This window comes from Anabaena sp. AL09 (assembly GCF_001672255.1).
Classification (GTDB): Bacteria; Cyanobacteriota; Cyanobacteriia; order Cyanobacteriales; family Nostocaceae; genus Dolichospermum; species Dolichospermum lemmermannii.
On the sequence record NZ_LJOQ01000092.1, the window covers coordinates 1 to 41,471 of the forward strand.

Annotated in this window: 36 protein-coding genes; 15 read left to right on the forward strand and 21 right to left on the reverse strand. The window is 37.1% G+C overall.

Annotated elements, in window-relative coordinates; genetic code table 11:
- From AN490_RS19005 to AN490_RS19015, 3 genes are all read right to left on the reverse strand, one after another.
- A partial coding sequence (locus tag AN490_RS19005) for a cadherin domain-containing protein (RefSeq protein WP_300006469.1) occupies nucleotides 1-961 on the reverse strand: 961 nt, incomplete at its 3' end.
- Nucleotides 962-1,025: 64 nt separating this feature from the next.
- Complete coding sequence (locus tag AN490_RS19010; protein WP_300006470.1) at nucleotides 1,026-2,207, reverse strand: DUF4347 domain-containing protein; 1,182 nt, start codon at nucleotides 2,205-2,207, stop codon at nucleotides 1,026-1,028.
- A 313-nt stretch (nucleotides 2,208-2,520) separates the two neighbouring features.
- Complete coding sequence (locus tag AN490_RS19015) at nucleotides 2,521-2,970, reverse strand: CAAD domain-containing protein (protein ID WP_300006471.1); 450 nt, start codon at nucleotides 2,968-2,970, stop codon at nucleotides 2,521-2,523.
- A gap of 355 nt (nucleotides 2,971-3,325) precedes the next feature.
- Here AN490_RS19015 and pcrA point away from each other — a divergent pair, with 355 nt between their 5' ends.
- The 5 genes from pcrA to AN490_RS19040 all read left to right on the forward strand — a co-directional run bounded on the left by pcrA (nucleotide 3,326) and on the right by AN490_RS19040 (nucleotide 12,463).
- Entirely contained in the window at nucleotides 3,326-5,653 is a 2,328-nt protein-coding gene (gene pcrA, locus AN490_RS19020) for a DNA helicase PcrA (protein ID WP_300006472.1), read from the forward strand.
- Nucleotides 5,654-6,319: 666 nt separating this feature from the next.
- A complete protein-coding gene (gene hpsA / locus AN490_RS19025) occupies nucleotides 6,320-9,835 on the forward strand; it encodes a hormogonium polysaccharide biosynthesis protein HpsA (RefSeq protein ID WP_300006473.1) in 3,516 nt (1,171 codons plus the stop codon).
- A 23-nt stretch (nucleotides 9,836-9,858) separates the two neighbouring features.
- Nucleotides 9,859-10,494 carry a type II secretion system protein gene (locus AN490_RS19030; RefSeq protein WP_300006474.1) on the forward strand — a complete coding sequence of 212 codons (636 nt, stop codon included), beginning with the start codon at nucleotides 9,859-9,861 and terminating at the stop codon, nucleotides 10,492-10,494.
- A 304-nt stretch (nucleotides 10,495-10,798) separates the two neighbouring features.
- Nucleotides 10,799-11,770 (forward strand): hormogonium polysaccharide secretion pseudopilin HpsC, encoded by a 972-nt coding sequence (gene hpsC / locus AN490_RS19035; RefSeq protein WP_366925055.1) that lies wholly within the window; start codon nucleotides 10,799-10,801, stop codon nucleotides 11,768-11,770.
- A gap of 159 nt (nucleotides 11,771-11,929) precedes the next feature.
- Nucleotides 11,930-12,463, forward strand: coding sequence for a type II secretion system protein (locus AN490_RS19040; RefSeq protein WP_300006475.1), 534 nt, complete (start codon nucleotides 11,930-11,932; stop codon nucleotides 12,461-12,463).
- A gap of 161 nt (nucleotides 12,464-12,624) precedes the next feature.
- Here the strand turns inward: AN490_RS19040 and AN490_RS19045 are convergent, their stop codons facing one another.
- Nucleotides 12,625-12,957 (reverse strand): hypothetical protein, encoded by a 333-nt coding sequence (locus AN490_RS19045; protein WP_168652044.1) that lies wholly within the window; start codon nucleotides 12,955-12,957, stop codon nucleotides 12,625-12,627.
- 434 nt (nucleotides 12,958-13,391) lie between these two features.
- On the opposite strand from AN490_RS19045, the gene AN490_RS19050 reads away from it, so the two are divergent.
- Entirely contained in the window at nucleotides 13,392-13,994 is a 603-nt protein-coding gene (locus AN490_RS19050; RefSeq protein ID WP_015080207.1) for an alpha/beta fold hydrolase, read from the forward strand.
- Between the two features lie 8 nt (nucleotides 13,995-14,002).
- Here AN490_RS19050 and AN490_RS19055 read toward each other — a convergent pair whose 3' ends face one another.
- Nucleotides 14,003-14,881 carry a 2OG-Fe(II) oxygenase gene (locus AN490_RS19055; protein ID WP_300006476.1) on the reverse strand — a complete coding sequence of 293 codons (879 nt, stop codon included), beginning with the start codon at nucleotides 14,879-14,881 and terminating at the stop codon, nucleotides 14,003-14,005.
- A 506-nt stretch (nucleotides 14,882-15,387) separates the two neighbouring features.
- Nucleotides 15,388-15,819, reverse strand: coding sequence for a VOC family protein (locus AN490_RS19060; protein ID WP_015080209.1), 432 nt, complete (start codon nucleotides 15,817-15,819; stop codon nucleotides 15,388-15,390).
- 57 nt (nucleotides 15,820-15,876) lie between these two features.
- On the opposite strand from AN490_RS19060, the gene AN490_RS19065 reads away from it, so the two are divergent.
- Nucleotides 15,877-16,635, forward strand: coding sequence for a TIGR00297 family protein (locus AN490_RS19065; protein WP_300006477.1), 759 nt, complete (start codon nucleotides 15,877-15,879; stop codon nucleotides 16,633-16,635).
- A gap of 156 nt (nucleotides 16,636-16,791) precedes the next feature.
- Here AN490_RS19065 and AN490_RS19070 read toward each other — a convergent pair whose 3' ends face one another.
- From AN490_RS19070 to AN490_RS19090, 5 genes are all read right to left on the reverse strand, one after another.
- A complete protein-coding gene (locus AN490_RS19070) occupies nucleotides 16,792-18,240 on the reverse strand; it encodes a glycoside hydrolase 100 family protein (RefSeq protein WP_015080211.1) in 1,449 nt (482 codons plus the stop codon).
- A 365-nt stretch (nucleotides 18,241-18,605) separates the two neighbouring features.
- Entirely contained in the window at nucleotides 18,606-20,333 is a 1,728-nt protein-coding gene (locus tag AN490_RS19075; RefSeq protein WP_300006478.1) for a DnaJ domain-containing protein, read from the reverse strand.
- Between the two features lie 59 nt (nucleotides 20,334-20,392).
- Nucleotides 20,393-20,848: a ferredoxin gene (locus AN490_RS19080; protein WP_015080212.1), complete on the reverse strand. Its 456-nt coding sequence runs from the start codon at nucleotides 20,846-20,848 to the stop codon at nucleotides 20,393-20,395.
- Nucleotides 20,848-21,234, reverse strand: a complete 387-nt coding sequence (locus tag AN490_RS19085; protein WP_148760211.1) for a DUF1257 domain-containing protein — start codon at nucleotides 21,232-21,234, stop codon at nucleotides 20,848-20,850. The genes AN490_RS19080 and AN490_RS19085 overlap by 1 nt, the downstream gene beginning before the upstream one ends.
- Before the next feature lie 38 nt (nucleotides 21,235-21,272).
- Nucleotides 21,273-21,482, reverse strand: a complete 210-nt coding sequence (locus AN490_RS19090) for a DUF2997 domain-containing protein (protein ID WP_015080214.1) — start codon at nucleotides 21,480-21,482, stop codon at nucleotides 21,273-21,275.
- Between the two features lie 453 nt (nucleotides 21,483-21,935).
- Here AN490_RS19090 and AN490_RS19095 point away from each other — a divergent pair, with 453 nt between their 5' ends.
- The gene (locus tag AN490_RS19095; protein WP_300006479.1) at nucleotides 21,936-22,793 is read left to right on the forward strand and encodes a peptidoglycan recognition family protein; all 858 of its coding nucleotides are present in this window, start codon (nucleotides 21,936-21,938) and stop codon (nucleotides 22,791-22,793) included.
- 105 nt (nucleotides 22,794-22,898) lie between these two features.
- Nucleotides 22,899-23,753 (forward strand): Rpn family recombination-promoting nuclease/putative transposase, encoded by an 855-nt coding sequence (locus AN490_RS19100; RefSeq protein WP_300006480.1) that lies wholly within the window; start codon nucleotides 22,899-22,901, stop codon nucleotides 23,751-23,753.
- A 136-nt stretch (nucleotides 23,754-23,889) separates the two neighbouring features.
- On the opposite strand, the gene AN490_RS19105 is transcribed toward AN490_RS19100, so the two are convergent.
- From AN490_RS19105 to ribBA, 3 genes are all read right to left on the reverse strand, one after another.
- Complete coding sequence (locus AN490_RS19105; RefSeq protein WP_300006481.1) at nucleotides 23,890-24,525, reverse strand: RloB family protein; 636 nt, start codon at nucleotides 24,523-24,525, stop codon at nucleotides 23,890-23,892.
- Nucleotides 24,500-25,837, reverse strand: coding sequence for an ATP/GTP-binding protein (locus tag AN490_RS19110; RefSeq protein ID WP_300006482.1), 1,338 nt, complete (start codon nucleotides 25,835-25,837; stop codon nucleotides 24,500-24,502). Before AN490_RS19110 ends, AN490_RS19105 begins: the two co-directional genes overlap by 26 nt.
- A gap of 197 nt (nucleotides 25,838-26,034) precedes the next feature.
- Nucleotides 26,035-27,708 (reverse strand): bifunctional 3,4-dihydroxy-2-butanone-4-phosphate synthase/GTP cyclohydrolase II, encoded by a 1,674-nt coding sequence (gene ribBA, locus AN490_RS19115; RefSeq protein WP_300006483.1) that lies wholly within the window; start codon nucleotides 27,706-27,708, stop codon nucleotides 26,035-26,037.
- Between the two features lie 171 nt (nucleotides 27,709-27,879).
- Between ribBA and AN490_RS19120 the strand changes: the two genes are divergently transcribed.
- Nucleotides 27,880-28,731 (forward strand): site-specific DNA-methyltransferase, encoded by an 852-nt coding sequence (locus tag AN490_RS19120; protein ID WP_053539074.1) that lies wholly within the window; start codon nucleotides 27,880-27,882, stop codon nucleotides 28,729-28,731.
- A 16-nt stretch (nucleotides 28,732-28,747) separates the two neighbouring features.
- Here AN490_RS19120 and AN490_RS19125 read toward each other — a convergent pair whose 3' ends face one another.
- Entirely contained in the window at nucleotides 28,748-29,578 is an 831-nt protein-coding gene (locus AN490_RS19125) for a ScaI family restriction endonuclease (RefSeq protein WP_052149936.1), read from the reverse strand.
- Nucleotides 29,579-29,800 (reverse strand): helix-turn-helix transcriptional regulator, encoded by a 222-nt coding sequence (locus tag AN490_RS19130; RefSeq protein WP_027400752.1) that lies wholly within the window; start codon nucleotides 29,798-29,800, stop codon nucleotides 29,579-29,581. It abuts the gene before it with no gap.
- A gap of 210 nt (nucleotides 29,801-30,010) precedes the next feature.
- Here AN490_RS19130 and argC point away from each other — a divergent pair, with 210 nt between their 5' ends.
- Nucleotides 30,011-31,069, forward strand: coding sequence for an N-acetyl-gamma-glutamyl-phosphate reductase (gene argC / locus AN490_RS19135; RefSeq protein WP_168696398.1), 1,059 nt, complete (start codon nucleotides 30,011-30,013; stop codon nucleotides 31,067-31,069).
- Nucleotides 31,070-31,163: 94 nt separating this feature from the next.
- Here the strand turns inward: argC and eno are convergent, their stop codons facing one another.
- Entirely contained in the window at nucleotides 31,164-32,453 is a 1,290-nt protein-coding gene (eno, locus tag AN490_RS19140) for a phosphopyruvate hydratase (protein WP_300006484.1), read from the reverse strand.
- Between the two features lie 380 nt (nucleotides 32,454-32,833).
- On the opposite strand from eno, the gene AN490_RS19145 reads away from it, so the two are divergent.
- Nucleotides 32,834-33,679: a hypothetical protein gene (locus tag AN490_RS19145; RefSeq protein ID WP_300006485.1), complete on the forward strand. Its 846-nt coding sequence runs from the start codon at nucleotides 32,834-32,836 to the stop codon at nucleotides 33,677-33,679.
- 487 nt (nucleotides 33,680-34,166) lie between these two features.
- On the opposite strand, the gene AN490_RS19150 is transcribed toward AN490_RS19145, so the two are convergent.
- Nucleotides 34,167-34,751 (reverse strand): Uma2 family endonuclease, encoded by a 585-nt coding sequence (locus AN490_RS19150; RefSeq protein WP_300006486.1) that lies wholly within the window; start codon nucleotides 34,749-34,751, stop codon nucleotides 34,167-34,169.
- A 166-nt stretch (nucleotides 34,752-34,917) separates the two neighbouring features.
- Between AN490_RS19150 and gloA the strand changes: the two genes are divergently transcribed.
- The 3 genes from gloA (at nucleotide 34,918) to AN490_RS19165 (ending at nucleotide 38,681) form a co-directional block, all read left to right on the forward strand.
- Entirely contained in the window at nucleotides 34,918-35,310 is a 393-nt protein-coding gene (gene gloA, locus AN490_RS19155; protein WP_300006487.1) for a lactoylglutathione lyase, read from the forward strand.
- 92 nt (nucleotides 35,311-35,402) lie between these two features.
- Nucleotides 35,403-38,021, forward strand: coding sequence for an ATP-dependent chaperone ClpB (gene clpB / locus AN490_RS19160; protein ID WP_300006488.1), 2,619 nt, complete (start codon nucleotides 35,403-35,405; stop codon nucleotides 38,019-38,021).
- A 30-nt stretch (nucleotides 38,022-38,051) separates the two neighbouring features.
- Nucleotides 38,052-38,681 carry a methyltransferase domain-containing protein gene (locus tag AN490_RS19165; protein ID WP_300006489.1) on the forward strand — a complete coding sequence of 210 codons (630 nt, stop codon included), beginning with the start codon at nucleotides 38,052-38,054 and terminating at the stop codon, nucleotides 38,679-38,681.
- A gap of 35 nt (nucleotides 38,682-38,716) precedes the next feature.
- Here the strand turns inward: AN490_RS19165 and AN490_RS19170 are convergent, their stop codons facing one another.
- The 3 genes from AN490_RS19170 to AN490_RS19180 form a co-directional block, all read right to left on the reverse strand.
- Nucleotides 38,717-39,079 (reverse strand): hypothetical protein, encoded by a 363-nt coding sequence (locus AN490_RS19170; RefSeq protein ID WP_300006490.1) that lies wholly within the window; start codon nucleotides 39,077-39,079, stop codon nucleotides 38,717-38,719.
- A gap of 218 nt (nucleotides 39,080-39,297) precedes the next feature.
- The gene (locus AN490_RS19175; protein ID WP_300006491.1) at nucleotides 39,298-40,209 is read right to left on the reverse strand and encodes a DUF4351 domain-containing protein; all 912 of its coding nucleotides are present in this window, start codon (nucleotides 40,207-40,209) and stop codon (nucleotides 39,298-39,300) included.
- A 713-nt stretch (nucleotides 40,210-40,922) separates the two neighbouring features.
- The coding region (locus AN490_RS19180; RefSeq protein WP_300006492.1) for a tetratricopeptide repeat protein at nucleotides 40,923-41,471 on the reverse strand (549 nt) is incomplete at its 5' end.

Consider the following 41,471-nt stretch of genomic DNA (forward strand, 5'->3'; position numbering starts at 1 on the left):
AATCATTACCAGCGCCACCAATGAGGGTATCTGCACCAGCACCACCATTAAGAACGTTATTACCAGTGTTACCTGTAATGATATTATTCAGGTTATTACCTGTACCGTTAATAGCGGTTGTTCCGGTTAAGGTGAGGTTTTCTAAGTTGGTTTTTAATGTCCAAGTAATAGAAGATTCAACGGTATCTATTCCACTATTTAAACCTTCAGCAATGATATCGCCAATATTGTCTACGACAAAGGTATCATTTCCTTTACCACCGATTAAAAAGTCTGTACCTGTTCCCCCGTTCAAGTAGTCATTACCATCTCCACCGGTTAAATCATCGTTTCCTGTACCACCCTTAACCCAATCATTACCAGTAGTACCATCAAAGCTGACTGTACCTGTAAAGCCACTTAAATCAAAGCGTTCAAATCCGAATACTGTTGTCCCAGGAATATCTAATTGATTGGTGGTGTTACTGGTATCTATGGAGATAATATCATTAACTGTCCCTCCGCTGATAATTAAGGTATCTGTGCCATCTCCATATTCAGCATCTATGATATCTTGTTGGGCTGTGGTGGTAAAGCTTTCGTTATCGTTAAGATCAGTTACACTGATGTTTAATTGTTTCTCAAAGGATAACCCACCTTGGTCTGTGGTTTTAACTCTAATGCTATAACTGTTTTTGGTTTCAAAGTCAAAGACAGCGTTGGTTTTAAGTTGGTTTCCAGTAGTGGTAAATAAACTATTATCTGTTGCACCGTCTCCGGTAACTAAGCTATAAGTAAAGGTGTTTCCTGTATCTGGGTCTGTGGTGGTGAGATTACCAACCACTGTACCAATAACTTGGTTTTCGGCAATTGTACTGGTGGATAGTGTGAGGTTGGTGGGTGTTTTGTTACTAAACTCACTCACGTCTATGATTTGTAGTCCTGAACCAGCATCAGCAACATAAGCGTAGTTACCCACCACTTGCACACCATAAGCATAGCTAGAAGTATCATAATTGCCCTTGAGGGTGGGGGTAGTGGGGTTGCTAATATCTATGAGTAGTGGGGTTGCTAATATCTATGATTTGTAGTCCTGAAGACTCATCAGCCACATAAGCATAGTTACCCACCACTTGCACACCTAAAGCATTGCCAGAAGTATAATAATTGCCCTTGAGGGTGGGGTTTGTGGGGTTGCTGATGTCTATTATTTGTAGTCCTGAATGAGTATCAGCCACATAAGCATAGTTACCCACCACTTGCACACCCCGAGCCCAGCCAGAAGTATCATAATTGCCCTTGAGGGTGGGGGTAGTGGGGTTGCTAATATCTATGATTTGTAGTCCTGAATAAACATCAGCAACATAGGCGTAGTTACCCACCACTTGCACACCCAGAGCCGCGCCAGATGTATCATAATTGCCCTTGAGGATGGGGGTAGTGGGGTTGCTAATATCTATGATTTGTAGTCCTGACAACTGATCAGCAACATAAGCGTAGTTGCCCACCACTTGCACACCTGTAGCAACGCCAGAAGTATCATAATTGCCCTTGAGGGTGGGGGTAGTGGGGTTGCTAATATCTATGATTTGTAGTCCTGAATAATAATCAGCAACATAAGCGTAGTTACCCACCACTTGCACACCAAAAGCAACGCCAGAAGTATCATAATTGCCCTTGAGGGTGGGTGCAAATACTCCCTGGTAGCTGTGGAGGGTGTCTGCAACAATATCTGACAAATGTAGAGATGTTCCATGGAATGTCTCTGTAACGGGAATATTCACCTCTAATTCCCAATTTCCCCCTAATGCTGCATTGCCGGTTTTTGTTGTGGAGGCGCTAATGGTGGCGTTGGTAATTTGATGTAATTTGTGAATAAACTCTTCCCCAGCGTCCCCGGCAGCAACGTTACAGCCATATAGTAAAATATTCTGACGTTGCCAGTGTTGTAACTGTTGGGTGTAATTGTGAATATTGGTTAAGTTTAATTGACTATTTCCTAAATACAAGCATCCCGGCGCACCGTGGGAAAGGATGTGAATGGTGGTGATGTGGGGATGTTGTTGTAAAATTTGGCTAATTTGCTCAATCCCGTCTTGATTTGGGGAAATAATAACTGATTTTACACCCTCTACAACTCCTGTTTGTAGGGTCTGATAGTCGGAAACGGAGGCATCAATAAAAACAATAGTTGTCGCGGTTTGACGGAGAAAAGAGTTGCTAAACATATTTTTTTCCTTTTCACTTGGTAACTAAGCTTTCACACCTGCCCGGAAAAGTGCGTTGAAATGCACTCTGATGACATCGAAATCAAAAATTATCCTATTTCTCGAATAAATACCGCTGGTAAGATGTGTTATTTGTAAACACAACCGTGATCTTTAAGTTATAAATAATCTTTTTGTAACACATATTTGGACTTACGTATGTGAAATATTCTAAATTCACAAAAAAACAACGAACTCTTGGCTTTGTAAAAAAGAAAAAAGATCCCCGACTTCTTTAAGAAGTCGGGGATCTAAATTTGTCTAAAGTTGTGAGTTAAGATTTAGAAGTGTGCTTACCGACAACTTGGGATTTGAGGGTGGTAATTTCCCCAGATAACTCTTGTCTGCTGGAGGCTTTGAGTAAATAGCGATAGACAAACCACACAGAATAACCAATACCAATTAATTCAAAGGTAGGTGCTACTAAAGGAACATCATTAAGAGCATCTAATACAGCCAATAGTACCTTAACTGTGACTACTGCTGTCACTACTAAACCAATACTGACAATAGGTTGCTGATATTGACCAAAGAATTTACCTACATAGTCTGGTAATGTCCCCAGAAAACCGGAAATCTGTTGTCCGTATTTCAGCCACTCGTCTTGAGGCTGCATAGGAGGCTGAAGTTTGGTCAAACTCCCGGTTTGGGTGTTAATTTCGGGTATGGTTGTTTCTTTAGACTGGGTTTCTTTAAATTCTGGTTCTTGCATTTTCGTTTCCATGATTTTGAAATTTGAGTTTCTTACCTAGATATTTACAACCAAAAGGCTGTTAATCGGTACTTTCTCTCATTAATCAGGGTGAGAGATTAGGGATTATGGTTTATCTTACATCTACAGTTCTTCACAGTATGACAAAACTTTACACAAAGTCTAGTAACATTAAGTTGCTAGTTAGGAAGCAAGAATAAAACTAAATAGCTTAACATTATATCAAATTTTCTCAAACTTTAGCAATTTAAGTAAGTTTTTATTGTTTTTGCCCCATTATGCTGCTTTCGTTTTATTCTTTGTACTGAGTTTTACCCTTACCGATTAACCCGATAACAAATTGTCCTTTTCATCATTTTTATAGTTTATGACCACAAATATTGATTTCCTGAGTCACCTTAACCCTAGTCAACGTCAAGCCGTAGAACACCACTGCGGACCATTGTTGGTGGTGGCTGGCGCTGGTTCAGGGAAAACCCGTGCGCTTACTTACCGCATTGCTAATTTGATTCTCAAACATGGTGTTAATCCTGAAAATATCCTCGCGGTGACATTTACCAACAAAGCCGCTAGGGAAATGAAGGATAGAATTCAAAGGATATTTGCTGAACAATTAGCCATATCGCAACATGGTAAAAAGTTTGATTTGCTGACAGAATATCAACAAAGCTTACTAAAATCAGAGGTTTACCGCACTAAAATTAAAGATATGTGGTGTGGAACTTTTCACAGTTTATTTTCACGGATTCTGCGATTTGATATCGAAAAGTATCAAGATGAAAAAGGCAGAAAATGGGATAAAAACTTTTCTATCTTTGATGAATCCGATGTGCAAAGTGTAATTAAAGAAATAGTTACTAAAGATTTAAATTTAGATAGTAAGAAATTTGAACCCAAGTCTGTACGCTACGCCATTAGTAATGCTAAAAATCAAGGATTTTCTCCCCAACAATTTGAAAGCGAACAGCCCAACTATCGCGGTAGAGTCATAGCTGATGTCTATAATCGCTATCAAGATAAACTTTCCCAAAATAACGCTTTAGATTTTGATGATTTAATTTTAATTCCGACGAGATTATTTCAACAAAATGAAAAAGTTCTAAGTTATTGGTATCGGAAATTCTGTCATATTCTAGTTGATGAATATCAAGATACCAACAGGACTCAATATGATTTAATTCAGCTTTTGGTCACAAATGGAGAAAGCCGTAAAAGTGAATGGAAATGGCAAAATCGGTCTGTGTTTGTGGTTGGTGATGCTGACCAGTCAATTTACAGTTTTAGAATGGCAGATTTTACCATTTTGCTAGAATTTCAGGAAAATTTTGGCGATGGTTTGGCAGATGATGATACTCGTTCTATGGTGAAATTAGAAGAGAATTATCGTTCTTGTGAAAATATTCTCCAAGCTGCTAATGAATTAATTGAAAATAACACTCAACGCATTGATAAAATTCTCAAAGCCACAAGAGAACCAGGGGAAGCAATTTATTGTCATAAAGCTGATGAAGAAATGGCAGAAGCGGCTTTTGTGATTAACCAAATTAGAAATTTAGAAAATCAACACCCGGAATTAAATTGGGGTAACTTTGCAATTTTATATCGAACTAATGCCCAATCTCGACCTTTTGAAGAATTATTAGTAAAATATCAAATTCCTTATACGGTTGTGGGAGGAATGAAATTTTATGATCGTAAAGAAATTAAAGATGCTGTGGCATATTTAAGGGCAATTAATAACCCTGCTGATACTGTAAGTTTATTACGGGTGATTAACACACCGCGCAGGGGCATTGGTAAGGCTACTGTGGATGCTTTGGTGAATGCTTCCCAGCAATTAGGAACAACTTTATGGGAAATATTAAGTGATGAAACATCTGTAAATACTTTAGCAGGACGTTCGGCGAAAGCTGTAAATAATTTTGCAGCCATGATTTACAATCGTCAAGAACAAATCAAAGTAGTTCCCGGTTCGGAAATCTTACAAGGCATTTTAGAAGATTCTGGTTATATTAAGGAATTACAAGATCAAGGGACAGATGAAGCTGATAATAGAATCAGTAACGTCAATGAATTGCATAATGCTATGTTGCAATTTCAAGAAGAAAATGAGGGTGAAGATATTTCCTTACAAGCATTTTTACAAAGTGCTGCGCTGAGTTCTGATTTAGATAATTTAAAAGAGGGACAAACAGCAGTTTCGCTAATGACCTTACACGCTTCTAAAGGGTTGGAGTTTCCGGTTGTCTTTTTGGTGGGTTTAGAACAGGGGCTTTTTCCGGGTTATCGTTCCTTACAAGATCCTTCATTGTTAGAAGAGGAACGGCGTTTGTGTTATGTTGGTATTACTCGCGCTCAAGAACGTTTATTCTTATCCTATGCCAGAGAACGGCGTTTATATGGGTCTAGAGAACCGGCAATGCGATCGCAATTTCTCGATGAAATACCAGCAGAATTATTAACTACCCAAAATAAAGTTACACGTAGTTCTACTAAAACTACCTCTGCAACTCCTAGTAAACAAAGCACTTCTGGGATTTGGCAAGTAGGTGACAGAGTATTGCATAAGTCCTTTGGGCTTGGGGAAATTACTCACATTTTCGGAGAAGGAAATAAGGTTTCTGTAGCGATTAAATTCCTGAGTTTAGGACAAAAAATAGTAGACCCCAGAGTAGCGCAATTACAAAAAGTTTAATTTTGCATTAGTCCACGCAGATGGACTTTGCTTGTGTAGATGCGGTTTCTAACCGCCAATTTTGCTTGATCAATACCTTGTTCAAATCGAAAAAAGTCTTGATTTGTAGATTGGGTTGAGGTACGTATCCCTGACGGGGGGTGAAGCCATAACCCAACATGAGCCTTGGGTTGCTGTTGCTTTATCAAAAATTTATATAATTGTTGGTGCAATTGTCTAAGCAAGTGGGTATATTATCAGTATTCAGGAGAAATATAGTATTTGCAGTTGAAAAATTCAGTATTTTCCAGTTTAGAACTTGGGTATCAACAATGCTATAAAAGAAATACGATGAATAGAAATAGGCAACTATTCCCATAAAACTCCAGTAGTTGCTCCCACCAATATATACTCAAAACGGTTGGGACATGGACTTTTGTAAAATCACGAAAAACCTAGATTTGTAGGGGTAAAGCAAAAGCTCATGGGTGTCAACTTAACGTAAAACCCATAGCCCGATTGGGAATTCATTCCCAGTCTAATAGCGGAAGTTGTCTTTTGATGACTAAAAAACCTGAAAATTGTTTAGTAAACTTTAGTTTACTTTGGCTATTAGCCTGTGAAATTCATTTCTGGGCGGGTGTGGAAGCCAAACAAATAAGCCATTTGTAGCTTAAGTTGACACCTATGAGCATTGCTAAACCCCTACCCGCTCAATTATTTATCAGGGAAGCAGTCATGTCTCAAAAACGTCACCCATTGCAAATAATCACAAAAAACTCCACAAGATTTATCCGGCGGTTTTTAGCAAATATAAAAAAACAACTCATTTGGTTATTGCGAACTGTTTTTAGTAGTCAAAAACAACAGCAGTCCGCAAATGCAGGTTTCGTATTGCCAACAGTGGTAATGGTATCGGTAGTAGTAGTTTTATTAACCACTGCTATCATGTTCCGCTCCTTTGACCGCCTGAAAAATGCTAATAATGTCCGTGTCAATGAGTCTGTTATCACTGCTGCTACTCCAGCAATTGATAGAAGTAAAGCAAAAATTAGTAAATTATTGCAGGATAAAACTCTGTCGAAAACTACACCAACAGACGATGATCTATATAATGCTCTTGTTAATAATATAGATAAATATACATTTAGTGATGAAACTAAACTAACACTATCTTTACAAGGACAACCATCACTACAAACAGCTTGGAGGTTTCCTGTTGATACTGACAGCAACGGGGAATTTGATAGCTATACCCTCTATGGTATTTATTTTAAAACTCCACCCGTGGTAAATGGTCAGTATAGCAGAGCCAGAAATGCTTTAGAAGCCAGAAATGTACCAATAGTCAAAGGGACATTAAATGCTAATTGTGGAAGTACCAACACCAGTTTAGTAGGTAATACTGGTTGGGTGAGACAAGATAATGAAATCAAGAAAGCCTTTTTTGTTTATACCGCTGTAGCCAGAATTACTGATCCTCCCAATACTAACTATGAAGTATATAATCGTGATATCCCTAATAGTCTAGCCGGGGCTGTAGAGTATCAACAAGACAGGGTACAAACACCAACAAATAACAATGCTGTTGTTTATGACGATGATCTAGAATTAAATTCTTCTACAAATTTGAATGGTGGGGTTTTTACAAATAGTAATTTACTGGCTGCTGGAAGTGTTAGTAATATTAGTAATCTTAGATTATATCAAGTTAGTAGTAAAGCGTCCTGTTTCTATAAACCTAAAAATGCCAAAATTATTGTTGGTGGTAATTTAGCTCTGGGTAAGTTTACTGATGCACGTGATACGGGTGGAGCAACTGTTGATTTATACCAAGGTAAAACCTCCAATGTTACTACTGGTTCTTTAACAAAATCAGTGACAAATAGTCCCAGAGATACAGCCTATAATAACCTAGCTTATATAAGGCGGATTAATAAATTAATTGATGCTCGAATTGCTGCTGATTCTACAGGTGCTAATGATCCAACAGAAGTTACAAACGGTCTTGCACTCAAACAAACAGCATTAGGAATAACATTTGACAGTACAGAGCGCCTTAAATACCGTCGTCAACAATTAGAAATTTACTTTAAAAGACGGACTCGTCGTGTACCTTATACAGAAGTTGCTTTTGGTGCTACAGAAATATATCCTAACCCATTATTACAAGGATCTGCTAATACCCTGCGTCCCATTGATAGCTGGGTTTATCCTACGGACCCAACAGACGGTAAAACAGGTGGTAGTTATACTAATCTATCACTCAACATTAGCGGAACATCCTTAGAACCCAACGCCAGCGACCCAAAAGAATTGAAGAAAAATAGCGGAAAAGAAAAACTATTGGGTGATAGAGTTCTAGTTAGTAACAATTTACCCGAACTGAGGTGGGATACAAGTAAAAATCAGTTTATTGGTTCATATCAGTTTATTGGTTCATACACTGAGGATACCCAAGATATTACTGGCATTACATGGGATTTACCAAGTGATACTACTCAAACTCGGATACGACCCTCTTTAGTACGGAATTTAGCAGATATTGGTTCTACAGAAAGAGATGGAGACTGGGAATTAGCAGCAGCCAAAGTACCAACAAGCACCACAGATCCGGTGGGTGGTTTACGAGTTGTTACGGGGGCAGGTGTTTATTTGAGTAGAAATGATACTCCTAGTAGTATTAACAGTAACGTAAAAACAATATTGCCTGATAATGCAGGAACAATAAGTTCTACGGATACAACAACACCTTATCTAAAAATGCGGGCTACAGCAGTTTATCACTACAAGTCTACTGACTACAATGCCCAAACGCCCAAACCTATAGCTTGTGTGAGTAGTTATTACGATCCTACTGATAATAGGAGCTACAAAAACATGAACAGCTTACCAGATGCTTCTAATCTTGAAAAAGACGAAGATGGTAAATCTAATAGGGGTATAGTTTATCCTGCACCTACTAGGACGGAAAGTTATTATTCTTCAGTCTTGACATATCTATCTGAGTTAAGGTATAATAATGGACGTTTGATAGATGATGGATTACTAGCTAGAGCATTAGCAAAAAAACTAGCACCAACAAATAGAACTATATCAGAGCAGTCTGCCATTGATGCTCAGATTTGCGCTCTACAAATTCTAGATGGTAGTATTAATCCTAATAATTCCGTTATTCCCCATGGTGCAATTTTTGAAACCTTCTTTTCTGACCAGAGAGAAAATCAAAAAGTTCGCGCTACAGTTTTAGACTTGAATCTACTACGCACAAAAACCATTGGTGGTTCAGAATATTTATTACCCAATAGCGGTATTATTTACGCGACTCGTGATGATGCTTTACCAGATATCAGTGCGGGTAATACCGACGCTGGAAAACTTGAAAGTCCTGTAGATTATTCAGACGACACCACACGCCGTCCCAGTGCAATTATACTCATTAAGGGCGGGAAACTGTGGCGAACAAATACCTACAAGGAAGAGGAAAAGGGGTTAACTTTAGCTACCAACTTACCAGCGTATATTAAAGGTGATTTTAATCTACACACTCAAGAGGAATTTACACAAACACTTGCAGATGATTGGAATAACTTCTACACTCGCACCACTTTTAATAATAACTTTGCTTGTCGTTCTCGTGACTCCAGATTTCCTAATTGTACCACAGGTGACGAATGGCGACCTGCGAATATTTTAGCTGATGCTGTTACTTTGCTTTCTGGAGACTTCGACTTCAAGGAATTGGGTTATACAATAGGTAGCCAACAAACAGCTAAGAATGATACTACTTTTAATCTGATTATTGCTGCTGGTGACAATCCTGCTAAACCTACAGTAGATAATGGTGGTCTAAATAACTTGGTTCGCGTTATAGAAAATTGGAGTGGTAGGAAAATTAAGCTAAATGGGGCTTTTATGCAGGTAAAAAAGAGTGCCTATGCTACAGGGACAAATCCACCTCAGACACTTAATAATCCCCCGACAAGACAGTGGAGTTACGATGTAGGGTTGTTATTTCAGTCACCCGACTTATTTGCCAGTAAACTCGCAGTCACACCACCTGAACCACCGGATGAATATTTACGGGAAGTTAGCAGAGATGATACATGGGTACAAACTTTGTTATGTGCTAAGGAGACTTCTAATCCTAATAACTTTGCCATAAGAGATCAAAAACAACGACCTGATAGCTGTCAATCATAAAACTTATAAGGAGGTGAGAAACAATGATCAAAACCAAACCACAGCCCAAAAATTTATCTTACAATGACTCTGGTTTTACAATTATTGAGGTACTAGTAGGGGTAGTTTTCATTGCTATTCTATTGGTTACTATATCACCCGTCCTGGTCATGTCCACGGCTGTCCGGGTGCAGTCGAAAGGTATGGAAAAAGCCGTTCAAGCTGCTAAGACATTTATTAATGGTGTCAGCAATAATTCAATTTCAGCGCCCACTGAAGTAATTACAGAAACTCCAAATACTCCTATAAATCTAGAAACAGCAATGCCGGTTCCTCAACAAACAGATACAGATTTGTATTTCTTTAAGAAAGATAGCAGCATCATTGCTAACTGCAATCTAATTAATCCAATTTCAACTTGTCAACCACAAGATGCCCCATTTGATGAATTTTACATTCAAGCGGCTCAAATAAAGCCCGCAGGTACGAAAACAAGTGATGGCTATCGTCTAGCGATTAGAGTATATAGAGAAGATTTGAATTTTAATCAAACTATTCTAGGGTCTAGGACAGGTGGTATTTTAGTTAATAAACAAGCGCCAATCTTGATAACAACAGTTGAGATTAGCGGTAGTACCACTTTTGGCAGTTTATGTTCCCGCTTGGGTTGCGTTCAATAATCAACCTTGTCAATAAATTGGTTTATCCCTGATGTTAATCCAATCAAATTCATCATTAATTTTCACATAAAAAGCGGGTAAAATACCCACCGTGCAATAATTTAATCTAAGAGGATGTTTGAAAAGTGGTATTCCGTAATTTTCATCACATTGCTACCCCCCTTAGTCCCCCCTTGTAAAGGGGGGAAACAATAAAAGGGTGGGGTAAAAAATATTTGATACATCAACCATAACTTTTCAAACACCCTCTAAATCAGAAACATCTGAAAATCTGCCTTTGGTGCATTTAAAAAAGGACAATACAATGATGATCAAGATACTTCAATTTATATTCAAAAATCAATTCAAAGCCTCAAAATATCTTGATAAATCTGCTGGGTTTACTCTCGTTGAATTGTTAGTAGCTTTAGCGATGTCATCTATAATTATCACACTATTACTAGAGTTTATGATTAGTGTGATAAACACAGATAGCAATGAGCAAATTAAGATAAATTCTGAGCAAGAAATCCAAATAGCACTGGATCATATTTCTCGTGATTTACAAGAAGCTATTTATATTTATGATGCTGCTGGTATTGACAAAATAAAATCTCAACTGCGTTACCCAAATGACAATACTAAAACTCCTATATTAGTTTTTTGGAAACGGAATTTTGTTAGTCAGGTGATTCCCACTGCGTCAGGAAAAGATGATGCTTTTGTACATTCATTAGTTGCTTATTATTTAATTAAAGATACTAACACAAATTGGTCACAATCTGCTCGTATCGCCAGATGGGAAGTTAAAGACGGTGTGGAAGTTCCTACAGGAGGTGTAACTTGTTCAGGATATACTAAAAAGTATGTTAATGCTGATAACTGTCCTGATCCAGGTTTTAATCCCTTTAATATAGCTCAATCCAACACTGTAGAAGATGCCATGATCAATTGGCAGAAATCTGGAGATTATAGTAGTGGTAATACGGCTGATGTGTTAATTGACTACGTAGATCAAACCACAGATTCTCCACCAGCGGCCACCTGTCCAGCTAATACCACAACACCACCCATTACATGGTCAACAATAACGCCAAGCACAATAACGCCAAGTAATGGTATGACCGGGTTTTATGCTTGTGTAGATAAATCCAATACAACAGCAAAGGTATTTATTCGGGGTAATGCCCTAGCTCGCAGAGAAATTGATCCAAATAGAATAAAATATACGAACATGAATAAAAGTTATTTTCCCACGGCTAATGCGATTGTTCAAGGAGCAAAAAGTGGCTATTAATCATTAACTTAAAAAGTTAATTGTCCGACTTTTGACACTGGTTCATAAAGTAATAATTTCACAATAGCTATAAAAAAATCAAAAATTCAGAAAAAAACGGCATATAAAAAATCATCCCACATAGCAATATATATATGTTTTGCTTGCAAATAGTCAGGGATGAATTATTTACAAAATAATCGCTCTAATAGCGGTTTTACTCTGATAGAAACGATTACAGCACTATTAATGATTGGTATACTATCAGCAATAGCTGCACCAAGCTGGTTCGCTTTGATCAAGACTCAGCACTTAAATATTGCCCAAGATCAAGTTTATCGAGCCATGCGTGAAGCCCAAAGCCAAGCCAAAAAAGAAAAGTTGACTTACCACGCTAGTTTCCGAGAACAAAATAATAATGTTCAATGGGCAGTTCATCCGGCTACAATTGACCCATCTAATGCTAAATGGAATGACTTAGATCCTAGTGTGCAGTTAGATGTGGTGGAATCAACATTACAATTGTCTAATGGCGTGAGACGAGTCCCATTTGATCATATTGGGACTGTGAAACCCCCATTTGGCCGAATCACTCTATCTAGTGAATCTGGTGGAAAAGCCAAGCGTTGCGTTATTGTTTCCACTATATTAGGCGCAATGCGAACCGCTAAGGAAAATCCCACTCCTGATAGTGGAAACAGGTATTGTTATTGATTCAGACAGATTCAGCCAGATACCCGACTTCTTAGAGAAGTTGGGTATCTATGGGTTTCTACGTCCCCATAAATCGCTACTACACAAACAAAGTCCACCTGCGTGGACTAATGTAAAATAAGTTTTATCTGTATAGCCACGATTTATAATCGTTTTGATACTTATCCAGGAGTTTTAACTTGACGGGCCATATCTAAAAAGACATTCATATTTACCCCTGGACGACGACGAGGACTATTCAGAGGAATGAGATATTTGGTGGCAAAATTGGTTTCCGTGGGGACTGATATTTTCACGGGTTCAGGCTTAATAACTTTTACTGCTGCTGGTGTAACTTTTGGTTCAGCTTTTGGTGCTACTGTTGCTGGTGCTTGAGTAACATTAGCTTCTTCAGCTTCTTCTTTTAGCTCTAAGTAGTAGTTATTACCTTTTTTACCAAAAAGTCCGGTAATAAAACCCACGATACCCGCAATGATATTTTTGATAAAGCCCATAAAAAATGCTCCTGGTTTGAATAGTCTAGAACGTGACCGAAATTATTAAAAATCACGGTGTAATATTACATTTGATTGCGTTATCTGCGGTCAATTATTAGACCTACTGCTTGCTAATTAAAAGCCTACGGTTACTACTAGCACCGCAGGGCGGAATTAAAAATTAACAATTAAAAATTAAAAAGCAGATTGTATAAGCTTTTTAGGGACTTTTAATGGTTATCTTACTTACGCTGTACTGTACTAGTAATTATTTTTAGGTTTTTTATGTTAACAACGGTATCCGGTAAATAACGCAAATTAATTATTAAATTTTATTATAACTATAAGATTATGAGAACTTATTTAATAAATCTTAATAATTTTTCGGCAGTCACAAATTTGGTATATTTTATATATTTTCGATTACAATACTGAGATAAATAATCAAGATTATGGCAACAAAACAGCAAAATCCCGTTTTATTAGTGCATGGGATTAACGATACTGGGGCAGTTTTCAATAAAATGGCATCTTATCTCAGAGAACAAGGTTTGTCTGTGCATACGGTGGATTTAGTCCCTAATAATGGTGCTGAGGTTCTGGATAAATTAGCGCAGCAGGTAGCTAATTATATAGCTACTACCTTTGAAGCAGAACAACCATTTGATTTAGTTGGTTTTAGCATGGGTGGTCTTGTTAGCCGTTATTATATTCAGCGGTTGGGGGGAATAGATAGAGTCCAGCGATTTATCACCATTTCTTCACCCCATAAAGGAACTATAGTTGCTTATGGTACTTGGTTAGCTGGTGCTGTGCAAATGCGTCCTAATAGTGATTTTATCAATGATTTAAATTCTGATGTCGAAATGTTAAAGCAGTTAAATTTTACATCTATTTGGACACCTTATGATTTGATGATTTTACCTGCGGAAAGTTCGCAACTTGGTATAGACAAAGAAGTAATTTTACCCGTAATATTACATCCTTTAATGTTAACAGATATTAGGGCTTTAAGAATAGTAGCAAAAGCCTTAATAGCACCACTAAAACCATGAACTTGGATTTACCAAAAAATGCACTTTTTTTGTGTTTCTGAAAGATTCTTACTCAGTAAAAGTAAATCTTTATATCCGAGAGTAGATGTACCATATAATGTTTGTTTATATCGTCTAGAAGTGTAATCAAAAAATATCGCAAATCTGTCTGAATTTATAGGTGGCTTACCACGATGAAAAATATTAGAAGTCTCGGCAATGATGACTGTACCAGCAATTCCCGTACATGATTTATAAACTTCTGAAGATATAACACCTTGCATAATCTTATCTTGGATGTAGCCAGATGTGTATTTTAAAGAATCAGATATTTTTGAGGTTAAAGATTTAGGAATATATTGAAATGGTCCATAATCTTCGCTAACATCATTTAAGTAAATGATAATCTTTAAAATTTTTCTATCTTCTTGATCTATGTGCCATAATCTCGAACCTGCTTCTAATTGATTGGCAATATCTCGACGAAAATATACACCTTGATAAGCTACTGGTAGACAAATATAATTTTCAACTATATTCAGTAACCTTTGTTCCAGTCCCCACAGGAAAATTTGGGGATACTTCATAATTTGTTCTGAACTAGCATGAACAACAATTTGATCTGAATGATTAAATGTATCCTCTGATATTTTTTGCATCAGGTATTGGGCAGATTTCCACATATCAATAGTAGATGTAATTCCCAATTTGTCTAATGTCGTTATGAAAACTCCTTCTCTTTTGATAATCTCAATTAAATCAATGTCGTGTGCTGAAAGAAGAGGCAGATTTTGCAGATTTTTTTCTATAGCTTGTTGATAAAAGCAATCAGCTTGATATTTAAAAAATGGATATTGATAAATTTTCTTGAATATTTTCGTCCTAATTTTCAGTAAAATTTTATCCACAAATTCTTGTCCTTGTATTGTTAGAAATTAATTTCCATTACAAAAGAAGGGAACAGATAAGAAACACTCATTTGCACCAGTTTAGAGCTTCTGTCCAAAAAAAGATGTTTTTAAAAGATGCGTAGCCAGAAAAAAACAGTGTCATTATTTCAATCTCATGTTTTTAAACATGAGTTTTTCCTGTGAGAAAGTTGCCCGTTCCCTGTTCCCTCTGAATTAGATTAATTTCAAAACTATGAATACAGCACTTTCCGGTGTTATGAGGTACATATCCAGCGGGCAAGATGCCCGCACTACAAGAGTTTCATAATTCAAGTTTGTACCTCATGAGATCTATCAATGGAATTAACATTAAGATATCTATTTTTATAATCATAAAAATCATACTATTGATACTTGTCATAATTAATTGGTTCTGTTTATGATAATTTGCATAAAAAAAGTGGATGTTTTTACCCACTTCACAATATTTATACTATGAGTATATGTTGCTTATTTACTGCCCTCTAAGTTTTATCACCAATTGCAGTATATTCAGTACCTTCAAAAATTGCCTTTGGATGACAATAATACTTAAATTCCATTAAGTTATAAAAAGGGTCTTCTAAAAAGAAAGTGCGATGTTCTAGGAGAGAATCAGTAAAGCGGTTTTTTGGTTCTTCTCGAAATTTTAGATCTTTGTTTTTTGCCCTTGCTAGTAATTCTTGCCAATCTTCTTCTTTGGTAAAAATTAGGCCAAAATGTCGCGGATAAATGGCTTTTTGTGGTGTTAAAATATCCTTGGTAACATGAGCTACTAATTGATGTCCATAAAGATTGAGAATCAAAGCATGAGGGCTTTCTCTTCCAGGTATGCAGCCTAAACCGTCCACATAAAAGGCTTTGGTTTGGGGAATATCAGCAACGGGAAAAGCGAGATGAAATAAAATTTTGTTCATAGATTGAGCAGTTATGTCTGATAATATTATGGCAAAAATACTCATAATTTAGCAGCCATGTTGTCTTTGATTGATTCTTTAAATCCCTGGTTAATGGGATTAGGCTTAAATACGATTTTACTGGGAATAGTAGCCATTATTCCGAAAAAGTTGCTCACGCCCGCAGGTATACTTAATGCTGGGTTATTGGGAATTATCATTTGGGGAACACTAGGTTGGCAAGGATATCTAGTGGTAGTGTTTTATTTTCTTGTTGGTTCTGGGGTAACACGGATTGGTATGGCCGAAAAAGAAGCCGCAGGAATTGCCGAAAAGCGTGCCGGTGCAAGAGGTCCAGAAAACGTATGGGGTTCAGCATTAATAGCGGCTTTCTGTGCGTTGGGACTGTTGTTTTTCCCTGATTTTAAATATTTACTATGTTTGGGTTATGTCGCCAGTTTTAGCACTAAACTATCTGATACTACCGCGAGTGAAGTTGGTAAAGCTTATGGTAAAAGCACCTTTTTAATTACGACATTGCAACCAGTTCCTAGAGGGACAGAAGGGGCGGTAAGTTTAGAAGGAACTCTAGCTGGTATGGTAGCATCAATAGCGATCGCACTCATTGGTTGGGAAGTAAATTTAATTAATCCTCTGGGAATAATTTGGACTGTCTTAGCTGCATTTATCGCTACCAATTTAGAAAGTGTCATTGGTGCAACTTTGCAATCTAAATATACTTGGCTTACCAATGAAGTTGTCAATATTATTAATACCTTGATTGGTGCAACTGCGGCAATTATCATGGCGTTAATTTACCAAAGTATCTTTGTTTAATTATTGACTCAACGCCAAGATTAATTGTTAAGTTTCTTTGAGGTAAGGGTTTAGTAATGCTAAACCTCTATAGGATCTAAAATTTCAATGTAAAAAAAGCCCCATATAATTATAAAGAGGCTAAAGAAAAGATATTCATTGTTAACAGATATTTGACTACATAGACAGATAAGGATCTATATTGCCAACTTCAAATTCACAGGCTCTAGAAACCACATCTGGAGGTAATTTATCAAAACTGATTAATGGTAAATAATCAGGATTATCTATGAGTTCCTTTGCTAATAAAAACCCAGCAATTGTCCAAGTTTGATATTTCCTCGCTTGTTTACCAATTAATCTCCCTTTTTTACCATCGTAATATTCTGGCCATTCATCTTCACTCAGTCTAGCTGTAGCAATTTCAATGGCTTTTTCTGCTAACTGTGGTTTTTTGGTTTTCACTGCTGCTGCTGCTAACATCCACATTAAAACAGGCCAACTTCCGGCATTATGATATGACCAAGGAATGTTTTTGGGATCACATCCTGTGACTACTCGATATTCTTCACCTTGTAAGGCAGGATAACAGATTTTAATAGGCATATCTCCTACTAAATCATCCCATCGTTTTTCGATCAGATTCATAATGGCTTGGGACTGTTCTTCAGTAGAAAGATCAGAAATCACAGCCATCAAATTTCCCAGAGTAAAGAACCGAGTATCCATTTGTGATGGTCCAACATTTCCCGCAAAATAACCACCTTTTTTCGGTAGCCATTTATCTAATTCATAATAAGGTAAAGAATCTGCATAAATATTGAAAAGATTGACCGCAGTTTTTCCGTATTCTTCACCTTTAAAGCGATAAATTGCATTCAGACGATTAATATCTATCCAATAATGCTGACGAATATGTCCACACAATAAAGGTAAGCGGTTATCAATTGCTTCGATAATATCCCCATTCCCTGTGCAAATTAGTAATTCCCTCGCAGCCCGTAAAGCCGCAAAAAATAGAACTTGAATTTCTAAAGGATGGCCATAAATCCCCATGCGTCTATCTATCATACAAGCACCGTCAGGAACTAACAGCGTGGGGTACATATCAAAACGATTGGCCAAACAGATATCCATAATTAACCTAATTCCTGTTTGGAATTCAGGTTGATAAGCTAAGGAAGAATCATTTGTAGCGACGACATAAGCCCGTAATAAAATTAGCCACCATAAACAAGAATCTACAGGTGTAACTCTAGCAATAGCGTGTTCACCAAAATCAGCTTCTAAAAATTCTTCCCCATTGGCAGAAACAACTTTGAAACTGGCTGGAATTAGCCCTCTACCGGGTTTATAGGCATCTAAGGCCTTTTCTTTCGGTTGCAACTTTAATGTTTCTTCTAGGAAATTTTTGACAATATCTGTTCTGCCTTTAATCAAAAAAATTAAAGCCGAAGAAACAAAATCTCGGATAAAACATTGGTCGTAATTTAGGGCTTCTACGGATGAATCATAAGCCGCTAGAGTTCCTACTGGCTGACCTTTGTAGTAGAGAATTGAATTCTCTAATGCAAGCCAAGCTTCATTTTCTATATTTTTACTTGTCTCTAATTTGTTTAGTTGCATTACCAGACTAACTCCATTTGGATAGTAGATTTGTTGGGAGTAGATGCACCTTTAATTATTCTTTATGCCCTTTTCATGATAACTTTGAAATAGCAAATATCAATCCAGTCAAAATACTAAAACTCGGTCAATGTCAAAATCTAACTGCATCATATTTAGCAGTTTTTTCAATCTCTGAAAATGCACTTTATTCTCCGTGTAAAATCACCTCAATAGAGTATATCTGCTTAATCAGGAATTGATCATTGACATGACAAAATATATTATTCCCCTACAACCTAACAATTTATAACGTTTTTTCCGAATATGCAATATAAACAATTAAAAAAAATTGAGGTATTAATACTGATGAAGCGATATATATTTTACAAGCTATTCATAAGCTGAAACTTTTGATATGCTTGATTGACTGCTTGCATGGCAGTTTTGGCACTGACAGAAGTGTTAATATCAGGATGATATAATCTGGCTAATCTCAAGTAGGCAAGTTTGACATCTTTGGGGTGAGTTTTCGGTTTTATGCCTAAAATTTCCCACCATTCCCCAGTTAAGGGTAAATCATCACTGCTGTGAACCTGCCGCCAAATCTTGAGAGTGCCACCTTTACCACCACTAATCAATATTTTACCATCTGGACTGAAAGCTAGGGGACTAAACCCAGAAATAGTTTCTAGCAATTCCCCAGTTTCAAGATTCCAAAGTTTGATAATTCCATCTTGACTACTACTAGCAATAATTTTACCATCAGGGTGAATAGCGATCGCAGAAATAGCCGTTGAGTGTTTATTGAACGTGTATTGCAATTCCCCAGTATGGAGATTCCATAATTTGATTGTACTATCTGCACCACCACTAATCAGGGTTTGATTATCGGCAGTAATTGCTAATGTATTTACTGCGGCTAAATGCTGATTAATGGTATAAAGTGGTTCACCAGTTTGTAAATTCCAGATTCTGATAGTTTTATCAGCACTGCCACTAACAAGAGTTGTAGAATCAGGACTAATAGCAATAGCTAAAACTGCATCTGTATGTCCATTTAAAGTGTGTTTAATCGTTCCTGTATAACTTCCCCAAACTCTGATAGTTTTATCCGTACTACCACTAACAATAATATTACCATTGGGACTGAAAACAAGTGCATTAACAAAACCATTATGACTATAGGGAGAACTTAAATAAGAGAATGTGCAATTATATTTTTTTGTTTCTAATTCCCAACTGCTGATTTTCCGATCTACACTACCACTAATTACCTGTTTTCCGTCGGGACTAATAGCTACAGATAACACAGCTTCAGCTTGTCCAGAAAAAGTATATAGCAACTTTCCAGTTTGCAAATTCCATAAATTAACTTGTCTGTCATTGCTACCACTAACTAAGGTTTTATTATCAGGATGAATAGCAAGACTATTCACGGTAGCTGTGTGTCCTTTGAGAGTTTTTACACATTGCCAAACTTCCGTTATTTGAGGAGTTATATTTAATATTTTGGGTTCAACTTCTGGTTTAAATTGAGGAGATTTACCTTGGATTTTGGACTTTAATTGTTTTAATTCTTCCTCAATTTTTAAAGCTGTAAATTTGGCATTTATATCATCACCAGATAGTTCTAGTAATGCTTCTAAATAATAATAATCATCATTATTTAAAACTTTTGTTTCCATGCGTTCAAAAACTTGCATGGGAGTTTCCCTAAATTCAGAATCATCTAATAATTTAGCCACACCATAAGCAGCAAGTCCTAAAACTGCACCAATTCCTGTCATTGATACTGTACCAATACCAAAAGCTAAACCAATTTTAGGTGCAACAAATCCTATGCCACCGATAACATTAGAAACGCCAACACCACCAATAGCACCAATACCCATTGCACCAAAAACGGCGCTATCCCCTGCTATAATTCCTTTAAAAGCACCATAAGCAGCAGCGCCAACAACCGCACCGGCAACAGTTACAGCAGCAGCACCTATTCCCACACCACCAAAGCCTCCAGCTATTCCCATACCTCCGACTGTGGAGGAGATACCCGCACCTGTTAAAGTTCCGGTGGTGATGAATGCTGCACCTGTTTGAGATGTTGGTTTCATGCTTACGTCAGAATCAGGATTTATAGGATTTAAGGATTGAACACTAAGTTGCTGGTAATTTAAGAACTAGATTTTTTTAACTTTTGTTTTTTCCGGCGTTTTTCTGTAATGGCTACACCATGTTCTACGGGATAACCAGCTACGGGAATTACCTGATATTTTCTGTCTGCTTCTAAATTTTTCAGTTCTGTGTAATCAACCCAGTGAATACAATCAACAGGACAGGTATCTATGGCTTCTTGAACTACCTCTTCTATATCTCCATCTTGACGGAGGACACGCGATCGCCCATAATCTTCTTCAATGAAAAAAGTATTTCGGGCAACATGGGCGCAATGTTTACAGCCAATACAGGTAATTTCATCAACATAAACACCTTTTTGCCGCACTAATCCGCCTAATTCCGGTTCTAAACCAGAACGTTCGGGGACATCTCGCAAAAGACTCCCTAATTCTGGTTCTAAACCGGAACGGTTATATTCCTCTTCTGGTGACGACGGCGGCAAATTAGACATTACGCACTCCAGCGTTGTACTACTAGGCGAATAGAACCATCTTTCTGTTGTTGTTGTTCGGCTACCTGGAAGCCAACTTTAGTAGTTTCTTTAACTACTGTTTGATAAGCATAACGTTGAGTTACTTCACGAACAAACCCATCCACAGATAGATTTTGTTGCCAATATTGTAAATCTGCAACTAATTCGTATTCTTGACCATTCCATCTAAAACCGATATCGTAGCCATTTTGCTGTTCAATTGTGACTTCGGCTGCATGAGTTTGACCACGATAACCCCGCACCTCACCAGGTCCAGGTTTCCAGTCTATTCCCAAGTCAGAAAGGGCATCTTTCAAGGATTCCAGATTACGAATCTGTGTCTTAATTTGGCTAAAGTGTGACATGGTGGTTTGTAATCAATGAAATTAACTAGTTGGAAAACTTACCATTCGCTGTGGGCGGTTTGTGTATCCACCACACTATTTTGTTGCGGGTTAGTGGCAAAAAACTCTGAGGTTGGTTCATTACTCAACACTCGTCCTAGCTGGGCTTCTATGGCTGCTGTTACCTCAGTACAAGATGCACCGATAATACCGGTGACTTTTTCTTGGACTCGACCATCTGGATAAATGATGAATTCTAATGTTTCCATACTTTGAAAGCCAACCTAGATAGTATATTTGAACTTTGCTGGTTTACCAGACCTACTCAAAATTTAGGGATAGGAACTTAGATACAAATTTGCCACTTGTCTCATAATGTTCCATATTTAAGCACATATATTTCATAATTTTTACAAAAGTTATTATTTTAGATTAGTATTTACGTTCGTTAGTTATAAGTTTCTCTTAACCTGATCAATTAGTCAAGATGAGGACTGCTAAAGACCAAAAATTATCAAAAATCTGATTAAATAAAGCTTGTAGGCAAAATCCCTAGTCAGGAATGAATATGAAAAAAATCTAAAATTTATGGAAAGATCTTATCATTATCATTGAATTGAACCAAGTAATAGGTTTGACAGTGGTGATCAGGTATAATTGTTACTGGCTCTGCCATGGATATTTACAGACATTACACTATATTACCAATTTTAAATAAAAATATGAGATTTAGAGACTGGGCGACTAGAGTAATACTAATTTTTTTGATGTTAGCTACCCTAACTTTGGCTGTATTTATTGGGGGTGCGAGACAACAACACAATCAGACAATTGCATCAACTTCGCAAGGGACAACTGAGTATCAATATCCACCAGCGCAATTACAGTCAACAATAACTAAACCAGAAAAAAAGCGAAATTTAATCCCGTCTCCCGCAAAGGTTAAAAAAATTAATCCTCTGTATATAACTACTAGAGATTTCGCTAATTATAGACCTAATTTTGCCCAGGTTACAGTTGATCCTAGCAATTATGGCGATCGCTATACCGCAGATGTTAATGGTGTACCTTGTAATAATCAAGCCATTATTGTCCTTCATGAAACTACCAATTCTACTTCTAGCGCCATTAATTTTTTTCAAACACCTCATGATGATGAAAGTGTTCAAGCTAGTTATCATGCCATAATTACTTTAGAGGGAAAAGTTATTTATCTAGTTCCTCCAGAAAAACGCGCTTTTGGTGCTGGTAATTCAGTTTTTAAAGGTGTTAATGGTGTGGAAACTGTGCAAACTAATCCTAATTTACCCCCATCTGTAAATAATTTTGCTTATCATGTATCTCTAGAAACCCCGACCGATGCTTGGGGGAAAAGTAATATAGAAGCACATTCAGGATATACAGAAGCTCAATATAATTCTTTAGCTTGGTTAATTGCTCAAAGTCAAGTTCCAGATGATAGAATTACAACCCATCGTGCGGTAGATGTGGGGAATGGGAAAGTTGATCCTTTAAGTTTCAATGGTGAAAAGTTTCTCAATAAATTGCATTCTTTTCGGCAATTACAAAATTTTAATTAGTTCGTAAAACAAAATTCTGAGGATTTAATTTAGTTAAAACTTATGCAGAATCTCAAATAATGTGATTAAATTTAGAGGATATTTAACAAATAGATAGAATGCTTCATGCGTCGAGACTCCATTTTCTATAAACTATTTCAACAGTCTCCAACTTTGCTATTTGAACTGTTGACAAATCCACCCATAAATGCAGATGCTTACCGATTTGATTCGGTAGCTGTCAAAGAACCCAAGTTTGAAATAGATGGAGTATTTCTCCCCCCAGAAAACGAAGGTGCTGGGGTTGTGTATTTCTGTGAAGTGCAGTTTCAAAAAGATGAACAACTTTATGAAAGAGTATTTGCAGAATCTTCACTATATTTCTATCGCAACCGCGTTAGATTTAGTGACTGGCAAGCAGTTATAATATATCCATCTCGCAATACCGAACAAAGGGACATTTACCCTCATAGAACCTTACTAAAAGGTGAACAAGTACATAGAGTGTATTTGAATGAATTGGGGGATATTCGTCAATTACCTCTATGGGTAGCATTGATGGTATTGACTACGGTAGAGGAAGAACAAGCACCAGCAGCAGCACGGGATTTGTTAATAAGAACCCGTGAAGAAGATCCTCAACCATCAAGTCGCGCCATAATAGAGATGATCACGACTATCATGGTGTACAAGTTTGAAAAACTTAGCCGAATGGAGGTAGAGTCTATGCTAGGAATAACACTCAAGGAAACTAGAGTTTACCAAGAAATTAAGGAAGAAGGACGAGAAGAAGGACGAGAAGAAGCAACTGTTAATGTGATTATTCGACTGTTGACTAAGCGATTTGGAAAAATCTCTGAGGAAATACGCTCCTCAATTTCTAGTTTACCTTTGCCGGTTCTCGAAGATTTGAGCGAAGCATTGTTAGATTTTACCAGCTTTGCTGATATCCAAACTTGGTTAAAAGGGCGGGTAAATTAAAGTATTTGGGCTGAATATTCGCGTAATTTGCTAGTTAATAAAAAAGGGAATAGGTGAAAATCAAAAACTTACCTATTTCCAAAATTACATTTTTTTCGCCAGTTAAGAAGCGTTAATACTGCTAATAAATAATTGCTCATTCAAAATTTTTTTGTTTTTGCAGTTTATCAATTAGAATATGTACTTTTGTTGATGGTTTTGTACATCCATCTTCGTTAGGATGATTGTTTTCTAGTTTAATAGCATGATTAATTGCTTTTTCTTGATTGGATTTGAGTTTTTCATATAGCAATTTATCACTTTTATTATAATTTTCTCCTGGGTTTAAAATACCCTCTTTTCTCATTTCTGATTCTAGCCTTGGACGTAATTCTTTGTAACTACTAAAGGGACTGGTAGTATAACAACAATGGAGTAAAAACCAAAATTCAAAACAGGGTATTGATGTTATAGATTCAAAATCATGTTCTTTTGCTGTGCTGAGAGCTTGTTTATATTTTTCCGGTTTATTATCATCATCAAATATACAAAATACTTGATCATATTGTTTTTGTTGATATAGATCATAAGCTGTATTTACAATCTCTAAAGGATCTCCACCATTAGCGGAAACTATTTTAATCTTAATTGTTGATAATTTCAATTCACGTTTTAAAGAATCAAAGTAATTATATTCTGTTTGTTCACCCTCAACTACAATTAAAAGGTCTCCTCTAGGATTTTTATTCTCCGAACTTCGTTTTAAATTATTTGTCGATTTTCCCTTTCTCATCTTTTTCACTCCCTCCCTTGAACCCATTAATAAAAGGAATAGCACCATAACGACCTAGTAGATAACCTTTTTGTAAAGATTCATGTTCACGAGGTCGAAAGTCAAACAATGAATATAGTTTAGTCATGCTGTTATCTTTTTCAGTAAACCATATCTGGTCAGGTCTGAATGTTTCATCATCTAATAATGTAGTATCATGAGTTGTAAATATTAATTGAGCATTGTTTCTATTAATTTCTGGATTATTAAACATTTTTATTAATGCTTTAGAAAGAACTGGATGTAAACTTCTGTCTAGTTCATCTATGAATATTACTTCTCCATATTGTAATACATATAGCCAGTATCCAGCTATTTCAAATAAACGTTGTGTACCATCAGATTCATCTAATAAATCAAGTTCTACTTCTTGATGAGAGTCATTCATTTTATGAATAGTTATTATATCTAATTTGGTAATTTCATCAATAGTTATATCTGCTCTTTCATGTTGTTCAATTTTCTGTTTCAGAAAATCTTTATAAAAAGAATTTATTCCTTCAGGCATAGGTTTTTCATCAATTTTAATACCAGAAATATCAATATCTGCTTCACTAATTAATTTAGCAACTAAAAATTTGAAATTATCATCCTCATCAAATCTGCTCAAAGTAAATTCTATATGACGATCATTATGACTAAGAATATTTATTTCATTCTCAAAAAAATAAAATACCTCTGTTAATTGAGGATGATTATTTTGTGCAGCATGAGATATAAATAAAGAATTAGAACGAACAAATCTTTGAATACGCTTTTTTTCCCCTTTTAATCCTTTACCAAAAGACCATTTATATCCTTCATCTGGTTGAAACTTTGGATCATCTGGCAGATATTCACGAGAAAACCAGTTTTGTTGAATTTCATTTGGATAAGCAATTAACCACTCTTCAAATACTCGTTCTCGATTTAAAGAAACTCCATATTCATAACGAATTTTTTCATGAATAAAAATCACTTCAAAACTACTAGGCTTTTTTGCTGATTCACTATTTAATCTAAATGGTTCAACAGGTAATTTATCCCCAATTTGCATTCTACTAGCTGAGTTAATGACAAGATTTTTCAGCACTTGTATAGCTTTGAGTAAATTACTTTTACCTGAAGCATTTGGACCATAAATAGCAGCACTTGTAACTAAGCGGAAATCATCATTATTAGGGACAGGAAAAGTATTACCATCTAGCATGGTTTCATTATCAGCAGCTACCATACTCAATGTTTGCTTTTCTTGGATTGAACGATAATTTTCTACACTGAATTCTACAAGCATGGCTTTCTTCTTAGTTGGTTATCTGTGTATAAACCACAAATTATTATAAATAGTAAAAATTATACTTTTTGTAATTGCTAATGTCTAGTTAATAGCAACTTTTATTTGTGGGGTTATTCAAGCATACATAAATAATCAACAAATAGCTCTAGTTATAAAACTAAAGCTATGATTAATCTATGGAAATTCAGCAAACCCTACTTACTAAAACTGTAAATGTGCTGTGTTTGAAAAATACCTTTTAAAGAAGAAGGTAGTACACCATCAGCGAAAGTTTGCCTATCTAACTGTACTTGCAAATTACTCAAAGGATCGCTACCTGTCGCAATCAGAAATTCTATTTTCTGAATATAGGGTAAAGTTGCAATTTCATCTAAAATCTGGCAAATTGCTTGCAGGTAAGGATGACCTTTTTGTTGATACCAATTGGATTCAGCAATATTCGCTTGGTCAAAACCTAAATGTACAGTTAAAGATGGTTGATCAAATAAAGCGATTCCCAAGGGACGGGCTTCTTCTTGTAACAATAAATGCTGATTTTTTGATAAATACCGTAATTTCTCTAGACGCTCATAACGTTCAGTAACCGATTCTGGTTCATCTTGCCAATGTATAGCAATTGTTACAAGATAAGTTTGTAACAGCATATGCCCCAATTTCTTAGCTTTAGTAGCTAGGTAATAGGAATTAAAATCATTAGACTCAATTAAGAGGGGAACACGATCTACCACGTCTAATCCATAACCTTTAACACCAGCGATTTTCCGGGGATTATTAGTGATCAAACGGATTTTTTTAATGCCCAAATCCATGAGAATTTGCGCCCCCATGCCATAATCACGCAAATCAGCAGGAAACCCTAAACGCTCATTTGCTTCCACCGTATCCAGTCCCATATCTTGTAAAGAATAGGCCTTGAGCTTGTTAACTAAGCCTATACCCCGTCCCTCTTGACGTAGGTAAACAACGACACCTTGACCAGCATTTTCAATCATTTTTAATGCGGCTTGTAACTGCATCCGACAGTCGCAACGCAAAGATCCTAAAGCATCTCCTGTTAAACATTCCGAGTGCATTCGCACCATCACGGCTTCATCTCCAAAATTTGCCGGATCTCCCTTGACAATGGCAACGTGTTCTGTGTTATCTAGGGTGTGACGGTAGCCGTAAATATCAAATTGACCAAACTGGCTGGGGAGTTTGGTAATGATTTCTCGATATATCAGGCGATCATTTTGGAGACGATAACTGATTAAATCAGCAATGCTAATAATTTTCAGGTGATGATTTTTGGCATATTCCATTAACTGATGTAACCGCGCCATTGAACCATCAGGGTTTTGAATTTCGCAAATTACCCCGGCTGGATACAGTCCCGCTAGTCTGGATAGGTCTACAGCGGCTTCTGTATGTCCTGCCCGTTTGAGTACGCCTCCTGGTCTAGCCCGCAGGGGGAAAATATGCCCCGGTCGTCGTAATTCTTCGGGTTGTGTGGCTGGGTTGAGGGTGACTTGGATCGTGCGGGCGCGGTCTTCGGCGGAAATACCAGTGCTAACGCCCAAATGGGGACCAGCATCAATACTAACGGTAAAGGCGGTTTGGTTAGTATCTGTGAGTTTGCTGACCATTAATGGTAAGTCTAGTTCATCAAGGCGATCGCCTGTCATTGCCAAACAAATCAGTCCTCTGGCTTCTACAGCCATAAAGTTGATCATATCCGGGGTGGCAAATTGGGCGGCGCAAATTAAATCGCCTTCATTTTCTCGATTTTCGTCATCTACGACAACGATGACACGACCGGCTTTGAGATCGGCCAAAGCGGCATCAATAGAATCAAATTTAAAGGTTTGGGTAATATTAGGCTGTGACACAGAAAATTTCCAGCTATCAACGTAAAGTTTTTTAACAATTTCTTATTTTAGATTGTAGCTTGTTTATCGGAATTAGAGGTTTTGGGAGATAACTAAACTGTTACTTGCTAATAAAGTAGTTCATATATACTATTAGTAGTTTAGAGTACCATATACACAGATTATTAAGCTATGAATTTGACTGATATAAGTAAATTACTAGGTAAACCCTACTTTCAAGCGTCTAATTGTCTCATTTACAATTTAGATTGTTTAGAGGCGATGACAATTTTACCAGATGAATCAATTAATTTAACTGTCACCAGTCCACCGTATAACATTGGTAAAGAATATGAAAATTTATTGCCATTAGACGATTATATAAATTGGTGTGAACAATGGATAAAAGAAGTTTATCGTCTGACTTTATGTGATGGAGCTTTTTGGCTAAATTTAGGTTATTTATCTATTAAAAATCGTGCTAAAGCAATTCCTATTTCATATTTGCTTTGGGATAAAATTCCTTTTTATTTAATTCAGGAAATTGTTTGGAATTATGGTGCTGGAGTCGCAGGAAGTAAGTTCTTTTCACCTAGAAATGAGAAATTTTTGTGGTATGTGAAAAATTCAGAAGCTTATACTTTTAATTTGGATGATATTCGTGATCCTAATGTTAAATATCCGAATCAAAAAAAGAATGGTAAAATCAGGGTTAATCCTTTAGGTAAAAATCCTACTGATGTTTGGGAATTTCCGAAAGTAACTTCTGGACAAAACCGATCTTCAAAAGAAAGAACACCACACCCAGCACAGTTTCCCTCTGCTGTCATTCAAAGAATAATTCAAGCATCTTCAAATCAAAATCAAATTATCCTAGATCCATTTTTGGGTTCAGGTACTACTGCTATGGTAGCTTTAGATTTAAATCGGCTAGTAATTGGTTTTGAAATTCGTCAAGATTACTGTGATATTGCTGCTAATAGAATTGAAACTTTTTTGAAAGAACAAAGTTGTCAAGTAGAACAAATGTCTTTATTTCTATAAAGGTATTTTTGTATTTTTAAGTTAACCACCACCAAACACTATTTATTATGTTTTTACCCAGCGCAAATTTTTCAATCCCCGAATTCAATTTAAGTATATTGTGATATTTTTCCTGCGCTTTGGCTTTTTTAACAGTTTGATTATTACCTTGATAATCACTTAATTCCTGAATAATTTTGATTCCTTCCTTATTCATCTCATTCGCAATTACATCACCAACTTTACATAATAAATTAACAGGAGAATCTAAAATATATTCTCCTGTTATTGTAAAAAGTTTATGCTCATAGACTTTTTGATCTAAACCAGATGCCTGACCTGTTGCTGATTTTTGTGCATTCCAATCTTCATGGTCTATCCAACCAAATCTTAATAATGTTAAACTTTGCTGGTAGAAATTAGCTGTAATATAATAACCAGACTTTTCTTTTTTAGTAAGCTCCCCATTATTTTCATCTTTTGCTTTTTGACCATAGCTGCGATTTCCAAAAATTTTTGTGCCAAGCTGACCAGAAGTTTTTATCTCTATTGAATATCTTGTATCCTTTAGATAAACAATATCTTTTTCATCTTTACTTTGTGTTCCTCTCCATTCCTCTGGATAACGCTTTTGCAATTCTTTGGCAAAGAGTTTTTCAAAAAAATAACCCACCATAATAGCTGGTGGATCAATTTCTGCCAGGCTCAAATATGTGTCTTCCTCTCCTATTTTTGTTTGCCATAAAAGCTGCCAACTCTTTAAAGCAACCTCTCTAATAACATTTGGCTTGAGAGGATGTTCTTCTATCAGTTCTTTTGTTTTATCTGCCCATTTTTCAACTGGAATACTGGCATAAGGAAATACCATTTAGTCTAAACCTTTTAATAATTCACTGGGTGACATTCCCAAAGCCTGAGCAATACGGATAATATTTAACAAAGCAATATTTCTTTCACCACGTTCAACACCACCGATGTAGTTGCGATGTAGTCCTGACAGTTCTGCTAACTGTTCTTGGGAAAGATTTTGTGCTTTTCTGATTGTGCGAATGTATTCGCCAAACTTTTGAAGTTGAGAATTTTCTGTCACATAGCAAACATAATCTTTAGTGGTACTGATTTTCTACACACTATGAGTGTGATTATTTTTTAAAGATATTTGTGATTATAGGTACGCTAAAAGATCCTCTTTGCTATACAATGCAGCGAAAGTTCAATCAAAAGTCATTAGTAATTAGCTAGTAGCTTGACTGCTGATCACTGATAATAGATAACTAAAAGTGGATAAGGATTTAAGATCATGGGAAATTTAAGACGCGTACCAGTTGGAATTGTTGGCGCGTCAGGGTATGGCGGAGTACAGCTAGTGCGACTGCTGATGGATCATCCTCAAGTGGAAATCGTTTATTTAGGTGGTGAAAGTAGCGCGGGTAAATCCTTTGCTGACCTTTACCCACAGTTCGGTAATATAGTAAATTTGCCCATTGAAGCAGTACAACCGGATATTATTGCTAGTCGTTGTGAAGTGGTATTTCTGTCTTTACCCAATGGACTGGCTTGCCAAATTGCTCCCCAACTTATAGAAAAAGGCTGCAAGGTACTGGATCTGAGTGCTGATTATCGCTTTGGTGATTTGAAAACTTATACAGATTGGTATGGTACAGAAAGAAGCGATCGCACCATAGCCGCCACAGCAGTTTATGGTTTACCAGAATTGTACCGCGATCGCATTGCCGAATCAAATCTAATTGGCTGTCCCGGTTGCTATCCTACAGCCAGTTTACTGGCACTTTCCCCACTTTTAAAACAAGGGTTAATAGTTCCCGAAACAGCCATTATTGATGCCAAATCCGGCACATCTGGGGGCGGCAGACAAGCCAAAGTTAACCTGTTGTTAGCCGAAGCTGATAACTCTCTAGGTGCTTATAACGTCGGTAGACACCGCCACACCCCAGAAATTGAGCAAATTTGTAGTGAATTGGCAGGTCATGACGTGAAAATCCAATTTACACCCCACCTCATCCCTATGGTGCGGGGGATTTTAGCCACTGTGTACGCTACCATGCGCGATCCTGGTTTAGTCCGTGATGACCTCATTACCATCTACAGTGCCTTTTATCGTAATTCCCCTTGGGTGAAAATCTGCAATAGTGGCACTTATCCCCAAACTAAATGGGCGTGTGGCAGTAACAATTGTTATATCGGCATAGAAGTTGACCCCCGCACTGGTCGCGTTATCGTCATGTCAGCCATTGACAACTTGATAAAAGGTCAAGCTGGACAAGCAATTCAATGTATGAACCTGATGCTAGGCTGGGATGAAACCTTAGGATTACCTAAAGTTGGGTTTTATCCTTAATTCGGTAATGGGTAATGGGTAATGGGTAATGGGTAATGGGTAATGGGTAATGCTGTTTACAATCACCAATCACCAATTACCAATCACCAATTGCCTATTTTGGTCCTAAACCAACAGTACCAGCATAGACGGCGCGATCGCCTAATTCATCTTCAATTCTGAGTAAGCGATTGTATTTTGCTACCCGTTCACTGCGACACAGAGAACCAGTTTTAATTTGACCGGCGCGAGTAGCTACAGCTAAATCAGCAATGGTTGTATCTTCAGTTTCACCGGAACGATGGCTAATTACTGAACGGAAACCGTTGCGAGTGGCTAAATCAATGGTTTCCAAAGTTTCAGTTAGTGAACCGATTTGATTCAATTTAATCAAAATCGAATTAGCGGCTTTTTGTTCAATGCCTTTTTGTAAGCGGGTAGCGTTAGTTACAAATAAATCATCACCCACCAATTGTACTTTTGAGCCGATTTTCTGAGTTAGTAATTGCCAACTTTGCCAATCTTCCTCATGTAAACCATCTTCAATAGATACAATGGGATATTGGTCAACCAACTGACCTAAATAATCAATAAACTCAACAGGACTATGGGGTTTACCATCATAAACATATTGTCCATTTTTGTAAAATTCACTTGCAGCCACGTCTAAGGCTAAAGCTACTTCTTCACCGGGTTTGTAACCAGCTTGTTTAATCGCCGCTACCAACAATTCTAAAGCCACTTGGTTAGATTCTAGGTTAGGTGCAAAACCACCTTCATCACCTACACCTGTCAGCAAACCTTTATCATCTAACACTTTGCTGAGAGTTGCAAACACTTCCGCACCCCAACGCAAAGCTTCTTTGAAAGAAGGAGCGCCAATAGGGACAATCATAAACTCTTGAAAGTCTACGTTATTAGATGCGTGCGCTCCACCGTTGATCACATTCATTAAGGGGACTGGCAATAAATTTGCCAAAGGTCCACCTAAATAGCGATAGAGAGGAATGTCTGAAGCTGCTGCACCTGCTTTGGCTGCTGCTAAGGAAATACCTAAAATTGCATTTGCGCCTAAGTTAGATTTGTTAGCTGAACCATCTGTAGCAATCATTGTCCGGTCTAACAGTTCTTGGTTGAGGACATCCAACCCTAATAATTTGGGTGCTAATATCTCATTGGCGTTTTTTACCGCCGTGAGGACTCCTTTACCACCATAACGGCTTTTATCCCCATCCCGCAGTTCATGAGCCTCAAATGTGCCTGTGGAAGCACCGCTGGGAACTTGTGCGAGTCCCACTGCACCACCAGCTAAATGTACTTCTGCTTCTAGTGTAGGTCTTCCCCGTGAGTCGAGGATTTCGCGGGAGACAATGGCTTCAATAGCGGTGTCTAGAAATTTAGTCATTCGTGGTTTGTCCTTGATTTTGAGTATGTCGTCAGGGTTCAACCTTTACAGTTTACTAATAACCCAATCGCTAGTTTATGTGTTTCTGGGGGAAAATCGGCTGACATTAAAGAAGATTTCCAATCGTGACGGGTGACAATGCTCGCTGAGTATGGAAGGAAACATGGAATTTGTCAGAATCAGGATGCTCAGGATTAAAGGATGTACAGGATTATTTATTGATAATTTACTGATTCTGAATACATCAATAGTTGCTGTTTTTATTTTTAATATTCGGGGATAAAATCCTGACAATCCTCAAATCCTGTAAATCCTGATTCTGACTAATATGAATTGTATTAATTAATAGTTTATGATTAACTTTCAATCACAAATTACTTATGAAACTGACACTATCCACAATCGCACTTATCGGCATTTTTGCCATGCAGCCCGGTAAACTAAATGCTATACCCCCGCAGCATTCTCAACAAATTACTAGTCACGGGACCCTGATCATCAGTCAGGCTACGGAACAGCTAGATGTATCTTTGCTCATGAAAGCATTTACAGGCTTTTTGCAGAGCGATCGCTATCAAACTGAGTCAGAGATAAAATTTAAAGTTGGTACGAAAGGTGCTGAGATTGGCCTCGAACTCAAAACTAACACTCTCTCCCAGTCAGGTAATAAGTTTCGCTCAGAAATCACTTTTTCAGACTCAAAAGGAGGAAGCAAATCAGCTAATTTGGTGGTCTCCGACGGTAAACAAGTTTCGATTTACCGAGCCGATTTAAAACAATACGCTGTCACCTCTTATAGAGATTTCTATAACTCAGGACAGTGGATTTTTGTCAGCGTTGGTGCCTTATCCTTTTTAGAATTACCAGAAGCGCAGCGAAAAGTCATTGCTGAAGGCAATTTATCAGATAAAGATGCTTTGGAATCTCTTGGTCTGGCTAGTAAAGGATTAATTAAAGGAGATAGACGCACGGTTGATGGTGAGTCATTCTATGTCTATAACTACAAAGATCCAAAAGAGGGATTTATACTAAGCGGATTTGTAGAACCAGAAACTGCTAACCTTAAGCAAATTAAAGTCGTAGGTAAATCAAACGATCTGGATATTCAATATACAGAAAAAATTCTCACTAGAACTGCAAATCCTGTCATCAGTGCCGATACTTTCACCTTTTCACCACCTCCAGGTACTAAAAAAGTGAAATCCCTCTCTATCACACCTTTTTAAATGAATATTTAAGGTACACAGACTTACCACTCATCCTGTCCCTCGAACACCAATTTTGAGGGCATTTCCATAATTCCGCAGTTATCCCCCTTTCTGTACCATCCCATTCAATTTAGGGACTTCCAAGAAATAAAATCCCCAAAAATTTCTTGTAGTGCGGGCATACTATGGCTAACGCCACGCTGCGCTATCGACAAGCTCAGTACAAGTCTTGCCCGCTAATCATCAAGGACAGGCATCCTGCCCATCCCACAAAATTGGGTAATTTATTTTTTGGTGTTCCCTTAGAGCATTTTTAACTGGATTGTGATATAAATTGTACTGTAAGTAGGTTGGCGTTAAAAATTGTCGTTATGACAAGGGAACAGGGAACAGGGAACACGGAAGAGGTTTTGGGCAACTTTACTTTTCGTTACATATTTCGGTTTTTTTCCGTTCACCTACTTAGTATAACTAAATCAAAGATGAATTATTATTAATTCGATAACTACCAAATTTTCCCCATATTCAAAACAAACCCCGGTAAAATAGGTTCACAACTCACAGTATCAGGATTTTCTAAACATTCCTCTACTTGTCCAGGACGATAAATATAAACTCGACGATTTTTGCGGTCAATTAATAACCCTAATTGGATTCCTGATTCTTGCATATATTCCTGCATTTTCTCTTTTAAAGGCTGCAAATTATCAGAATTTGACCTTAATTCAATGACAAAATCAGGACAAATAGGTGCAAATTTCTCTTGTTGTGTAGGTGTGAGTTGATTCCATCTTTCTAACTTTACCCAAGCAGCATCAGGAGAACGTATTGCACCTGTGGAAAGTGTAAATCCCGCACTAGAAGAAAAGCCAATTCCTGCACCATTTTCATCTGACCAAATTACTAACTGTCCAATAATATGAAATTCTCGATTTCCTGTTTCTGAATCAACAGGTGGCATAATTAATATATTTCCAAATTTATTCCTCTCAATGCGTAAATCACGGTTTTCTTGACAGAATTCAAAAAATTCTTCATCTGTCATTTGCATTGATGAGGGAAAATGTAATATCAAAGGTGATGAAATCATAATTATTTCCTCCATCTGAAATTAAAATTAATTTTACCACAAGCTCTTGCTGAAATTGGTCAAGATAGAATTATCAACGATTTGGCAATTAAAAGCAGAATTAAACGCAAGTATCGTGAAAATTCCCTATCAGATATAAAATATAAGCATTGAACAAAGGTTAAATATGCGATTACTACACACAATGCTTCGCGTCGGTAACTTAGAAGAGTCCTTAAAATTTTACTGTGATGTTCTGGGAATGAAGTTACTCCGACGTAAAGATTATCCAGCGGGAGAATTTACCCTGGCTTTTGTCGGTTATGGAGAAGAAAGTGATCATTCAGTTTTAGAACTCACCCACAACTGGGGCGTAGAAAAGTATGATTTAGGTAATGCCTATGGTCATATTGCTTTGGGTGTAGATGATATTTACGCTACTTGTGAGACTATTAAACAACTGGGTGGTAAAGTAGTTCGAGAACCAGGACCAATGAAACATGGTTCTACAGTAATTGCTTTTGTGGAAGATCCAGATGGTTATAAAGTTGAATTGATTCAATTAAAAACTCCAGAATAGTTGAGGGTAGAGGGTAGGAAGAGAACTTCTTTACCCATTACCCAATTCCCCCCTAAACTTAAATTACAAGTCTAAAATCTAAAATTTTACAAATGCAGCCTACAGATCCTGATAAATTTACTGATACAGCCTGGGAAGCGGTAACAAAATCCCAAGACGTGGTTCGTGCTTATAAACAACAACAATTAGAAGTTGAACATTTAATTATCGCCCTTTTAGAAGAACCTACCAGCCTAGCTACAGCCATTCTCACCCGTGCGGAAGTTGATTCAGTCCGGTTCAAACAACAACTAGAGGCTTTTACCCAACGTCAACCCAAGGTTGGTAAAAGTGATCAACTTTACCTGGGGCGGAATTTAGATTTACTTTTAGACAAAGCCGATGAAATTAGAGCCAAAATGAGAGAGGAGGAAATCTCAGAAGGGCATATAATTTTAGCGTTTGGTAATGATGAACGGGTTGGTAGAAGATTATTTAAAAGCTTAAATATAGATATTGCTCAAGTAGAACTTGGGGTTAAATCTGTTCGCGCTACTCCCAAAATCAAAGCATCTCCAAAAGCAGAAGCGGATGTGCAAGAGGAAGCTTTAAAAAGATTTGGACGAGATTTGACAGAACAAGCCAAAGCAGGAAAATTAGATCCTGTGATTGGGAGAGATGATGAAATTCGCCGGGTAATTCAGGTTTTATCTCGACGTAGTAAAAATAACCCTGTGTTAATTGGTGAACCAGGAGTTGGTAAAACTGCGATCGCTGAAGCATTAGCCCAAAGAATGGTAAATGGCGACGTTCCTGAGTCTTTAAAGAATCGCCAATTGATTTCCTTGGATATCGGTAGTTTGATTGCAGGAGCAAAATACAGAGGTGAATTTGAAGACCGTTTAAAGAATGTCCTCCGTGAAGTTACGGAATCAAACGGGCAAGTAGTTTTATTTATTGATGAACTCCATACCGTTGTCGGCGCTGGTTCTAATCAACAAGGTTCAATGGATGCAGGAAACTTACTTAAGCCAATGTTAGCGCGGGGTGAATTGCGTTGTATTGGGGCAACTACCTTAGATGAATATCGCAAATTTATTGAAAAAGATGCAGCATTAGAAAGACGTTTTCAACAAGTATATGTAGATCAACCAACAGTAGAAAATACAATTTCGATTTTGCGAGGGTTGAAAGGGCGTTATGAAGTGCATCATAACGTCAAAATTTCCGATTCCGCTTTAGTTGCTGCTGCAACCTTATCAGCGCGTTACATTGCCGATAGATTTCTACCAGACAAAGCTATTGACTTAGTTGATGAAGCCGCAGCGAAATTGAAAATGGAAATTACATCCAAACCTGCGGAATTAGAAACCATTGACCGGCGTTTAATGCAGCTAGAAATGGAAAAGCTGTCATTATCTGGAGAAGAACAGAGTATTTCTCCAACTAGAGAACGATTAGAACGAATTGAACAAGAAATTGCCAGTTTAACAGTTAAACAGCAAATATTTAATGAACAATGGCAAGGGGAGAAGCAGATTTTAGAATCTATCAGCGGGTTGAAGAAAGAAGAAGATGCCATGCGGGTGCAAATTGAACAAGCAGAACGAGACTATGATTTAAACAAAGCCGCTCAATTGAAGTACGGTAAGTTAGAAGGTGTGCAACGAGAACGAGAAGTTAAAGAAGCGAAACTTTTAGAAATGCAAACCCAAGGTTCGACTTTGTTGCGCGAACAAGTCACCGAAGCCGATATTGCCGAAATTGTCGCTAAATGGACAGGAATTCCCGTCAATCGGCTTTTGGAATCAGAACGGCAAAAATTACTGCAATTAGAAAGTCATTTACATGAACGGGTAATTGGTCAAGAAGAAGCTGTTTCCGCCGTTTCTGCGGCGATTCGTCGCGCCCGTGCGGGTATGAAAGACCCCTCTCGACCTATTGGTTCATTCTTGTTTATGGGACCAACTGGAGTGGGTAAAACCGAACTCGCCCGCGCCTTAGCTCAATTTCTCTTTGATTCGGATGATGCTTTGGTGCGTTTGGATATGTCCGAGTACATGGAAAAACACTCGGTTTCCCGTCTCGTGGGTGCGCCTCCCGGATATGTGGGTTATGAAGAAGGGGGACAACTTTCGGAAGCGATTCGCAGACATCCTTATTCTGTGGTGCTGTTAGATGAAGTGGAAAAAGCCCATCCCGATGTATTTAATATTTTGTTGCAGGTATTGGATGATGGTAGAGTTACTGATTCTCAAGGAAGGGCTGTAGATTTTCGGAATACTGTCATAGTCATGACTAGCAACATTGGTAGTGAACATATTTTGGATGTATCTGGGGATGATTCCAAGTATGATTTAATGCGTAATAAGGTGATGGAAGGTTTGCGAAGTCACTTCCGTCCCGAATTTCTCAACCGCATAGATGACTTAATTCTATTCCACGCTCTTAATCGTTCAGAAATGGGGCATATTATCCGTATTCAACTTAAACGGGTGGAAAATCTGCTCAAAGAACAAAAAATCTCTTTTGAAATATCCCAAGCCGCTTGTGATCATCTTGTGGAAGCTGGTTATGATCCTGTTTATGGCGCACGTCCATTAAAACGGTCAATTCAGCGCGAGGTAGAAAATCCTCTGGCTACGAAGTTACTGGAAAATACTTTTGTTTCTGGTGATACTATCATCATTGATAAGGCTGAAACTGGGTTAAGTTTTAGTAAAAAAGTTTAAGCATTTTCATTAGTAAATAGGGGGCTTTCTATGGAATTGATTTCTTCTTTAGGGATTACAAGTTCCCAATATCTTTCCAAGGAAAGATTTATTAGTTATCATCATCAGTCGCGGTTATTGTTTTCCTTGGGTAGTCAAGTTAAAAATGTTCTAGAAATTGGTATTTTTAATTCTTTGTTTACAGAAATACTCCGACAAAATAACTATAATGTAACTACTGCGGATATTGACCCCAATCTCAAACCAGATATAATCTTGGATTTGACGGCGGACTTTATACTACCAAAAGATAAGTTTGATGCAATTGTTCTGTTTCAGGTATTAGAACATTTCCCTTACGAAAAATCTGAATTAGCATTGCAAAAACTCGCCGCAATTACTAAGAAATATTTGGTGATTTCGATTCCCAATGCTACTGAATATCTATCATTGCAAATCAAAACTTCTTTTCTACTTAAAGCCAGACATTTACTCTGGGAAATTCCCCAATTTTGGAGTACAACACCACTTTGTGATGAACATTATTGGGAATTGGGATTGAAAGGATATCCCAAAAAGCGGTTTTTGGAATCTGTTGCTAAAGCTGGTTTGATAGTGAGGGAAGAATATGTTGATCCTACTTTCCCATATCACTACTTTTTGATCTTAGAAAAAATATAAGTGCAGAATATGGGTTTTCAGATCATGAGAATATCCTACTCGGTTTTCTTTTTGGTGGGACGTTTACGTTCTGATTTCTTCTTGAAACCTACTGCTTGGGCTGCATCACTATCTGACCCAAATTGACCTTTTACTGCTTCTTTCATGGCTAAAACAGCATTATGGAACTCCCATTCTGCTTGTTTGGCTGCGTCTGCGGAGGCTTTAAATAATGCTTGTTTTTCGGTTTCTTCTTGTTGTCTTGTCACCATTTCTGCATAGGCTTTTTGTAATGCTTCCGGTGTGGCTGCTACACGAGCAGTGGTATAATTAGGGACAGCTTTGAGTCCGTTGTAAGAATCTATATCTTGCTGGAGGTTGCTAGGGGTAATGCGGCGGGTAGTATCTGGTGCTGGCATAGTAATTTTGTTGTTAAAAATATTTGTATCAGTTTACTATACAGTGTGTATTTATGGCAAGACGTTATTTAGATTTTTTATTTGAGTAGATTTGGATTGCTAAACAATGCTTGTGTATTGATATCTAATATTTTTGTTTTTTATGCAATGCTTAAAGAATAAATGACAATGGTTTAAAATCGCAATTTAATCTTTTTAGCATTGCTAACATTAAGTCATCAGCTATCTGTTTCTTGTGGTTTCTGTTGCTTTAACCAGGTTTCTAAGTCAGCAACTTGTGAAAAATCTAACAAAGCATCTGCTAAATTTTCCAGTTGTTCTATAGACAATAATTGAATTTGCTCGATTAATGACAATTTAATTTCACCAAATCGGCGATTTATGAGGCGTAAAACTAGACGTTCTTCTCCTTTTTGTTCTCCTTCTAGTCTAGCTTGTTCTTTATCTCGTTGATAAAATGGTGCTAACCGCATAATTAACTCCTTATCTTCTGGTTCTGAACTTTTATTGATCTTTAAAGTCTGTTGGAGGTTGTAAAGCAATTCTAACGTTGCTTGTTGGAATGGGTAATTAGTTGGTAATGTTTCTAATTCATCAATTGCTCTTTTTTGTACTGTTTCCCGTCCTAATAGTCTTAACCATAGGGTTTCGGGTGTACGTGGTAATTGATGAATAGCGACAATGGCTGTATTCAAGTAATCTGCTAAAAAGTAGATTCCTGCTGGCCAATTGGGGTTTTCTATGGCTCTAAAGCCGGATAATAGGGTTTGTGATGCTGTTGGTGTCAAAACCCATAGTTTAGGTGTTTCTATGGTAGCTATGGGGTTTTTATTCCGTTTTGCTTCTCGTTGTAATGCACCTCTCACTTCTAATGATTTTAACAAACAATCACAGATTTCTTCTTTGCTTGCTGGATTGCGAAAGGGTTCAAAGATAGCAGGTGTAGCTGCTAGTTTACCTAACAATCCTAATATCTCGATGTCGGCGGTTTGTGTGCTGACGGGGGAAAATAATACATCTATTTCCCTGATTTCTCCAGCTAAATGGCTGGGTGCTTCAACTTGTCCAAAGGGTTTTAGTAGTTCTTCTAAATAGTCTTTTGCGAATTGGTCATGGATAAATCGGGTCACAAGTGGTTCTGTAAGAATATTTAAGATAGTTCTTCCTTATCAAGTTCAGGATAACATATTTTAAATGAGATGTCAATAGTTTTATTACCTTTTTTTGGGCGATGCTTTTAAGGTGTTAGGAGTTAATGTTCTATTGGTTTGGCAAATAGGTTTATTATTTTTTTCTCACGCAGAGACGCAGAGGCACGGAGAGTTAAGTTGTCTGTTTGCGAGATAGTTCTTCCTTATCAAGTTTACGATAACATATTTTAAATGGGAAGTCAATAGCTTTATTATCTTTTTTTGGCGATGAGTTATGAATGGATGATGAAAATATTTTTCTGGATTGTTATCTGATGCTTTTGGAATAATTGTCTGAATCAGGATGTCCAGGATTTAAGGATTTGCAGGATTATATGTATAAGAGTCATTATTGTGGATGATTTATGGGTTTTACTTTAATTATTGCGTTATTTTCTATCTAAGCAGTTTTATATTTATGGGTTTGGTAGTTGTTCTCAATGGTTTTTGGTAAGTTAATGATGAGTTACGCGAAGCAAAATTAGTTTTGTGAGAGTTTCCCACAAAATCGCATTATATTGATTTAACTCAAGCATGATCTTATTCAGGATTTTAGTAATTTATCAAGTATTTTGACACTTATAATCCTGTAAATCCTATAATCCTGGATATCCTGATTCAGACAATTTTATGATTGCATCACAAACCTGTTTTTATGTATTGCCATCAGATACTTCTGTTTGTTGTTGCAAAGACTCTCGAATAGATGACAATAACTCAGGATTGCTTTCTATCATTTCTAGCAAGGTTAATGCTGTTTCTGTATTGACTGCGGGAAGGTTTGCTTGTTTAGCAAGTGTTTGGAGAATATTAATCAAAGTTTCTTCATTGCAATGTAAAAGTTTCATTATATACAAAAGCTTTACTATAAATGCTGCGTTTTGCGTATTAGGATGTTCATTACCTAATCTGTTTTGATATATTACCAATGCTTGTTGAGCTAAATCTTCAGCTTCTGAATATTTGCCCTGAGACTCATACAATAATGCCAAATTATTCAGACTGGTAGCAACATCGGGATGATCATTACCTAATTGGCGTTTTCTGATATCTAAAGATTGCAAATAAAGAGGTTCAGCATCGTTGTAACGTCCTTGAGATTCATACAACACTGCCAAATTATTTAGACTGGTAGCAACATCGGGATGATCATTACCTAATTGGCGTTTTCTGATATCTAAAGATTGCAAATAAAGAGGTTC

Excerpts from the sequence above, each read along its gene's own strand:
- AN490_RS19010 (WP_300006470.1), bottom strand. The coding sequence starts at position 2,207 with ATGTTTAGCAACTCTTTTCTCCGTCAAACCGCGACAACTATTGTTTTT.
- AN490_RS19015 (WP_300006471.1), bottom strand. The coding sequence starts at position 2,970 with ATGGAAACGAAAATGCAAGAACCAGAATTTAAAGAAACCCAGTCTAAA.
- pcrA (WP_300006472.1), top strand. The coding sequence starts at position 3,326 with ATGACCACAAATATTGATTTCCTGAGTCACCTTAACCCTAGTCAACGT.
- hpsA (WP_300006473.1), top strand. The coding sequence starts at position 6,320 with ATGAGCATTGCTAAACCCCTACCCGCTCAATTATTTATCAGGGAAGCA.
- AN490_RS19030 (WP_300006474.1), top strand. The coding sequence starts at position 9,859 with ATGATCAAAACCAAACCACAGCCCAAAAATTTATCTTACAATGACTCT.
- hpsC (WP_366925055.1), top strand. The coding sequence starts at position 10,799 with ATGATGATCAAGATACTTCAATTTATATTCAAAAATCAATTCAAAGCC.
- AN490_RS19040 (WP_300006475.1), top strand. The coding sequence starts at position 11,930 with ATGAATTATTTACAAAATAATCGCTCTAATAGCGGTTTTACTCTGATA.
- AN490_RS19045 (WP_168652044.1), bottom strand. The coding sequence starts at position 12,957 with ATGGGCTTTATCAAAAATATCATTGCGGGTATCGTGGGTTTTATTACC.
- AN490_RS19050 (WP_015080207.1), top strand. The coding sequence starts at position 13,392 with ATGGCAACAAAACAGCAAAATCCCGTTTTATTAGTGCATGGGATTAAC.
- AN490_RS19060 (WP_015080209.1), bottom strand. The coding sequence starts at position 15,819 with ATGAACAAAATTTTATTTCATCTCGCTTTTCCCGTTGCTGATATTCCC.
- AN490_RS19065 (WP_300006477.1), top strand. The coding sequence starts at position 15,877 with ATGTTGTCTTTGATTGATTCTTTAAATCCCTGGTTAATGGGATTAGGC.
- AN490_RS19070 (WP_015080211.1), bottom strand. The coding sequence starts at position 18,240 with ATGCAACTAAACAAATTAGAGACAAGTAAAAATATAGAAAATGAAGCT.
- AN490_RS19075 (WP_300006478.1), bottom strand. The coding sequence starts at position 20,333 with ATGAAACCAACATCTCAAACAGGTGCAGCATTCATCACCACCGGAACT.
- AN490_RS19080 (WP_015080212.1), bottom strand. The coding sequence starts at position 20,848 with ATGTCTAATTTGCCGCCGTCGTCACCAGAAGAGGAATATAACCGTTCC.
- AN490_RS19085 (WP_148760211.1), bottom strand. The coding sequence starts at position 21,234 with ATGTCACACTTTAGCCAAATTAAGACACAGATTCGTAATCTGGAATCC.
- AN490_RS19090 (WP_015080214.1), bottom strand. The coding sequence starts at position 21,482 with ATGGAAACATTAGAATTCATCATTTATCCAGATGGTCGAGTCCAAGAA.
- AN490_RS19095 (WP_300006479.1), top strand. The coding sequence starts at position 21,936 with ATGAGATTTAGAGACTGGGCGACTAGAGTAATACTAATTTTTTTGATG.
- AN490_RS19100 (WP_300006480.1), top strand. The coding sequence starts at position 22,899 with ATGCGTCGAGACTCCATTTTCTATAAACTATTTCAACAGTCTCCAACT.
- AN490_RS19105 (WP_300006481.1), bottom strand. The coding sequence starts at position 24,525 with ATGAGAAAGGGAAAATCGACAAATAATTTAAAACGAAGTTCGGAGAAT.
- AN490_RS19110 (WP_300006482.1), bottom strand. The coding sequence starts at position 25,837 with ATGCTTGTAGAATTCAGTGTAGAAAATTATCGTTCAATCCAAGAAAAG.
- AN490_RS19120 (WP_053539074.1), top strand. The coding sequence starts at position 27,880 with ATGAATTTGACTGATATAAGTAAATTACTAGGTAAACCCTACTTTCAA.
- AN490_RS19125 (WP_052149936.1), bottom strand. The coding sequence starts at position 29,578 with ATGGTATTTCCTTATGCCAGTATTCCAGTTGAAAAATGGGCAGATAAA.
- argC (WP_168696398.1), top strand. The coding sequence starts at position 30,011 with ATGGGAAATTTAAGACGCGTACCAGTTGGAATTGTTGGCGCGTCAGGG.
- eno (WP_300006484.1), bottom strand. The coding sequence starts at position 32,453 with ATGACTAAATTTCTAGACACCGCTATTGAAGCCATTGTCTCCCGCGAA.
- AN490_RS19145 (WP_300006485.1), top strand. The coding sequence starts at position 32,834 with ATGAAACTGACACTATCCACAATCGCACTTATCGGCATTTTTGCCATG.
- AN490_RS19150 (WP_300006486.1), bottom strand. The coding sequence starts at position 34,751 with ATGATTTCATCACCTTTGATATTACATTTTCCCTCATCAATGCAAATG.
- gloA (WP_300006487.1), top strand. The coding sequence starts at position 34,918 with ATGCGATTACTACACACAATGCTTCGCGTCGGTAACTTAGAAGAGTCC.
- clpB (WP_300006488.1), top strand. The coding sequence starts at position 35,403 with ATGCAGCCTACAGATCCTGATAAATTTACTGATACAGCCTGGGAAGCG.
- AN490_RS19165 (WP_300006489.1), top strand. The coding sequence starts at position 38,052 with ATGGAATTGATTTCTTCTTTAGGGATTACAAGTTCCCAATATCTTTCC.
- AN490_RS19170 (WP_300006490.1), bottom strand. The coding sequence starts at position 39,079 with ATGCCAGCACCAGATACTACCCGCCGCATTACCCCTAGCAACCTCCAG.